A 57671-nucleotide genomic window follows, 5' to 3' on the forward strand; every position below is an offset into this window, starting at 1 on the left:
AAGTTTAGCTTATTTTACTTTCGCATGGAAACTATACGAAAAACTCTAATTTTTTGCAAAAATTCTATAAACTTAAGAAAAATTCCTTTTCAAGAAAACGAAACTACAGTAGTATGTGAACTGGAAAAAGCTCTATTTTTTTGAAAGGAGAATGATTATGAAGAAGCCGGACAAAAACAAGATGGGAAGAATCGGGAAGATGCTTGTCTTAGGAACAGCTTTACTAAGCATGGCAACACCCATGGCTGCTTTTGCCAAGACCGACAGGGTGGATACTCCGGGAACCTGGCGGAAGCAGGGCGAGAAATGGCAATTTGTCAGAGAGTACGGTGCGCCGGAAAAGGGATGGCTGGTGTATAAGAATGACTGGTATTATCAAAGTCCTGTAGAGGGACTGATGGAAACAGGCTGGCTGAACCTTCAGGGAAAGACTTATTTTCTCAGTACGGAAAATAATGCAAGCTTCGGGCATGTTGTTACGGGTTGGCAGTGGATTGATGGCTATTGCTATTATTTTGAAGAGGCGGATCAGGCAGACTACGGTGTTCTGTTCACCGGCGGAAGAACCAAGGATGGCTACTATGTAGATGCCAATGGTCGTTGGTTAAACGGTGCAGGAGGAGAGCCTGTTTATATCAGCGGGAAGGGATTATCTGCAGCGGTGTCCGATCAGCAGGTAGCCGGTGTCAGCCGTAGTATTCCTTCCGGAAATGCAGGGCAGGTGGCCGGTGTCAGCCGTTCCGGCGGTAGCTCTTCCGGCGGATTTGTAAGCAGAGGGGAATCAAGCAGCTCTTCCGGCGGTTCTGTAAGCGGAAGCAGTTCAAGCAGTAGTTCCGGCAGCTCCACAAGCGGAAGTACTTCCGGTGGAAATGCAGGAAATACGGGAGCTAATGCCGGCAATAATACCGGAAACACTACAGACAATACCGGAGATACGGGTACCAGTGGTAATTCCGGAAATACCGCTTCTTCTTCAAACCTTCCAAAGGAAGAGGATGGAAAGCCTGAGGAAAAGCCGGGAACCGGAAACAATGGTAATACTGAAGAGAAGCCGGGAACCGGAGACAATGGTAATACTGAAGAGAAGCCGGGAACCGGAGACAATGGTAATACTGAAGAGAAGCCCGGAACCGGAGACAATGGCAATACTGAGGAGAAGCCCGGCACCGGAGAGAGTGGAAAGCCGGAAGAGAATCCTACACCGGAACAACCTGAGGAAAAGAATGTTATTAAGCTGGTGGGAGAAGCCAAGGTTAATCAGGATGTGAAGCTGTATGTGTCTAAGGATATTATGGATAGCATCGCGTTTGTTTACATCGGTTTTCAGCCGATTTTACCCGAGTCTCATCGTGAGAACGAGCCTAGCTACTCCTTGGATCGGGAAAAGCAGATTCTGACTCTTCCCAAGAGCCTATTTAAGGAAAGTAAAAAGTATGATATCTCTATTCAGGCAGGGGGCATACAGCCCTTCCATGACATTACGATAGAGGTAAAAGACGATGCGGAAGTACCTTTTACAGCAGAAAAGGGTGAGCCGGAGGTGCTGAATAAGGGAATTCTTTTAGGACCTACTTATGCAGCCTTGAATGAAGAAGCGGACTTACATGCTTTTCGAGTTACCTATGTTCCCGGAAAAGGGATGCCGGAAAAGCCCTGGTGGACAACGCGTTTAAAGTCTGTGGTGGTAGAGAAAACCCTCTATGAAAGAGTAAACTCCGAGAAGGAATTTTTAGAGAAGAAGGATGTGTATTACATTGTGCCTGAGGATGCAGAGGAAGGCGCCAATACCATTCTTTTGTCCGATTCCGCATTTGAAGATAAGGAGAATTTTGATCTGATGCTGGAGTCTGAGAATCCACTGGAAAGTGTGATTTGGGATATGAAAGGATAAATCGAAGCGAAGGATTTTATTGTATTTTCATTCCGGTCGAAATATAGTAAGGAAGAAGTGACAAAATATGCTCGGAATTCTATGCTAAGCTAGAGGAAGCCTTTTGCCTTAGGGGAAAGGGCTCATTTAGCGGCAGAAGACCGGAAAGAGAGTACTAATGGAAGATAAAAATCTGGATCAAAAACTTTCGGAGAATCATTCGGAAGAAACGAAAGTATTGGATAGGAATTTAGAAGTAGACGTTATAGCGGAATCCGGCGCATCAGAAGTCGATACAGCACAGGAGAATCCAAAGGACATCGGTGAAAACGAGGAAAAGGCAGCGGACAAGCCAAAATCAAAGAGGAAAAAGAAGCAGAGCTTTATTCATTATCTGATTCCTACGGTGCTGTTTATTTCCATGATTGTCTTTGGCGGCTTGTTCCTCCGGGACTTTCTGGAATATCGGGCGGCGGAGGACGAATACGCATCCCTGCAGGATCATATTGTGATTTCCGAGGAGCCGAAGAAGGAGGCTCCGAAGAAAGAGAAGGCCGGTGAGGAAGAATTTGATGATGAGCCGGAAGAGGAGCCTGTAGATTTGCTCCATCCTCATTTTCAGATCGACTACGGAGCGCTCTCCGGGGTAAATGCTGATTTTACCGCGGTTTTGCATGTGCCTGCCCTTTCCATCACCTATCCGGTGGTGAAGAGTAAGGACAATGAAGAGTATCTGCATAGAACCTTTGAGGGAAAGGCGAACTTTGCCGGTTCTATTTTCCTGGATGCCAATGCCAAGGGAAGCTACGATCATAAGAACACCTTCATTTTCGGTCACAACATGAAGAATGGAACCATGTTCGGAAAGCTGAAATATTTCCTTCGGGATGATCAGCTGGCCAACAGCAATCCTTACGTCTTTCTTTGTAGACCGGAGGGGATTACCCGCTATCGTATCTTTAGCTATTATTTAACGACGGTGGAAAGCCCTATATACAACGACTTCGAAGGGGACAAGGGCTATGATCAGTATTTAAGTCTGATTCAGAGACTTTCCTCTTATAGAAATTATCCCAAGGACAGTATCGATTTTTCTCAGCGGCCGGATATCATTACCCTGTCCACCTGTTCAGGGCCTTCCGGAGGAAACCAGCGCTTTATTGTGCAGGCAGCCCTGGAAGAGGTGTATCAGAACGGTTAAGTATATTCCGTTTCTGCGTAGAATGGAGAAGGAAAGCTCCTTGCAGCAAAGAACATAGAAAAGTGAATATCTAAACAGAAGAAACAGTCTTGCCTGTGTTTTTCCATTTTAAGCTTTCGTATGCTGAAGAATGGGAAATGCCACAGAGCAGGGCTGTTTTTTTGTCTTTTAGGCTGAATGCTTATGGAAAGCATTGCTCTACACGCTATCGTATGGATGGTGCAAAAATATTTGATGGAAATCACTCTAAAGCCTTAAGAATCAAGGTCAGAAGCAGCTTTTGATTCCGGTAAAAAATTAAATAATAACAGCTTAAAATCACAGATACAATTATTTTTAAAAAATAGTTTGAAAAATGCTTATACAAATTAATAAACAAGGCGATACATTAAACAGAGATAGAAATTCCACTAGAAAACAAGTATCTCTTAAATAGAATAAAGATTTTGTTTACCACCCAGTATAAATTATGAATGCACTCTCAGAACTTATATAAATAAAAGTGATAACAAATTCAGAAAAACTTTTAAGAAAATTGTTGACATAGCAAAGGAATATGCTATAATCCAAATTGTAAGTCATTTGGAACTCTTGCGCAGGGGACGAGTAAGAGGATCTCGACTTACCAGCAGATTCTGACCGGATCTGTTTGAGCAAAATCGGGGAAACCCGGTGACGCAAAGCTATAGGGCCTGTAATATGGCAGCCAGTTGCGATCTTCCAGTATGAAGATGTTACTCAACAAGTAAACAAACTCATTTCATCGAAGATTACGGTTAGCTGGCAACTAGAAAGGGAATTCTAGATGTCGGTTTTTTTATTACTCGAAAAGAAAGTATGGATTTTTTCTTTTCATCATATGGTGTCACCGTAGGATACGGTAGGACATCGGCAAACCCGGGGAAATCCGGCGACGCAAAGCTATAGGGACTGTAAAATGTCAGCCAGCTGCAATCAAGAATCCCCTGACCAGGGTGAACTGATTCTGCTTCCTGACTCCCTCTTTATGAAGGAGTTATCACATGAAAAAGTTAGTTATCAAACTTGTTGTACTTACAGCATTATTTACCGCATTTTTCGCTATGACTGCATTCGCTGCAAAGGGCGATGCTAAAGCCGCTTTTACTAAAGTTAACGAAATCAGAGTTGCAAACGGCCTTCAGCCACTTACTTGGAACTTCCAGATCGAAAACGCAGCTAAGGTAAGAGCTACAGAAATCGTTAGAAGCTTTTCTCACACAAGACCTGATGGATCTGCATGGTACACAGCTGACCCAAGCGTTCTTTACGGAGAGAACTTAGCACAGTATTTCGATGGCGCTGATGAAGTTGTAGTAGCTTGGATGAATTCTCCGGCACACAGAGCAAACATCCTTAAGCCGGAGTTCAAGTCCGGAGCTATCTACACTGTAGAAGTAAATGGCGAAGTTTACTGGGCACAGGAATTCGGTATCTAAAGAGAAGTATAAAAGAACTGAAAACAAAATTGAAAAACTTGAACAAATTGAAAGAGTACGTAAGGGAAAGAGCTACCGAAAAATCATCGGCAGCTCTTTTTCGTTATAGAAATTTTCTTTTTATCAAAAAAATGAAAGGAATTGCAAAGCTTGCTTTTTTTATGATAGAATACAGTACACCGTAGCAGTACCGGCAATACTTCATAAAGGGGATAGCGCATGGATAGCAAGGAAATTCGAAACGGAACATTTATCGTACAGGTAAAATACACGGAGAATGAGACTTGGCAAGGAAAGGTTACCTGGGCAGAAAAGAATAAGAGCCAGTATTTTCGGAGCGCTCTGGAGATGCTGAAGCTGATGGACAAGGCTCTTACCGAGGAAGATTTCCCGGATGAGGAAGAAGAGGAATAAGAAAGCCGGGAAGTCAATCAGGTAAGTTGAAAAGCTTAGTTGTCAGAGACTGTTGCGCATCAGGCAATAGGACAGCGGTGAAGGAGACTATGGAAAATCAATTGGAAAGGCTTTATGCCATAGACTTATTAGGTATTCTGGTACATAAGTATCAGGATGGTCAGCTTGAGGGAGAAATAATTCATCAGTATAAAGAGGAAAGTACTCCCTTTTTTGGTGTACTGGATTTAATCAAGAAGATGGAGTTTCAGTACGATGAGTGGGACTATCCCCAAACCTCCACCAGAGACCGGAGCTTTCGGAAAAGAGAGAAATATAGCTATCCCAATCGTAAGGGGAAGAAACGTCTTCCGGATGAGGCGGGAACTTTGGAGAAGTTCCCCATTATTCAGAAAAGAGGGAAGGTGAGTACCTTCTTTATTCATACCAAATATCGGCAAAATGCTACCTGGCAGGGTGATATTTTTCGCGTGGAGGAGGAAGCCTGCTTCCCCTTTAAGAGTGTACTTCGGATGCTTCAAATCATGGACCGGGAAATGAGAAAGGATCAGGGGAAAGATGCATAAGAGGGCTGCTTTTTTCGGCAAGCTTACTGTTCTGCCTCTTTTTTTGTTTGTCCTATTTTTTGCCTTCGCCTTAAGTTCCTGTGGAAAGAAGAGCACCGGAAAGATTCAGGGCAGGGAAATCCGTTTGGGCATTGACCGGGACAATGCGCCCTTTTCTTACCTTGATGAGGAGAAAAATCCCGCCGGCTTTGATGTGGAGTTGATAGAAGCCATTGCCAGGCTGGAGGGCTTTACCGTGAAATTTGTTCCCATGAATCCTTCGGCTTTACAGTCTGCCGTGGTGACCGGCACTATTGTAGGGGCTATGGGAGGGATTGAAATTCGGGAAGAAAAGCAGCTGAGCTTTTCGGAAGCCTATGGAAGTTCTACCCTGGGACTTTTATATGGAAAGGATTCTTCGGCATCGGAGCAAATGCCTTCTTTACAGGGGAAGAGCATCCTGGTCAAGGAGGGAAGCGGTACGGCGGTTTTTCTGGAAAGCATCCGACAAAAGGAAGGTTTTTCTCTGCTGGTGGTGCAGGAAAACCAAGATCTTATCCGGGAATGGCTGGAAGGAAAGGGTGATTTTATTGCGGAGGATCTTCCGGTTTTGGAGGCCATGAAGGAAGAAATTCCCAAAATCGATGAGAAGGGAAGAACGGAAGACTATCTTCCTCCGGATCTTTTGGGCATCAGCGAATTTGACGTGCAGAAAGAGAAAAATAGCAGAGCAGGGCAGAATATAGAAATATTTTCCCTAAAAGAGGAGCAGCATTACGGCCTGATGGTGGGAATGGGGCAGAATAAAGAGCTGCTTCGTGCCTTTGTTCGGGGGCTGAAAAAGATGAAGGAAAATGGAGAGTGGGAGGCGCTTACGAAAAAATATTCTCTTTTTTCTTCCAATTTAAATCCCCAGTAAAATGCTATGAAATACTTGACAGGGAGAAAAAAAGCTGTTAGCATAGCAAACAATTCCGTTTGATGAAGGATTTTTTGGGAAAGGATCGTTGGCAAGATGAGAAGAAACAGAACAGAAATCAATATGATGAATTGCTGCTGTTGCTGTTGCCGTATGCATAGTCATAGGGCTTTTTGCCGTGCCAGCTGATTCTGAGGATATTTTTGTGGATATATTTCAGCGAGCTGTTTCGGCAGCTCGCTTTTTTGTTTCTAAAACAATGGATTTTTATGGCATTGACTTTCTTAAAATAGAAGGGGACTTTCATTTTTAAGAAAAGGAAAGAGTTCTAAGGGGGAGAGAGTTTTGGATATTGCATTTATCAAACAGTACATACCGATGTATGTGGAGGCGGGAAAGCTGACCCTGGGCATTGCCTTTCTGGGAATTCTGTTTTCCTTACTGATCGGTTTTGCTGCCAGCTTGATTTTGTACTATAAGCTTCCGATTTGGCGGAGAGTGGTGCAGATTTATGTGGAGCTTAGCAGAAATACGCCCCTTTTGGTGCAACTGTTTTTTCTTTATTTCGGCTTGCCAAAGCTGGGAATACGTTTCAGTTCGGAGCTTTGCGGGGTTATCGGCCTAAGCTTTCTGGGGGGGGCCTATATGACGGAGGCCTTCCGTTCAGGACTTTCCACCGTACAAAAGATTCAAAAAGAATCTGCCCAAAGCTTGGGGCTGTCTAAAGGACAGATTATGCGTTACATCATTTTCCCTCAAGCCTTATCGGTTTCCATTCCGGCTATCGTGGCAAATATGATTTTCCTGATTAAGGAAACCTCGGTATTCAGCGGAATCGCCCTTGCGGATCTGATGTTTGTCAGTAAGGACTTAATCGGCCTGTATTATAAGACGGAGGAAGCCCTGTTGATGTTGGTAATTTCTTATCTCATTATGCTTCTGCCCCTCAGTATTTTGGGAAATGTTTTGGAAAGGAGGATGCGCATTTCTTATGTTTAATATTTTACTCTCGGCAAATGCAGAGAAGCCTCCGGTATATACCATTCTTTTTGCGGGGAATAATTTTCAACGTCTTTTGTGGGGGCTCTTTGTTACCCTTCGAGTCAGCCTGATTGCGGTTTTGCTTTCTCTTCCCTTGGGGATTCTTTTCGGGCTTTTCATGAGAAGAAAGGATCCCATAAGTCGGGGAATCAGCCAGCTTTATCTGGCCTTTATCCGTATTATGCCGCCGCTGGTTTTACTGTTTTTGGTCTACTTCGGAACGGCAAGAATTGCGGGCTTTCATCTTTCCGGAGAAGCCTCCGGAATTCTGGTCTTTACCCTCTGGGGTACGGCGGAAATGGGAGACCTGGTTCGAGCAGCCATCGGCAGTATTCCCAGACACCAGAAGGAAAGCGGCAGGAGTCTTGGCTTAAGTTCTTGGCAGATTTACCGCTATATCATTATTCCCCAAACGGTAAGACGCTTGATTCCTTTAAGCATTAATCTGATTACCAGAATGATTAAAACCACTTCTTTGATTGTGTTGATTGGCGTGGTGGAGGTGCTGAAAACAGGGCAACAGATTATCGATGCCAACCGTTTCCAATATCCGAAGGCCTCCATCGTGATTTATACGGTGATTTTTTTCCTCTACTTTATCGTGTGCTTCCCCATTTCTCAGCTGGGAAAATATCTGGAAAAGAAGCTTAAGGTATAGGATTATAGAAAGGAAACTATGGAAGAAATCGTACAAGAACAGCTTTTAGAGATAAAAGATCTGGAAAAAAGCTATGAGGATGACAGCCCCGTGTTAAAGGATATTTCTTTATCGGTGAAAAAGGGAGAGGTGGTGGTGCTTCTGGGACCCTCCGGCTGCGGTAAGTCCACCCTGCTTCGCACCATTATGGGTCTGGAGCGTATTCAGGGGGGAGAAATCCTTCTGGAAGGAAAAAATATTGTGGGAAAAAGTGAGGAGGCTCGAAAAGAGCGGCAGAATCTGGGAATGGTTTTCCAAAGCTATGACCTCTTCCCTCACATGAGTATATTGGAGAACCTTCTTCTGGCGCCCATGAAGGTGCAGGGCAGAAAGAGGGAGGAGGCTGTGCAGGAAGCCAGGGAGCTTTTGGCCAGAGTGCATCTTTCCGATAAGGAAAATGCCTATCCCTCCATGCTTTCCGGAGGGCAGAAGCAGAGAGTGGCGATTATTCGTTCTCTGATGATGCATCCGAAGTTGATGCTTTTCGATGAGGTAACGGCGGCTCTGGACCCGGAAATGGTGCGAGAGGTTTTGGATGTGGTGATGGAGCTTTCGGAGCAGGGCTTAACCATGCTGATTGTGACCCATGAAATGGGCTTTGCCAAGGCAGTGGCGGATAGGGTGCTGTTCCTGGAGGGAGGAAAGATTTTAGAAGAAAATACCCCGGAGAACTTTTTCCAAAAGCCTGATACAGAGAGAGCACAGCAGTTTTTACAAAATTTTTCTTACGTGTCCCATAGACATGTTGGAAGATAAATGTTTATTCCGGAGACCCGGAGAGAGGAGAAAATATGAAGAAAAATGTGATTTTTAGCGGAGTGGCGATTTTAGCAGCCCTTTCCCTGGCAGCCTGCGGAGGCGGAAAGAAGGCGGAAGAAGCTCAGACTACGGCAGCAGGTACCGAGCAGGGCTCAGGAAAGGCTACAGAGCAGGCGGGAGAAAAGGCGGAATCTAAGACTGCTGAAACTGATGAAAAGTCCAGCTTTAGAACCGTAGATGAAATTAAAGAATCCGGTGTGATTCGTATCGGTGTGTTTACGGATAAGGCACCCTTTGGTTATGTGGATGAAAAGGGTGTAAATCAGGGCTATGATGTATACTATGCCCACAGAATTGCGGATGATTTAGGGGTAAAGGTGGAATTTACTTCTCTGGATCCCGCTTCCCGTGTAGAGTATGTTTCTACCGGAAAGGTGGATATTACCCTGGCGAACTTTACCGTTACCAAAGAAAGAGCGGAGAAGGTGGATTTTGCCCTTCCTTATATGAAGGTAGCTCTCGGCATAGTTTCTCCTGATAATGCGGTAATTAAATCTGTAGATGAGCTAAAGGGAAAGACCCTGATTATTGCTAAGGGAACCACTGCGGAGACTTATTTTGAAGCAAACCATCCGGAAGTGAAGCTGCAGAAGTATGATGCTTATGCGGATGCTTACAATGCACTCTTGGACGGAAGAGGAGATGCTTTCTCCACCGATAACACCGAGGTCATTGCTTGGGCCAAGTCCAATCCGGGCTTTACCGTTGGCGTGGAGACCTTGGGAGATTATGATACCATTGCCGCTGCAGTAGCCAAGGGTAATGAAAGCCTTCTGAACTTCCTGAACGAGGAAATTGAAACCCTTGGAAAGGAGCAGTTTTTCCATAAGGATTATCAGGAAACTCTGGAGCCTGTTTTCGGTTCCGATACCGATCCGGACAGCATTGTAGTAGAGGGCGGAAAGCTTAGCTAAATTGTTATGCATTTTAGTGCTATAAAAAATATTTTTGTAGAAAATAATTAACGTTTAAGGAAAATACAAAAAGAGAGAAAAGAGGGGATTATATCTCCTCTTTTTTTTGACGATAGAGGTAAAGCAAAGGTTTAAACTGCTTCCTTCAGGGAAACAGCTTGGAAGGACAGCAGGAAACAGTTTCGATGGATGAGCAAGGATGCTCTGTTGCGTGGGAAGGAGTCAAATTGAATACAGAACAAGAACTTCTTCCGGGATGGATGAAGGAAAAGGACAGCTTAGGCAGTATTTTCAAGGACCCTTTAAGTAAGACCGTAAAAAACCAGGCCTTTCGGGATTTGGCAGAGCGCTACATGGAAGAAGGGCAATGTGCGATTTACTTCAATATTATAGATTTTAAACTATACAATGAGCGCTTCGGCTTCGAGGCGGGAGATGCTTTGATTCTGGCTATGGCGAAGATTTTGAAAAAATATTTTCCTTATGCCTTGATTACCAGAATGTATGCGGACCAGTATGTTTTATTAACCCCAAATTCCGGACATTATGAGGCGATTTGTAAGGTGAGAGCCGCCATACAAAAGCTGGATCTTCCCATGGCTTTGGATTTTAAAGCGGGAATCTGCTTTGTCCGGGAACAAAAGAGCATCAGCACAATATGTGACAAGGCCAAAACAGCCTGTGACAGTATTAAAAAAGAGCGGGAAGTTTTCTCCCGTTATTATGATGAGGAGCTGGGACAGCTTCTGACTAAACAAAGATATATTGTGGATCATATTGAGGAGGCTATGGAAGAGGGCTATATCAAGGTCTATTATCAACCTTTGGTACGGGCTTTGACTAAGGAAATCTGCGGTTTCGAGGCCTTAGTACGCTGGGCGGATCCTCATTACGGCTTCCTCTCCCCTGTGGAGTTTATTCCGGTGTTGGAAGAGTATCATTTGATCCACCGCCTGGATCTGTATGTACTGGAGAAAATTTGTCAGGATTATCAGAAAACCAAGGAAGATGGGGGTAGTCTGGTGCCTGTTTCCTTGAACCTTTCTCGAATGGACTTCGAGCTTTGTGACGTTTTCCGGGAACTGGAAGAGCGGATGACGAAGTATCAGGTACCCAGAGAAATGTTGACTTTGGAAATTACCGAGTCGGTTTTAAACAAAAGCCAGCTTCTTATCAGCAGCCAGATTAAGCGCTTCCATGAGGCAGGATATAAGGTTTGGATGGATGATTTCGGTTCCGGCTACAGCTCTTTGAATATTTTGAAGGATTTTGATTTTGACCTGTTGAAAATCGACATGCTGCTTCTTCGGGAATTCAATGAGAAGTCCAAAAAAATTGTCAGTTCCATCGTGGACATGGCAAAGAAGATCGGCATTCGTACCCTGGCAGAGGGTGTGGAAACAGAGGAACAGCTGGAATTCTTAAGGGAAATCGGTTGTGAGAAGCTACAGGGCTACTATATCGGAAAGCCCGCCCCCTATCTGGAAAGCATTATGCAATGTAAGGAAAAGGGATTTCCCTTTGAGGCGGCTTGGAAGAGAAAATACAACGATGACCTTGGAAATGTAAATCTTATGGGTACGAATTCCTTCCGTAGCGGAAAGGAAACGGATGGCGAGGAGGAAGAAGGATTTCCTTTAGCCATTGTGGAGCGAATGGGAGATCGTGTGGAGTTTCTCTATGTGAATCCCCCCTTTGAAAGGGAATTGTCCATTATGGAAGGTTTAAATTCCGGCGTAGCCCAGGAGATTCTCAACAACAGGGAAGAAGAGATTTATCGGAGTATCCGGCATTATCTGGATGACCTGTCAAAGGGCTTGGAAACAGGATTGGACACCATGGGAGGCGATGCCTTTTTCGCTATTCGAGGTATGGAAATCAGCCATATTCCGGGGAGAAATGCCTACCTTGTGAATTTGCAGGTTTTTCAGGGGAATTTCTTAAAGCTGAAGCAGAAGAAAATGATGGAAAGGGTCAAGGACTTGTACCGAGGCTATGAGCTGGTGCTTTTGACCAATCCCGGCAGAGGCGGTGCGGAAATTCTCTATGAAAAAGAGGGAACTTATTCCTTCTCTATGGAGGGGAAGATTTTGGAAGAATTTGCTGGGCAGGTATTTTCCAAAGAAGAAAGCAAACGTTTTTTCCGCTTTTTGCAAAAGAACAAAAGGATTAAGGAAAGTGAATTTGCAAAGGAAGATTTTTTCCTGGCAAAGAATCCCGGAGGGGGTACCATGGTTTTGATGGTCAGCCTAAAACCCTCTGAGCTGGAGCAAAAGGGAAATATTTTGGTGAGCATCCGGAAGATTTATAAGGACAGCATTGCCGCATTGATTCACAAAACTCTTTTGGAAGAAAGAGAGAAAGACAAGGAAGAGAAGTAAGGGAGAAGAAGTATGTCTTATAAGGATATGAAGTTGCGTAGTAAGTTTATTTTTACACTGGTTCTCATGACGATTATGGTTACCCTCTTAATCGGCTTGGCACAATTTTCATTTTTGAAAATGAGTGACATGATGGTGAATGACTTTGTGCAGATTGAGTATGACAACATGAAGTCTCAGATGAGTATGCGAAAGGATATCCAGAGTATCAATAAGCGTTTACTCTTAGCCATGTATGATACTGCCAACAATCCGGTAAAGGAGCAGAGAGAGGATTTTGGCAGTCGTTTTAAGGATATGCGGGATAAGCTTTCCAAACTGGAAAATACTCTGGAGGATAAGACTTTATTAGAGAACCTTTCCACTGCAATGGATGCTTTGGAGAAGGACAGTTATGCTCTTCTGGATATGCTGGATAAAGGAGACACGGCAGGAGCGATTGCTTCCTATCAACAGGGCTTCAATACGGTTACCTCCGAGAACTTTGTATCCGCCCTTTCTGCAGTAGGAAAGCTTTCTGATGAGCATTCTGAAGCGAAGATCCAGGAGGCCAAGGATATGCGGGTGAAAGAAAGCTTGCTTTTGGGCGTGGTCTTTGTCATCGTGATTCTTCTTTGTGTCTTTGCCTTCCTGAAGCTGCAAAGAGATATTACCGGAAGAATCGGTACGGTTTCCAAGGCAATTAAAAGGATGCGCAGCGGTCACTTAAATATTGCTTTTAATAAGAAGTATATCGGAAGTGACGAGCTGGGAGAGATGGTGGACGACTTCTCTGCTCTGTCCGGGGAATTGAAGAAGATTATTACCGACATTTGTGCGGTATTATCCGAGATGAGCAAAGGAAACTTTGCGGTACAGTCCATGGATGAAAATATGTATGTGGCGGATTATGCCAGCATTTTGCAGTCCTATCGGGAAATCAACCAGAACTTGAAGAATGTTTTCGGCTCCATCAATCAGGTGGCGGCGGATGTAGAGTCCGGTTCCGAGCAGATTGCCAACGGTTCCGTGGCCCTTTCTCAGGGTGCTACAGAGCAGGCATCCACTTTGGAGGAGTTAAGCGCCAGCATCTATGCTCTTTCCACAAGAATCAGTGCCCAGGCACAGAAGGCGGGCAATGTAGAAAGTTATTTCGGAGAGGTTTCCGAGAAGATTTCCGATGAAAATCAGCAGATGGGCGAGATGCTCTTGGCTATGGAGGAAATCGAGGATAAGTCCAATCAGGTAGAGCGTATCATCAAGGCCATTGATGACATTGCTTTCCAGACCAATATTTTGGCATTAAATGCAGCAATCGAGGCAGCCAGAGCCGGTGTTTACGGTAAGGGCTTTGCCGTGGTAGCGGATGAGGTCAGAAACCTGGCAGGAAAGTCCGCAGATGCAGCGGCAGAGACCTCCGTTCTGATTGAGAGCACCATCAATGCGGTGAAGAAGGGTGTGAATATCGTGGACCACGCCGCAAAGACATTGGGAGACGTTATGGACGGCTCTGAGAAGAGTAAGGAAATGGTAAGCGAAATTGCCGGTTCCATGGTAACGGATGCGAAATCTATTTCTGAAGTAAGTAAGGGATTGGAAGAGGTTTCCAAGGTAGTACAGCAAAACAGTGCCACCTCCGAGGAAAGCTCCGCTTCCAGTCAGGATCTGAATGAGAATGCGGCTTCACTGAAGGAGATGATTTCTCGCATTCAGGTTTAAAAGAAATAGTTAATTATGTAGAAATAAAAAGATATCTTCTATATAATAGTGGTATTGTTATAAAAATATACAGGCAAACTCCTCTTGGAAAAGAAGGGGAGCTTCCTCTTGGAAAAGAAGAGGAGTGTTTTTAAGGCTTTGAAAAAATAAGGAAAAGAAAAGCCTTTGGAGTTATCGAACGGAAAGAACAGGGGAAAAGGAGGAATAGCCTTATTTTCCCTTGCTCTATTGGGAAAGGAGTGCATATGGAAAAAAGAATGGCAAAAAAAGAATAGACAAATTTTCCCTGCTTTTTTGGGGGAGAATTTGTCTATTTTCATGAGTAAAAATGTAAAGGGCAAGCAGCTTTTTTATAAATTAAGTTTTTCCTTCCTTTTCATAAGAAAATGCGAAGATTTTCAGGGAAAAAAGGGAAAAACAGAGGCTTGTCATTACGGAAACAGTTTGTTATAGTACCATGGATTTAATATTAAAAAAATCGTAAATTCAGTTCTTATGCTTATTCATAACGAGTATCGCTCGCAAAGCGTGCGATATCTCGTTTATCCTTCTTGAGGAAAAATAAGATTTTCCGAAAGCCTCGGGAAGAGCTAAGAAGTGAATCCGCGTTTACTGTATTTAGGAGGAAAAAGGATGAACGTTTCAGATTTCATCAGTCCCTTATCATCTTGGAAGATTGGAAGTGTAGGGAGCATTGACCAGGGAACTCAGGCAGGAGGAACAGAAGGCGCAAGACTTTTTAAGGATGTGTTTCGTTCCGCCATTGACAATGTAAAGACCAGCCAGCTGGATGTGGAAAACAAACAGTATCTCCTGGCTACAGGACAATTATCCGATGCCCACAGCTTACCCATTGCGGAGGCGAAGGCGCAAATCAGCTTAGATTTATTGGTATCACTCAGAAACAAGGCGTTGGAAGGCTATAATGAATTGATGAAAATCAATTTATAAGGATCAGGAATAGGAGAGTTTGCAGGTGCAAAAGCTCAAGGAAATGTGGCAGAATCTGTCTGCTAAATCAAAAAAATTATTAGGCATCATTGCGGGAATTACCGTAGTGGTTATTGCCGTTGCCGTCTTCCTCTTGGCAAGAGGGCAGAAAACCGAATATCAGACCCTGTTCTCTTCCTTAAGTCAGGGAGAGGCTCAGCAGATTGTTTCTCTTTTGCAGGAACAGAATGTCCCCTATCTCTATGACGGAAAGTCCGGAGCCTTAAAGGTGCCCTCCGAGTCTGTGGATACCTTAAGAGCACAGCTTTTGTCCAAGGGCTACCCGAAGTCGGGATTTGCTTACGACATGTATATCGGAAACTCCGGTCTTATGACCACCGAGTCCGATAAAAAACAATATACCCTGTATGATTTACAGGATCGTTTGGGGGCGACCATTCGTCTATTTGACGGGGTGCGGGACGCCAAGGTGACGATCGCCGAGGGTACGGACCAGACCTACGCTATTGAAGAGGACAATCCCGTACAGGCCAGTGCCAGTGTGGTGGTGACCATGGAGGAGGGACAGAGTCTTTCCGAAAAGAATGCGGAAGCCATTAAAAACCTTATTGCAAGGTCGGTAAAGGGAATGAACTTTACCAATGTTTCCGTATTTGATGCGGGTACCATGGAAGAGGTGGCAGCAGACGCAGGAGACAGTGCCAGCGGCTCCGGAACCAGTATGGCAAATCTGACCACCACGGTGGAAAACAATATTGCCAACAATATTAAACGGGTTTTGGGAAAGATTTACGGAGGAGAAAACCTGGCGGTTTCCGTAAAGGGAACCCTGAATATGGCGAAGCTGATTCAGGAGAACACCCAGTACACCGTACCGGAAAAAACGGAAGCAACAGATAAAAGAGGCTTACTGAGCAATGAGGAGGTGGCCGGGGAAAATGCCGGAAACAGCGGAGAAAACGCTGCCGGTGTTGCCGGGGCGGATGCCAATGCGGACACCCCAAGATACACCACCCAAAACGGAACGGCTACGACTACGGATAATTATTCCAACTCCAGTGCTACCAGAGAGTGGCTTTACAATGTGCTAAAGGAGCAAAAAGAAATTGCTCCCGGTGTTTTGGAGGATGCTTCCGTGGCGATTGTCATCAATACGGATGACAACAGTATTCCGGAAAGCGATTTGATTAACCTGGTGGCGGATGCTGCGGGAATCAAGCGGGATGAGGCGGCGGATAAGATTACTATTCTTCGTTCTCTGAATAAGACCGCGGTACAACAGACTACAGAGGAGAAGAAGCCGGCAGAAGAGCCTAAGACTCTCCTGAACCAGTTCCCGTTGTGGGCACTGATCGGAGCGGCGGTATCCGCATTCTTACTGATTTTGATTCTGTTGATTTTGATTCTTCGTGGAAGAAAGAAGAAGAAGCTGAAGAAGTTGGCACAGGAAGAAATGGAAAATGCAGCAGCACTCAGTATAGAGCAGCCTACGGATGAAATTACACCGGTAGAGGAAGTTGATGAAGATGAGCTGACTGCTGAGGGCAAGATGGCTCACGGCATGAAGCTGAAGAAGAGTATCGGCGAATTTACGGATCAGAACCCGCAGGTAGTGGCAAAGCTTATTCAAAGCTGGATGAGAGAAGAGGAGCAAAACCTTGGCAGAAAACAGCACAGATCAACAAGAAAAACAAGCTAACCCCATCGATGAAAATCAGGACTTTGTCCCAAAGCTTACAGGAAAACAAAAAGCTGCCCTTGTGGTGGTGTCCCTGGGCTCCGATCGTGCCTCCCAGATCTACAAGTATTTGGGGGAGCATGATATCGAGGAGTTAACCTTTGAGGTGGCAAAAATGGGAAAAACCACCAACTCTATGGTGGAGACAACCTTGGATCAGTTCTACCGTCTTTGTCTTACCCATAAGATGATGACAGACGGCGGAATGGACTATGCCAAGGCGGTTTTGGAAAAGGCCTTCGGAGAATCCGCGGCCAAATCCCTTTTGGACAGAGTTTCCCAGACCTTGGCTTCCAAGCCCTTTAACTTCTTTGCAAAGGGAGATCCCAAGGCATTGTTATCCCTGCTTCAAAACGAGCGTCCTCAGGTTATCGCCCTGATTCTTTCCTATATGGAGTCTGAGCAGGCAGCCCAGATTTTGGAGAACCTGCAGGAGGCAAAGCGCATTCCTACGGTTATGGCTATGGCAAAGATGGACAGAGTTTCCCCGGAAGCCATTTCCATCGTGGAAGAAGAGATGAAGCGGAAGTTCGATACCATTATCACCAGTGAAGACAACATGAATCTGGGTGGTATTGACTTCGTAGCGGATGTGATGAACCACATTGACAGAAGTAACGAAAAGAAGATTTTCGACGAGTTGGATGTTACCGACCCGGATCTTTCCGCAGATATTAAGGATAAGATGTTCGTCTTCGAGGATATCCTCACCATGGACGACCGTTCTGTACAGAGATTTATCCGAGATTGTGACTCCAAGGATGTGGTATTCGCCTTGAAGACCGCAAATGAAGAGATGAAGCAGATCTTCTTCAACAACATGTCCAAGCGTATGGCGGAAACTGTTAAGAGTGATATGGAGAACTCCAGAAATGTCCGCTTGAAGGATGTGGAAGAGGCACAGCAGCGTATTGTTAACCTGATTCGTCTTTTAGAGGATAAGGGAGAGGTAATCATTAATAAGGGAGGCGATGAAGACAATGTTCTCGTCTAAAAAAGTGATTCGCTCGGCTAGCAATAGCCAGCTTTCCTCCTTTTTAGAGACCTTGGAAGAGCCGGAAGAAATTCAAGAGGAGGAGATGGAAGAATTTGCTTCCTCCGAAGATAAAGAAGAGGAGGAAGAGCCGGTAGATGCTCTTCCTCTTCCGGAAACAAAGGCAGAGGACCCCTACCATGAGACCTTGCTGCATTTGGCTTTGGAAAAAGCCCAGAGAATTATGGATGCGGCGGAAAAGGAAGCTAAGCTTTTAAAGGAAAAGGCGGAGGAAGAGGGCTATCAGGCCGGTTTTCAAAAGGGCTTAGAGGCAGGAAAGGCGGAGGCCGAGGAGAAGGTAATGGAAGAGCATGCGGAGGAAATGGAAAATTTCCGTATGGACATGAACCGGTGCCTTCGTATGGTAGAGGATGCGAAAACGGAGCGCCTTTACCGTTATATGGATGAATTAAAGGATGTGGCTATTGCGGTGGCGGAAAAGGTTATTTTGGTAAGCCTCCGTTCCTCCGGAGAAGTTATTCGAAGAATGATTTTAAAAGAGGCGGAGCGTATCAAGAAGACTGCATGGCTAAAAATACATATTGACCGTCTGGATTATGAAATGCTGGTGGAGACTGACGGAGATGTGGCCAATGAATTAAGCCAGATTTCCGACAACATCAAGTTTGTGATTGTGGAGAAGGAGGAACCGGGAAAACTGATTCTGGAAACTCCGGATGAGATTGTGGATGCCAGCATCGACACCCAGATGGAAAATTTAAGGGAGAGATTGGGACGATTGGATGCCCAAGAGAGTGAGTAAGGGATGTATGAAAATATTCTTTCCACGATTAAGAAGATGGATACTGTGGAGAATATCGGAAAAATCGAGAATATCGTAGGAATGTCTATGGAAGCCTCCGGTACCGGAAAGTCCAGTATCGGAGATATTTGCATGATTTATAGTGATGAGACGGAAAGCCAGGTGGCCGCGGAAGTCGTGGGCTTCAAGGGAGACCGGGTACAGCTTATGACCTATAAGACCTCTGTGGGCATCACATCAGGCGCCTTTGTACGGAATACAAGAAGGCGCCTTCGTGTTCCTGTGGGGGATTTTTTGAAGGGCAGAATCATTGATGCCCAGGGAAATCCCATGGATGGGGGGGAACCCTTTCCGGAGAGCGATTTCTATACCGTGAACAATTCCTATATGAACCCTTTGGATAGACCGCCTATTCGAGAGAGACTGCACTTCGGAATTAAGGCCATTGACGGCTTAAACACCGTAGGTAAGGGACAGCGTATCGGCATCTTCGCCGGATCCGGAGTAGGTAAGTCCACTCTGATGGGCATGATTGCCAGAAATGTTAAGACAGATATAAACGTCATCGCCCTTGTGGGAGAGCGTGGACGAGAAATTTTGGAATTCGTGGAAAAGGACATGGGAGAAGAGGGAATGAAGCGTACCGTACTGGTGGTGGCAACCTCCGACCAGCCTGCCATGCTTCGTTTAAAAGCCCCACTTGTGGCCACAACCATTGCGGAATATTTCCGGGACAGGGGCATGGATGTGCTTTTAATGATGGACTCCTTAACCCGTTTTGCCATGGCCCAAAGAGAAATCGGTCTGGCCACCGGAGAACCTCCTATCGCAAGAGGCTATACTCCCTCGATTTATGCGGAGTTCCCCCGTTTACTGGAGCGGGCGGGCGCCTTTAAGAAGGGCTCCATCACCGGCGTTTATACCGTGCTGGTGGAAGGAGACGACACCAACGAGCCCATTGCGGATACGGTCCGCGGTATCCTGGACGGACATATTGTGCTGTCCCGTGCACTGGCTGCGGAAAACCATTATCCTGCTATCGACATCGGTATGAGCATCTCCCGATTGATGGCGGAGCTGGTATCCCAGGAGCACAAAAAATATGCCAGTAGAATGAGAAATACTCTGGGACTTTACCAAAAAAATGCGGATCTTATCGCTATCGGTGCTTATAAAAAGGGCACGGATCCCAAGCTGGATGAGGCTGTAGATAAGTACCCCGCCATCAATGATTTCTTGATGCAGGGAACAGGAGAAGCATTTTCTTACGAAGATACGGTTATGCAAATGAAGGAAATTACCGATATTGGATAAGGCAATTAAATTTTAAGATGCAGAAAGGCGGGAACCAAATTGAAAAAATTCAAGTACAGTTTGGAAACAGTCTATCAATTTAAGCTTCAAGTCTTAGACAAGGTGAAGGAAGAGTATGCCATTAAGCAGCAGGAAGTTTTGAATCAGCAAAGTCTGATCAATCGCCTTCAGGAAGAGTTGTTTCACTACGAAGAGGAATTTGAGCGGGTGAAGCAGGAAGGTGCTTCCATTGAAACCATTATGATGTATGTCAATGGCATCGAGCGAATGGAAAAACGTATAGGGAAAGAGAAAGATGAGCTTATCCGACGTACCGTTATTGCCGAAGAAAAGAAGAGAGAGGTGATTAAGGCCAACGTAGACACCAATGCCTTCGAGAAACTTAAGGAGAAAAAGCTTGAGGAGTATCGTGTTCAAGGACAGAAGGCAGAGGAACAGTTTATCGAGGAATTCGTCTCTCACGCAATGAAGGCATAGGTACAGGAGAGTATATGGCAGAGATGACAATTCAAAAAAGTCAAGCCTTTCCCGTTGGAAAAGACTTAAACAAGGGGAAGTCCTTGGAAGACAACAAAGCTTCCCTTGACTTTAATGCGTTTCTTCGCTCCTCCAAAGAGGATACAGTGAAGAATGAGGGAGACAGAAAGAACAAATCCCAAGAAAACAGTGAGAAAAAAACAGAACAGAACAGTATAGAAAAAGACCCGAAGGAAGCAAAGCTTCAAAAGGGAGAGAAGAAGACAGAAAAGAAAGAGACAAAGACCGAGGAGCAGGACAGCTTACAGGGAGAGAAGGCGGCAAGCCTGGTTTCCGAAAAGCAGCTTCTATTCCAAAAAGATCAGTTGATGGCAGACATCAAGATTGCGGTCGAGGAAGGTGCTGTTGATGCGGTTTCCGACCTTACGGCAGTAGCTGAACCGGTATCCATTCCGCTTACAGAAGAAAGCGCGCTTGTTACCGTTCTTCCTGAAGTAAAGGAAGAGACTACGGCCTTAGCGGATAATGCTACAAAAAAGGATTTTTCCGATTTCTTACAGGAAGATTCTAAGGACGCAAAAGACACTAAGACTGTAGAGCTCAAAGAAGGAGCTTCCCCGGTGGGGGACAAGTCCCTTGTGGAAGCGCCTAAGGAGGAAAATATCATTCCTTCTCAGCGTTTGGAAGAGAAGCTTTCTCAAAGAGTAGAAGAGAAGAAGTCCGGAAAAGAGGAAAAGCTCGACAAAGTGGATGGGCATGCCGGACAACAGATTTCCTTACCGGGAAGTCAGGAAAAGCTTTCAGAGTCGGTTAATGCACCGGTTCGGGAAGAAGCCGTGTTACATAGCTCTGAAGCGAAGCTTCCGGAGGATGTGGCGGAGTTCTTATCCAATAAGGCGGAACTTCAGCATGGCGAAATTAAGATTGAGTTAGAACCCAGAAATCTTGGACAAATTACCGTAAAAGTCAACTACAGCGGCGGCAAGGCAAACATTGTCATTACCGCGGAAAATCCCAAGACCTTGCATCTTTTACAGACCGGTGCTGAGGATATGGGAAGAATCCTGGAGCAAAAAACAGGAGAACTCACCAAGATTGTGGTACAGGAGGAGCAGCATGCTCCGAGTTTCCAGCAGCAGGGACAATCCAATTCCGAGAATAAAGAGGAAGCGGAGCGTCGGCAGAGGGAACAACAGGAACGGGCGCAGCAGGACAATGCAGAAGGCTTCCTGCAAAGAATGCGTTTAGGACTAGCCCAATAAGGAGAAGATATGGCAGAAATTCAAGGTGTTTCTTCCGCAACCAGTCCCTATGAAAAGGCGACTTACAGTGCGAAGTCAAACGATAAAAATACATTATCCATCGAGAGCTACTTTAAGCTCTTGTCCGCCCAGCTTGCAAACCAGGACATGACCAGTCCTATGGACAACAGCGAGATGATGGCGCAGATGACACAGATGGCCATGGTACAAAGCTTAGGAACCATGACTACCAATATGAAGCAGGAAATGGCTTTGACCAAAACCAGCTATTTGGCAGGTTTAATCGGTAAGGAGGTTTCCGCAAAGGTTCCGGAGGCGGAGCAAAAAGCAAAACCCGATGCGCCTAAGGAAAAATCCGGCGTAATTGCTTCCGTAAACCTTACGGGAGATGAACCCAGCTTCCGTTTACAGGGAGATGTTACAGACTATCCTTTGGAAAGTCTTTTGATGGTACGTCAGGCAGGAGCTGCTTCGGAAAGCTCTACTACCGGTTCTGCTGTAACAGTAACCGGCACAGGCACAACAGCACCCGGCGCAAGTACAACAGCACCCGGTGCAACAAGCTCCACAAGCGGCAGCACAGCCAGCCCTTCCGCAGCAACAGCAGGAAGTGCTACAGCGGCAGCTGCAGCTTCTACTGTCGGTGCAGGTGCAGCAGGAACAACAGGCAGTGCCTCTACAGCAAGCCCTGCAACAGGCAGCGCTTCTGTACCCGCAACAACAGGAACAACAGCTAGCGCCAATCCGGCAGGAAGCTCCGTTCCCCCTGCGGTAGCATCAAGCAGTGCAAGCTCCTCCGAGGTAGGCCCCCATGTGGCTATCCTTGAAAGAGAAGCGGCAGCTCACTCTGCAAGCAATTAGAATTAAAATTTAATTTTTATTTCTTTTATAGATTTGAGAAACTTAGCCGATAATAAGGAGTAAGTTTCAAATGCGCAAAAAGCGCCATTCATTTTTCAAACTCACCAGTTGAGGAAAGGACAAGAATATATGTTAAGAGCAATGGATTCTGCAGTAGCAGGTTTGAGAGCACATCAGAACAAGTTAGACGTTATCGGTAACAACATCGCCAATGTTAACACTTTCGGATTTAAGTCTCAGGGATATAGCTTTAAGGATACAATGTATCAGACATCCAGTACTTCTTCAGGAGGAAAGCAGGAAGCCAGCGGTAATGCTACCATCGGTGGTGCAAACCCCGCTCAGTACGGATACGGTTCCTTAACCGGGTCAATTGCCACTGACTTTACTTCCAGTACACCATCCTATGTGGGAGGCTTCAATGCTTCCATCAACGGATCCGGATTCTTTGTAACCAGCGCATCCAATAAGGAAGTTACCCTGGATCCTGCAAATACAAAGACCACAACCGCAGAGATGAAGAAGAACAACTTTGCATACACCCGTGTAGGTCAGTTCTCTGTAGATGCAAACGGATATATTGTAGATGCAAACCACAACTTCGTATACGGCTTCCAGCCTGACTCTTTGACAGAGCCTACCAAGTACGGAGACGGCGGAAAGAAGCTGGTTGCCCTTCGTGCACCTGCAGCTGACAATACCGGAGCGGTAGCTTTAACCGGTAGCCCTGTATTTACAGGTTTTGCAGCACAGCTTAAGTCCGTAGAAATCGGTGCAGACGGAATTGTTAAGGGAATTATCGATAATAAGACTCCGGGAACCGGTGGAGCACCTGCACAGGTTACATCCACATCCATCGTTTTAGGAAAGGTAGCAGTTGCTTCCTTCCAGAACCAGGAAGGTTTGACCAAGGCGGGAAACAACACCTTTAATGCAGGAGTAGGAGATAACACAGGATACATTTCCGCAACCATGCCCGGTGAGGGTTCCACCCCTACCTTGATGGCCGGATATTTGGAAGCATCCAACGTTGACTTGGCAAAGGAATTCTCTGACATGATTACCACACAGAGAGGTTTCCAGGCTAACTCCAAGATCATTACCGTATCTGATGAAGTTCTTCAGGAACTGGTAAATATGAAGAGATAAAACATAAGCTAAGGCTTTCCTGAGTTGGAAAACAGAATAGATTGCTTCTGAAAAGAAGAAAAATCCATTTCCAACAAAGGAAGGCTTCTGCTGTGTAAGTAGACGAAAGGAGGAAATCATGATACGCCTAACAAAATTAAACGGGGAAGAAGTGTTTTTGAATTATTTTCAAATCCTTTACATTCGCCGCATTCCGGAAACCAAGGTAAAGCTGGCAAACGGAGATTTCTATCTGGTAAGAGATAGTGTGGAGTCAATTATTGAACAGGTTCAGGGTTTCCTAAGAAAGTGTCTTACTTTTGAGGATAAATTTCATGAGGGAGAAGACGTACATGAAATTAAGGGGAAAGAAAGAGAAGCTTAGGAAGAGCGAGTAGGAAGCAAGGAGGCTAGTCAATAAGTATGGACATTTCAATGTTATTAGGCTGGATTATCGCTATTGCCTTAATCATTAGTGGTATTACCATGCCGAAGTTGGGGAACTTCTGGGATGCACCCAGTGCCCTGATCGTAGTTGGAGGAACAATAGCGGCGTTAATCGCCTGCTACCCATTCCGAATCATTAAGGAAATTCCGAAGCATATCGGAATCTGCTTTCGAGGAGGAAAAAAATATGATGTACCGAAAACTGTAGATGCACTTGTGGATTTGGCTTTGATTGCCAGACAGAGCGGTTTGCTGGCTTTGGAAGAAAAGGCGGAAGAAATCAAGGAGCCCTTCTTTAAACAAGCCGTAGTCATGATTGTAGATGCCAATGATCCGGATAAGGTACGCGCCTCTCTGGAGCATCAGGTAGAAGATATGATGACCAGACATGAAGAAGCGAAAGGTCTTTATGTTAAGGGATCCGCTCTGGCGCCGGCCTTCGGTATGATCGGAACCCTGGTAGGTCTGGTAAACATGTTAAAGGGTATGGACCTTTCCGGTTCCGGCGGCGGAGCCAGTACCCTGGGACAGGACATGGGTGTAGCGTTAATCACCACCTTCTACGGTTCTGCCATGAGTAACGTGCTTTTCCACCCCATTGCCCAGAAGCTAACCATCAAGGACAATGAAGAGGTTTTATACTGCTCCATTATTATCGAGGGTGTTATCGCCATTCAGTCCGGAGATAACCCCAAGGTTATCCGGGAAAGACTTTTGGCTTCCCTTGCCCAGAAGCAGCAGAAGAAGCTTTTGGCTAAGGCCGGAGCGGCAGGCGGAGATGCCGGAGGAGGAGATAAGTAATGAAGAAACGAGGTGGAGGAGACGAAGGTGGATCCTGGATGGACACCTACGGGGACCTGGTTACCCTCTTAATGACCTTCTTCGTGCTTCTTTACTCCATGTCCAGTATCGACTCGGCAAAGTGGGATGTGTTTGTACGTTCCATTTTCCCGAACGGACGCCCGGGAGATAAGTCGGCGGAGCAGATTATTATTAACGGTCAGGCCACCGATAAGGATGAGCCTGCCGGAGAAATAGGAGACAGCGGAGCCCCGGAAAATACGGTAGATCCGAATAATATCAATGAATTGTATCTGCAGATTGCCCAAGCTTTGAATGCGGCAGGTATTGACGGCGTTGAAGTTTCCCGTGGACAAGATTACACCTTTGTGGTATTTAAAGATAAGGCATTTTTCGCCGGAGACAGTTCTGTAATTACTCCACAAGGACAGGAGACTTTATCCATATTTTGTGATACTATAGCACCGGATGCAAATAAGTTGTCTCAGGTCAATATTATGGGGCATACCGCCCAGGCGGATCCGGAGAGGGCCAATAACCCGAGAAACGATAGAATCTTGTCGGTTATGCGTGCGGCGGAGGTTTGTCTCTTTATTCAGGGAAGAGGAATTATCTCCCCGGATAAGCTGGTCAGCATCGGTTACGGACAGTTCCATCCTATAGCGGACAACGCTACATCGGAGGGAAGAGCCAAGAATCGAAGAGTAGAAATTTTGCTTATTGACGAAGGCGCGGAAATCCGTAATATTAATGAGTACTTCGAGGAGTACTACAGCGGAGCCAATGCGGACAAAACCATCGTTACCGATGGTGTGCCGGAGAACATTCATGCCGAGGAAGCCGGTGCAGCAGCTCCTGCAGAAGGAGCAGCGGCGGCAGAAGCTGCAAATCCGGCAGAGGGTGCTACTCCCGCCGGAGAAGGAAGTCCCGCAGCCGGGGCGGACAGCGCAGGCGCTGCAGAGGGTGCGGCAAGCACAGGATCCGAGGCAGGCGGCCAGCAGGCCATGGCCAAAGAAAAGACACCGCAGGTTGCCGGTGTTTCCCGAGAAATTCCCGGGGAAAAGGAAGAGAACAGTATTGCAGGAAACATCAAAAAAATACTAGGAGACTTCTTGAAAGGACTTGGAGGAAAAGCTAAGTCTTAATCCTTTAGCAGGGCTAAGGGAGTATGAGAAAGGGGTTATGTAAGAAAAGCGCGATTTTCTTACAGTAGGAAGAAGAAGAGGTTATTGAATGGCAGACGTCTTATCCCAAAGCCAAATTGATGCGCTTCTGAAATCCATGCAGGACGGACCACCCAAAGAAGAAAAGGTGGAAGAAAAACCTGCAGAGGTTTTGGAAACAAAGAAAGAAGAAGTGCAGAAGGAAGAAGAAACGTATAGCAAATACGACTTCTACAGTCCGAGAAAGTTCACCAAAGATAAAATTCGATTATTGAGGAGTATCTTCGATAATTATGCAAGAATTTTAACATCTCAGGTGAATGGTATTTTCCGTACCATGACGGATATTACGGTTTTAGAGTTAAGAGAGACCAGATACTACGAATATGTCAATGCCTTCCATGAAAATGACTGTATGACGATAGTAGACACCTATGTGCAGGACAAGGGAAAGAGCAATGTGCCCATGATGAGTTATATCTCACCGGGACTTACCCTGACTCTGGTAAGCCACATGCTGGGAGGAAGTGATACTGTTATTAAGACGGAAGAGGATTATCGTTATACCGATGTGGAGATGGCTCTGTACAAGAGAATCATGGAATACATCGTCCATGCCTTGGGAGACGGTTTCAGCAATTATATTAACGCAGAGTTTAAGATTGCAAAGATAGAAACCAACCCCTCCATGGTACAGGAAGTAGGATTGGATGAAACCGTAGTGCTGGCAGTGATGAATGTGGATATTTCCGGTTTAGCCATGGAAAGAATCCGAATCTGTCTTCCCGGAACCCTTCTGGAACATATGTTTAAGATTATTGATAACCGGAAACATCTGGCCAGAGGCTTTGCTTACGAGAATAATCAAGATACCATTATGGAACATTTGAAGGCTTCCAGCTTCCCGATGACAGGACAGCTTGGCGTTGTCAAGTTGGACATTGAAGATCTCTATCATTTAAAGGTAGGGGATGTCATCGACTTAAACAAGGCGAAGAATTCCGCTGTCAAGCTTTATGTAGGAAGACAGCCCTGGTTTACCGGAAAGATGGGAGTATACAAGAAAAACATTGCCATTCGGATTGAAGACCGAATCATCCAAAAGGAAGATAAGGCGATGGAAGCACTTTCCGACGGGGTAGCGAAGGAAGGGGAAACGGAAGAAATTCCGGAAGAAGAAATTTCACCGATGAATGTGATGGCACAAGACATTCAGGATTTACTGGATCCGGAGCCTTCTCTGGATGATGAGGAATAAACTGGTCTTAAGGCAGGAAACTGCCATAGAGATATAAAAAAAGCTTAGTATAAGGATAGGAGAAACGAAGATGGCAAAGATTTTGTTAGTAGATGATGCAGCGTTCATGCGAATGATGGTAAAGAACTCCCTTACAAAGGGCGGCTTTGCTGATTGCACCTTCGTGGAAGCACAGGATGGCATGGAAGCAGTAAAGAAGTTTGAAGAAGAGAATCCTGATCTTGTGATCATGGACATTACCATGCCCAACATGGATGGATTGCAGGCTCTGAAGAAGATTAGAGAAGCACATCCGGATGCGAAGGTTGTAATGTGTACCGCGATGGGACAGGAAAGCATGGTAGTGGATGCAATTAAGTCCGGAGCAAAGGACTTCGTTGTAAAGCCCTTTAATGCAGAGAGAATTACTTCCACCGTTAAGAACATCTTGGGTGGCTAAAAGAGAGTAGAGGAAGAACATGTCATTTTTAAATTCATTCGATATTAGTGCATCAGGGATGAGCGCTCAGAGAGTCAGAATGGACATTGCGGCAGAGAATATTGCCAACGTGGATACCACCAGAACCGAAGCAGGCGGTGCTTACAAAAGAAAAGATGTAGTGCTGGAAAGCTTTGGAGAACGCTCCTTCCAACAGGCCCTTCGAAATGCGCAAAATGGCAAGGGCTTCCGGGGACAGCATGCGGGAGTTCGTGTTCAGGGGGTCATTACCGATGATCGGGAGATGAAGAGGGTCTATAACCCAAATCACCCTGATGCGGATGCCCAGGGCTATGTAAACTACCCCAATGTGGATATTTTGAAGGAGACGGTGGACTCCATGTCCGCCACTCGTTCTTATGAAGCCAATGTTACCGCTTTAAATGCCATGAAGACCATGGCACAAAGAGCGCTGGACATCGGCAAGTAAGAAGGGGCTATAGGAACAGGAAACTGAGAATTAAAGGAGTAAGTTAGATGGGTGCGACCAGCTTCAATGAAATGGAAATCGATGCCATAGGCGAGATTATGAATATCAGCCTTGGGGCGTCAGCAACGGCAATATCCACTCTTCTTGGCACTAAAGTTAATATTACTACTCCTGTTGTGCAGGTGAAAAACAAAGAAAACTTTGAGTTTCGGGAATTAGAGCCGGCAATAGGAGTTGAAATTGCATACGTTCAAGGAATTGATGGCAAAAACATCATGATGTTTTCCCGGAACGACGTTCGTATCATCGTTTCCATGATGATGGGGGCGGAGATTCCGGAAGATGAATTCGTCATGGACGAAATCAACGCCAGTGCGATTCGTGAGGCAATGAACCAGATGATGGGAGCTTCGGCTACCGCTCTTTCTGAGTTTTTGGGAACAACCGTAGATATTTCTACCCCCATTTCCTACGAAATCACAGACGGCGCTGCATTTAAAGACAAGTATTTCGAAGGGGCTGAGGAGAATGTTGTTATTCGCTTCACCCTGGAAATCGAAGATAACTTAAAGAGTGAGTTCTTAAATATCATGTCTGTGGATCTGGTAAAGAAGCTTTTGAAGCCCTTTACTGCCCAGTTTGGTATGGGAGAAGAGGAAGAGGATGAGGTGGTTGCCAGTAGTGAGGAAGCTGTATCGCCTCAAGTAGAAGAACCTGTAGCGGAAGCACCGGCTGCGGAAGCGCCTGCGGCAGAGGAAGCTCCAATGCCTGCAAAGTCCGGTCCTATCGACCAGGCTACGGCAGATGCTTTACTGGCCAGCTTACTGGCAGAACAAAACGGAGAGGGAGCCTCTGAAACGACACCCGCTCCTGCAGCAGAGCCGGCAGCTGCTCCGGAACCCGTAGCGGCAGCTCCTGCACCGACACCGGCAGAACCGGCAGCAGCCGCCCCTGCACCACAGCCTGTAGCGGCACCACAGCCTGCACCGGCTCAGATGGCTCCTCAGATGATGGCTATGCCTCAGGGTGTGGCTTATCAGGATCCTCTCACCTTGCAGCTTTTAAACCAGATGCAACAGTCTCAGACCCAGATGCTGGAGCTGATTCGGGATATTCAGGGAGGAAAGAATAAGGAAGCGAAATCTTCCGAGCCATCTCTGATTAAACCTTTAAATTCCAGAGAATTCGAGAATGAGGGTGGAGAAGCAGGAGAAAATCCTGACAACAGAGAAATGCTGATGAAGGTACCTTTAGAGATTTCCGTAGAAATCGGAAGGACCAGAAAGCTGGTAAAGGATATCTTAGACTTTACCCAGGGTTCTCTGGTGGTTCTGGACAAGATGGCAGGAGAGCAGGCAGACCTCTACGTAAACGGAGAGTGTATTGCCAAAGGAGACATCGTAGTTGTAGAAGAAAACTTCGGTATTCGTATCACCGAGATTTTGAAGAAAGACATTAATCAGGAGAGCCTATAATGTTTCAACAGGATATCATCTCCCTTGTGTCCGGTTTTTTACTCTTCTGTCTCTTCCTTTTAGGAGTTTGGGCTCTACATCGTTTTATCGGAAAGTACGGAAGAATGTTCCAAAAAAGTCGATACATGCAAGTGGTTGACCATATACAGGTATCTCAGGACAGACAGCGGTTTATCCTTCGTTTAGAGAAGGAGAACCGCTGTCTCCTTGTGGCGTCAGGACCTGAAGGAATGAGACTCATTACCGAATTGCAGGAAGACTATGAGGGAGAGAATCCCTTAGGGAACGGAGAAAGCTTTCTTTCCGTATTTCAAAAGGAAGGGGCAAAGCTTTTACAGAAGAAGCTGCAAGGAAAGAATGCCGGTGCATGGAATGGGGAAGAGGAGAAAGCTTCCGCTTCCGAATTGGATAGTGAGGTATAAGGATGAATGAATTATTGTCAGGATTAAATGGAGGTTCCGTTCCTACCCTGGAACTGATCTACTTATTAACCCTTGTGGCTTTACTGCCTTCTATTGTGATTATGATGACTTCTTTTACCAGAATCATCATCATTTTATCCTTTACCAGAAATGCTATGGGTGTTCAGCAAACGCCTCCCAACATGGTTTTGGCAGGGATTGCTTTCTTTTTGACCCTCTACATCATGAGCCCCACCTTGAACAAAATTAATACGGAGGCTTATGAACCTTATAAGAATGGGACGGTCACTCAGGAAGAAGCTTTAAATATTATGGGGAAGGATATGAAGGAGTTTATGCTCCGGAATACGGAAAAGGCCACATTGGATCGTTTTGTATCCATGAGTAAGGTGGAGCTGCAAAAGGATCCGAAGGACTATCCATTAACCGTGGTGACTCCCGCATTTATGACTTCGGAGCTGAAAAGAGGCTTTACTGCCGGCTTTTTGATTTATCTGCCCTTCCTCTTAATTGACGTGGTAGTATCCACCACCCTGATGGCTATGGGTATGGTAATGTTACCTCCGGCCATGGTGTCTATGCCCTTTAAGCTTTTGCTTTTTATTACCGTAGACGGATGGAACCTGCTTTTTTCCAGTGTGGTCAACAGTTTCCGATAGGGAAAGGGGAAGAAAATGCTGGATAGTGCGGAAATTTTAGATATTATGAACCAAACCTTTATGTTGTCCCTAAGGATTGCCATGCCCTTCCTTTTGGTGAGCATGATTTTGGGTATCGTGATTGCCATCTTTCAGGCGGCAACCTCCATCAATGAGCAGACCCTGACCTTTGTCCCGAAGCTTATTGCCATTATTATCATGATGACGGTTTTGGGAGGAACCCTCTTAAAGACCATGCAGGATTTCTTTACCATGATAATGAAAATGGTGGCAGGAGGATAATATGCTGGTCTTATTTTCCTTTATTGTCATGCGAATGACAGGAGCCATTGCCTTTAACCCTGTTTTTGGAAGAACGGATTATCCCCGTCGTGCCAGGGCGGCTTTGATTTTTATGCTTTCCGCCATTTGCTATGTGCATATCGGCGGAGAGCTTCAGCATATGCCGGGGAGTATTCTGGAGTATGGCTTTATGCTTTTGAAGGAGCTTTTCGTAGGCTTTTGTCTGGGCTTTGCCATGGAGCTGGCCTTTACCTGCCTGCGCTTTGCCACTTCCATTATGGACTTTTCCATGGGCTTAAACATGGCTCAGGTTTTCGACCCTCAAAGCGGTTCTCAGGCTACGGTGAGTACGGGCTTGTTCTATGGCTTTATGATGCTTCTGTTTTTTTCTATGGACGGGCATCTGCGTTTTTTAGAACTTTTATTTCAAACGATAGATACCCATCCTTTTGGAGGCATTTCCATAAAACTTTTGCTAATGCCGAAGCTGATGCTGTCCCTTTTTGTGGCTTCTATGAAGATGGGCTTAGAGCTGGCCTTTCCGATTATGGGCTTAGAGCTGATGTCTGAAATCGCGTTGGGAATCCTTATGCGTATTATTCCCCAAATTAATATTTTTGCGGTTAATTTCCAGCTGAAAATCATTCTGGGTTTTTCCATGCTCTACTTCCTTTTGATTCCCATTACGGATAAGATGAAGGACTTTATAGCATTTGCCTTTGAGAGTCTGAACAAGGTTATGGGACTGCTTTAGAAAAAAGTGAAAAAGAGTTCAAAAATTTAAGAATCCGTAAAATAGCAAGAGAAACCACCGAGTTTAAGATGAGGGAAAAATAGCCTAAAATCAGAAGAATTGAAATAATGAATATTTTTAATTTTTCTTTTGATTTTACAGGGGAAAAGCATAAGCTGAATTAAAAAAAACTTAAAAACTAGTGAAATTGCCTATAGACGAATTGAAAAGCATTAGCTAAACTCATCAAGATGTAAAAGAATAGGAATACCGGGGAAAGAGAGGTTTAACAGTGGCAGACGGCGACAAGACCGAAGCGCCTTCCGAAAAAAAGCGAAGTGACGCCAGAAAGGAAGGTAATGTTTTTCAAAGTAAAGACATTGTCACTGTAGCAGTTTTATTCGGCGTGTTTTATGCCGTCCGCTTTATGATGCCCTTCATCTATAAGGATCTGAGGAATTTTCTTTCCTATATTTTAGAGCTTTTAGATGAGCCCAGCCCCATTTCCAATAAGCTGTATCTGCGTTTCACCTGGCTTTTTGTGAAGTCCGCCATGCCTTTATTGCTGGTGACGATGTTTTTGGGTGTGATAGCCAGCTTGGTACAGACCAGATTCAACATCAGTTTTAAATTATTAACGCCTAAGTTTTCCAAGCTAAACCCCATGCAGGGCTTAGGAAGGATTTTTTCCAAAAAAAATGTAGTGGAATTATTGAAGAATATTTTGAAGATTATTATTCTCATTAATTTCCTCTATTCCATCATTAAGGCGGATATCATTCCCATTGCCAAGATGGTACACATGGACATTCAAAATTCCAGTCTGGCCTTGGTGTCCATGATGTTTGACTTGATTACCAGAGTTTGCGGAGTCTTTTTGATTATTGCCCTTTTCGACTTTATGTATCAGAAGTGGGAATATGAAAATAACTTAAAGATGACCAAGCAGGAAGTAAAAGATGAGTACAAGATGCTGGAAGGTAATCCGGAAATCAAGGGAAGAATGAAGCAGCAAATGCGTGCCAGAGCCAACCAGCGAATGATGCAGCAGGTTCCGGACGCGGATGTTATCATTCGAAACCCGGAGCACTTGGCCATTGCCATAAAGTATGATCCGGACAAAAACACCGCTCCGGTGGTTTTGGCGAAGGGACAGGATGAATTGGCCCTCCGAATTGTGGCCGTAGGAGAGGCCAATGGGGTAACGGCTATAGAAAACAAGCCTCTTGCCCGGGCAATGTATCCTCTTTGTCATGTTGGCAAAGAAATCCCCGGGGATTTTTACGGGGCTGTAGCGGAAATCTTAGTATATATCTACCAGAAAGAAAACAGACAGGATATTTTAGAAAGAGCGAAGGAAGATAACAGGGATGGTTAAAAACATTTTGCAAAATGGAGTAGTACTTTTCGTACTGGTTCTCATATTGCTCCTCATTATTCCCCTCCCCGCCATGATGGTTGACGTGGCGATTGTGGTGAATATGGCCATTTCTATGATGATTCTAGTGATTACCATGACGATTCGGGAACCGCTGGAATTGTCTATTTTCCCGTCCTTACTTTTAATTACCACCCTTTTCCGTTTGGGAATCAACGTTTCCACAACCAGAAATATCTTAACCAACGGCGGTTCTTCCGGAGCGATTATCAAGGCCTTCGGAGACTTCGTGGTACGAGGAAACGTGGTAGTCGGTTTGATTATTTACCTGATTATCGTATTGATGCAGTTTATCGTTATTACCAAGGGTGCGGAGCGTGTATCCGAAGTAGCAGCCCGATTCAAATTGGACGCGATGCCCGGTAAGCAGATGGCGATTGATGCGGATCTTTCTTCCGGTATGATTACGGAGCAGCAGGCCAGAGAGCGAAGAGAGAAGATTCAGAGAGAATCCGACTTCTACGGTTCCATGGACGGTGCTACCAAAATCGTAAAGGGAGACGGTGTCATGTCTCTTATCACTACAGCAATCAACCTGGTGGGAGGAAGTATTATCGGTATCGTCCAGTCCGGACAACCGGTGGCTACCGTGCTTTCTACCTATTCTATTGCTACCGTGGGAGACGGTCTGGTAGGACAGATTCCGTCTTTGCTGATTTCCGTTTCCACCGGTATGATTGTAACCCGTGCAGTATCGGAAGGCTCCTTAAACGAAGACGTTTCCAAGCAGTTTACTCAGCAGCCCCGTTCCATGATGATTACGGGAATTGCTATGGGCGTACTGATGCTGATTCCGGGAATGCCGATTTTACAGATTCTTCCCGTTGCCGGAGGATTTATTGCGGCAGGATATTTCCTGGAAAAGAGAATCAAGGAAGAGCCGGAGCGGGCAAGAACGGAAGGGGAAGGCTTGTTGCCCAGCATGGAAGCGGCGCCTCAGCCGCAGGAGGCCCAGGGGGAAGCGCCCCAAGCTCCTGCGGAATCCGAAGAGGATTACTTCAAGGATGTTAACAACGTCTATAACCTCCTGCAGGTGGAACCCATTGAAATGGATTTTGGCTACAGCCTGATTCCTCTGGCTGACGAGTCTGTAGGAGGAAGATTGATTCAGAGAATCGTCATTTTCCGAAGACAGTATGCCCAGGATATCGGCTTTGTAGTACCTTCCATCCGTCTTAGAGATTCCTCCAGTTTAGGAACCAATGAATACAGCATTAAGATTAAGGGGGAGGAAATCGCCAAGGGTGAAATCCTGACAGACTATGTACTGGCCCTGGAGCCGGACGACGTGGAGGATGCCATCGACGGAATTGAAACCATTGAGCCGGCCTACGGTATCCCCTCCAAGTGGATTCGACCGGAAAATCGGGAGAGGGCGGAGCTTTACGGCTACACCGTTATCGATCCTTTGTCAGTAATGCTTTCCCACTTATCGGAAACCATTAAACGGCATGCCTATGAGTTGATGACCAGACAGGAAGTGGTTCGTCTGGTGGAAAACCTAAAGAAAACTGCACCGGAGCTTTGTGAAGAAGCTTTTCCGGGAGTTATCAGCTACAACCTTTTGCAAAAGGTACTGACTACCCTTTTGAGAGAAGGCGTTTCCATCAAGGACTTGGAAACCATCGTGGAGACCATGTTTGAATGTATCAGCGAAACCGGCTTACCGGTGAAGGATACGGATTAGATTGTGGAAAAGGTTCGTGCTTCATTAAAGAGAACTATTACCAGAATGTATTGTGAAGATGGGAACATGAAGGTGATTACCTTGGATGCCGGCCTAGAGAGAACCATGGTAAATTCTCTGGCCAGAGGAGAAAATGGCCTTTATCTGGCGTTAAGCCCGGAACTCTTACAGAGTCTGATTCGTCAGGTGGCGGAGGAAAGCAGAAAGTTTAATAATTTATCCAGTCCTCCTTTGATCCTCACCTCTCAGGTGATGCGAATTCATTTCTATCATCTGATAGAACAGTTCTATCCCAATGTGCGAGTGCTTTCCTTTAATGAGGTGGCCAGCAACGTGCAGATTCAGGCCATCGGAAGTCTTCGTTTGGAGGATGACCTGGAGGAAAAGGGAACCGCTTAAAAGACAAAATGCAAAGTAAGTTTCTTAAAAAGGGTATTGCTAAAAAGGTGTTGTTAAAAAAGGAAATTACCGAAAAAGACAGCCATAAAAAGGAACTGACTATATTAAAAAAATTTTTTATAATCTTACTTGAGACTCTACCGGAAAAGAATTGCTTGCAAGAGTAAGACAAAGATTAGAGTACGAGGGGAAAGAGGGGGTTGAGATTGAACGTGTTGAATTATTCCCAACTGGAAGAAAAATCGAATGAGGAGTTGTTTGCCCTCTATAAGGAGACCGGCTCTCAAGAGGTCAAACAGGAGCTTACCATGCGCTACGTTTACATCGTGCGCTCTATCGCTTATCAAATGCGGGAAATGTACAATGACTTTATGCAGACCGATGATATCGTAAACGAAGGGGTAATCGAAATCATGCGGGCCATCGATCGCTATGATGAGAGTAAGGACAATAAGTTCGAGACCTTTATTTCCCGACGTATCCGGGGCATGGTTATTGATATGATGCGGAAAAATGACTGGCTACCCCGAAATTTCCATAAGGATAGCCGTTCCATTGAAACCGCCACGGTAGAGTTGAATAATCGTCTGGGAAGAGCCCCTACGGATGAGGAGCTGGCAGACTATTTGAATATGAACGTGAAGAAGCTGCAGAAGATTCAGAGAATGAGCAACATGGTTAATGTGCTTTCTTTGGATATGACCTACGATGAGGGAAATGAAACCCTCCTGCAGATTCCTTCCGAGGATCACAGCACCCAACCGGAATTCAGCTTTATGCAAAAGGAAAATGTCCGTGCGCTGACAGAGGCCATTGAATCCTTGCAGGAAAAGGAAAAGCTGGTGATTTCGTTATATTATGTGGAAGAATTGAATATGAACCAGATTGCGGAGGTTATGGAAGTATCTCAGCCCCGCGTATCCCAGCTGCATAGCATTGCTATCCGTAAGCTGCGGAAGTATATGGGAGAACATGGAGAGGACTAAGCGATGCTTAGTCCTTTTTTAATAAGCAGAGGAGAAAAGAGCGGTCCGAGTGAGTCGCCTGAAGGATAGGGGAGGAACGCGAAAGACACGCTTCCGCTAAACCTCGCCTCGTAGCGGTACTAAGGAGTAAGCTTCGTTTCACTTGCTTCCTCCAAGTACCGACGGGCTCACATTGTCTTTCGCTGTTCCCCCCTATCCTTCAGGCTGTTGGCTTTCCCGAATCTTAACTGTTCTACTCCCTCTTTCTGTTCCCTTGCTTAAGTACCGACGGACTCACATTGTCTTTCGCTGTTCCCCCTATCCTTCAGGCTGTTGGCTTTCCCGAATCTTAACTGTTCTACTCCCTCTTTCTGTTCCCTTGCTTAAGTGCCAACGGGCTCACATTGTCTTTCGCTGTTCTCCCTATCCTTTAGGCTGTTGGTATGCTCTAATGTCTTTACATTTTCTGAGTATAGTTAAGTTTGCATTATATAGTTTTTGATGACTATGATGATAATGGAGTTCTGTTGTTGAATCTATTGTTAATAGGCAATTAAATTCAAAAATTGATTAGGACTTAGAGCTCTTACTTCGGAGTGCAAGAAATCCTTACCATTACAGGTGATAATAAAGTCTGCGTCGGCTTCTTTGGCACATTTAGATTGTAAACAATCCTCAAAATCTGTAAATACAGTATGATTAATAGCATCAAGAACTTCCATTTGGGAGATGTTAACTATGGTAAAGATAGAACATAACTCTCTTAAAGCAGATCTTTTTATCTCATTGTCATATTTTCGAAGAACGAACCATATGGTTGGTAAACATTGTAAGGAAATATACCCCTCATATTGGCCGAAGGCACAAGATTTAATAATCTCTATAGAAGCTTCTAATTCATCGTCCTCTCGATTGGTGATGTAGTTTAAAAGGACATTGGTATCAAGAAAAATCTTTATATTTTTCTTCTGTAGCATTTGCTCGTTCTTTTTCATAATCCAAGACTCCTTCTGCAGATAATCTTAATCTTTCAAGACGTTGAAAGGCTTCCATTTTTTCTTTTTTTGGCAAAGCTTCGTCTTTTCGGGGGGCGCAGACTACAAAAGGTATACTTCTCTCTCGAAGCGCAGTTTTAGTATAGGTCTCATAGAAGCTTTGCTTACTTTGTCCCATTTCACCAAGCATTTCATCCAACTCATCATAGACATGATCTTCTAAGCGAATACTGATGGTTTTCATAAATATCCTCCTCCAAAAATTCATTAGTATCGATAATATAATAAAGAAAATAAGATTAATATGCAATAATATGAAACGAAAATAAGATAAATTGTTTCAAAATAATGCTTTTTTCGTTCAATATAATTTAAGTTGAGAAGCTGTTTAGGAGAGTGTGGTAGTCCAATAGCCCGAAGGGGAGGGGGACGGAGAAAGATAAAGTGAACCCGTCGGTACTTGGGGAAAGTAGAGAGAAAGGGAAAGTAGGCAATCCAATAGCCTGAAGGGGAGGGGGAACGGAGAAAGACAATGTTAGCCCGTCGGCACTTGGGGAAAGTAGAGAGAAAGGGAAAGTAGGCAATCCAATAGCCCGAAGGAGAGGGGGGCGGAGAAAGACAATGTGAGCCCGTCGGTACTTGGAGGAAGCGAGTGAAACGAAGCTTACTCCTTAGTACCGCTACGAGGCGAGGTTTAGCGGGAGCGTGTCTTTCACCGCCTCCCCTCTCCTTCAGGCGACCTGTGTTTCCCCCTCTTCCCCCTCCCCTTCAGGCGACCAGCCCTACTCGCCATTTTCTCCATTTCCCTCCAAATCCCCCTTAATATTTTCCCAAAGCCTGTCGATATAAGAGAGAAGATTAAAGATTCTTGTCTTCAGAAAGGAAAAGGAATGTATCAAGGATTCTATGACTTAGCCTCCGGGATGATTACCCAAAGGAGAAATCTAAACAATATCAGTAACAACATGGTGAATATCCAGACCTCCGGATATAAGAAAGACACCATGGTGAGCAGCACCTTTAAAGAAGAAATGATGATTCGGACCGGAAAATACAATAAGAAGGGACCTGAGGATTTGGCGGTGGCTTCCAGAATCAAGTCCGCCTCCAAGACCTATACGGATTATGAGCAGGGTTCCTATGAGCTTACGGACGGAATATATGATACCGCCATTTCCGGAAAGGGATTTTTCGCGGTCAGCACCCCCCAGGGAACCCGCTATACCAGAGGAGGAGCCTTCTCTGTGGATGAAAACGGTGTGTTAGAGCTGGCAGGGATTGGAAAAGTACAGAGTGAGGAAGGTCACGATATCGTGCTTCCCAATGATAACTTTGCCATCGATCCGGACGGTTCCATCTTTGATCCCAACAGTACGGGTAATACCAGAACCGTTTACGGTACTCTGAAGGTGGTAGATTTTGCGGATTATAACGCTTTACATAAGGAGGATAATAACCTCTTTTCCACAAACCAGACAGAGCTGAAAAAGCCGGCAGACAGCAGTATTAACTGGAAAATGCTGGAAAAATCCAATGTAAACATGGTGGATGAAATGACTACCATGATGAGTTCCCAAAGAGCACTGCAAAGTGCGGCACAGATGCTGAGAATGTATGACACGGTAATGGCGAAAGCCAGCTCCGATGTGGGACGAATTTAAATATAAGGAGAAACTAAGATGAATATGTCCTTCTATGTGGGGGCTCTGGGAGCAGATGCCAGCCAAAAGAAGATGGGAGTTATTTCCAATAACCTTGCCAATATCAACAATACCGCTTTTAAGCCGAAAAATGCTATTTTTTCCGATCTGATTAACTATAACTTAAACGATTCTCCGGAAGCAAAGACCGATTTGCAGGCAGAGGCGGGAACCGCGGTGGTTCGTACCAATACGGAGTATAGTCCTGCGGCTTTTCATACTACAGGACAGCCTAATGACTATGCTATCGGAAATGCCAATGCTTTCTTTAAATTACAGGATCCGTCCTCCGGGGAGATTACTTATACCAGAAACGGACACTTCCACGCAGGAGAAATGCCGGATGGAAAGTTCTATCTTTTTACAGAGTCCGGAAAGCATGTTTTGGATGAAAACGGAAAGAAGATGCTGGCGGATGATACTGCTTTAAAAGCGATTGAGGCGGCAGGGCAGACCGGTGGAAATACGGCGAATGCCAACAATGCCACCGAAGAAGTAAAGCAGAAAATTGGTGTTTATACAATCAACTATCCGAGCCGATTAGTAAATAAGGGCGATAATGAGTTGGCGATTCGTCCGGGAGACCAAAACAACAAAGATTCTGTAATACAGAATCCTATTTTGGAGTCCGGAACACTGGAAAGCTCCGGAACCGATATGGCAAAGGAAATGACCAGACTGATTGAAAGCCAGAGAGCCTTTACCTATGCCTTAAAGATGGTTCAGACCTCCGATGAAGTGGAAGGTACCATCAACCAGCTTAGAGGATAATAGCTAAAGACTTACTCATTCTTTCAAAGCAGAGGAACCAAGGAATGGAAGGAAAGAGAATCCAAAGGAGTGGAGTAAAGAATGAAGATTAATCGTTATGAAGACATGAACCTTCAGGAACTGGATGTGATGAAGGAGATTGGAAGTATAGGAACAGGACATGCAGCAACGGCCCTTTCCCAATTACTCCAAAAAGAAGTACGGATTACCATTCCCCAGGTGCAGATTTTGGGCTATAACGGGGCGGTAAAACGAATCGGCGATGAGGAAGAAATTGTAGGAGCCACTCTGGTGCAAATGTCCGGAGATTTAAACGGTTTGATGCTTTTCCTCTATGACCGAAACTTTGCCAATACGGTTTTGGAAAAACTGTTGGATAAGAACTACGACAAATTTGCCGAGATGGATTCCATGGCCTTTTCCGCACTGGCGGAGGTGGGAAATATCGTCATTTGCTCCTACATCAATGCCTTCTCGGATTTGGTGCATGTGGACTTAAATCTGTCGGTACCCAGCAGTACAGTGAATATGCTGGGAGGAATCCTTACCGTTCCTATGGTGGAGTTTGGCTATGAAACGGATAAGCTGATGTATTGTAATGCGGAATTTGTCATGGATGGCAAAAGTCTTCCCTCGTGGCTTTTGATGTTACCTGATATAAGCTCCTTGAATACGATTCTGGAAAAGCTGGGAGTGTAAACCATGCTTTTGGAGAAACAGCTCAAGGTAGGGATTGGCGACATGAAGTTAACCCGAGGAGAGGGAGTGATTATTACCTACGCTTTAGGCTCCTGTATAGGACTGGCCTTTTATGATTCTTATATCAAGCTGGGGGCATTACTTCATATCATGTTGCCGGAACAGGTCAATTTATCGGATCCCAACGTATTCAAATATGCGGATACGGGGATTAGGGAAACCCTCCGAAAAATGGCAGCCTTCGGTATGGTGAAAAGTCGTACCACGGTGAAAATTGCAGGGGGAGCCAAGATGTTCGAAATCAGCGGAAATGCGGGCTTCGGAAACATTGGACAGCGAAATATTGAAAGTGTTAAAAAAATTCTTCGGGAAGAGGGAATACAGCTGGTGGCGGAAGACACCGGCGCAAATTATGCAAGGACCATGAGTCTGGACACCGGAACGGGGGAAGTGTTAATACGGACCTACGGACGGGATGATGTTCGGATTTAAGGATAGATAACAAACTGTAATGCGGGCAAGAGGCTAGTCCCGGGTTCAGGGAAGAACGAAAAGGGAGAGGATTATAGAAATGAAGAAGAAAAACGAAAAGGAAGGCATTTTATTAGAATCCGGAACCAACGAAATTGAGATTATGAAGTTTCGTGTTCTGGGAGAGTTTTACGGAATCAATGTGGCTAAGGTAAAAGAAATCATGATGACTGAAAAGATTAAGCCTATGCCCCATTCTCATCCTTCCGTAGAGGGATTTTTCAAGCCGAGAGAGCAGCTGATTACCGTAATCAACCTGGCGAACTACCTGACCGGCGCTACACCGGAGCAGGGAGCAAGAGATCTGTTCATCATCACACATTTTAATAAAATGATGGTGGCTTTCCGTGTGGATTCTATCGAGGGAATCAGCCGTATTTCCTGGCAGAGCATCCAGAAGCCGGATCGTACCTTGGCAAATGGTGCAGAATCCGTAGCTACCGGTATTGCTCAGTGCGATAACCAGCTGGTAACCATTCTGGATTTCGAGAAGATTGTTGCGGAGATTTCTCCGGAAACCAGCATTCAGATTGAAGAAATTGAGCAGATGGGTGAAAGAGATATTACCACAGCGCCGGTAGTCATTGCGGAAGACTCTGTGCTTCTTCAGAAAATGATTGGCACTTCCTTGCAGAAGGCAGGCTTTAAGGATGTTAAAATCTTTAACAACGGACAGGAGTGCTGGGATTACCTTTCTTCTCTCCGGAATGACCCTGACCTTTACAAAAAGGCAAATATATTAATTACCGATATTGAGATGCCGATTATGGACGGACATCGCCTTACCAAGCTGGTAAAAGAAGATATGCGTCTAAAGAGAATTCCTGTTGTAATCTTCTCTTCCTTAATTAACGATCAGATGCGTATTAAAGGAAAAGAGTTGGGAGCGGATGAGCAGCTTACCAAGCCGGAAATCGGACATCTGGTAGAGGTTTTGGACGTTTTAATCAAGCGCTTCTTGGAGTCTGAGCATGCAGGCTTCAGAAATGAAGAGTAATCAGGAACAATTTCACTGAACAGTAGAGAATGTTAGAAAAATTTCACTGGACAGAAGTGAAAAGATATAATAAGAATTGAGATGGACCAAGGACGGAGGAGCACTTTCAGGAAGAAAGAAGTTCTTTCGTCCTTTTTGTTCAATATACTATACATTGGATTTTGAATTGGGTATAATGGAGGAGATAAGGGATGAAGATTAAAGGATTTATGCAGAAGGAGACAAAGACTCTTTCCCGAAAAGGAAAGGACGCTTTGTCCCGTTGTCGCTTTTCCAAGAAGGGTGCGGCTTTCCTGTTCGGTCTTTCCGCATTGTGCTTATCCGCAGTGCCTGCCTTTGCAGAGGTCAGTGCTTCGGACGGAGAATGGGTGCAGCAGGGAGAATCTTGGTATTTTATGTTGGGGCCGAATACTCCATTGGAAAATGAGTGGATTAACTATAACGGGCAGTCCTACCATATCGGAAGCGGCGGCCTGATGACCACAGGAAAGTATGTGGATCCGGAAGACAAGACAGAGTACTTCTTCGATCAGGACGGAAGACTTTTGGAAGAAGAGTTTTCCAAGGATGGTAAGACCTATATCGGGAAGGAAGGAAAAGAGCTTGTAAACTTCAACAAGTATCGTCAGATGCTTAGAGAAGAGCTGGAAAAGGACAAGACCAAGGACTTCGGAAAGAAGCAGGCGGTGGATGTGGCGGATCCGGAAAGCTCCGAAAAGACCCTCACCGGAGAGGAAGTTTTTCCAAAATCCTTTGCCTTAATCGATATGGATCAGGACGGCTATAAGGACCTTGTTCTTTATAAAGAAGCCGTTGAAGAGGAAAAAGAAGAACCGAAATCCGTATTATCCGTTATCCTCTATCAAGAGAAGTTACCAGAGCAGAAGGGAAGTTCTGTAGCACAGAACAAGGAGAGAAGCCTTGCGGCCCTTTTAGAAGAGGAAGCCAACGGCGCTTATCAGGTAGAACTGAGAAAGAACAATTTAACGGGAGAGCCGGTAGTTTATCGGCATAACGGGAACAGTGATTCCATTTTCCGTGTCACAAAGAATGCGGGCTTGGAGCAGATTTTCTCCCTGTCCACCGGGGCAAATGCCAACGGAGACCCGGAGTATCGTTCCTTTTCCGACAGTATCTCCCAATCCTTGTACCAAAGTGAGCTGCTGACCTTGAAGAATCAATACGGGGAAAGCTATCCGGGAAAGCGTTTTAATCTGGATGAGGCAGGTATCACGGAGGGCTTAAAGAACTTTACAAAGGAAGAACTTTCTTTCTATTCATCACAGGAAGATGCATAAGAAAAATCTTTTCCCTAAGCATGCTGTTTCGTTTGCTTAGTCAGGATTTTTTGATGCAGGGAGGTTCATTTTGTCAATCATTATCACAGTATCCAATCAAAAGGGAGGCGTAGGAAAAACCACCACTTCGGCAGCCATCTGCGCAGGACTGGCAGACCGTGGAGCTAAGGTTTTGGGCATTGATTTAGACCCACAGGGAAACTTAGGCTTTTGTATGGGCTTAGAGGGAAGCAACCCCACCACCATATTGGATGCCTTACAGGGCAAGGTTCGGGTGCAGCAGGCGATTCGCCGACTGAAAAAATGCGATATTTTACCCTCCGACATTTCCCTTTCCACCACAGGACTGGAAAAGCTGGCGCCAGGAAAGCGAGAAGTGGCTTTGAAGGAAATGCTGCAACCTTTGATGGATTATTATGACTATGTGGTGATTGATACTCCCCCGGCATTGAATTTATTAACCATCAATGCCTATGCGGTATCGAATTTCTTAATTATTCCCATGTCCTCGGATATCCTGTCTTTGGTAGGATTGTCACAGCTACGGGAAACCATTGATACGGTAAAACAGGGGCTTAATAAGGATTTAAAGGTCTTAGGGATTCTTTTGAACAAGTTTGACAAGAGAACCACTTTGGCAAGAGACGTGGAGGAAATGGCAGGAGGCCTAGCGGAACAGATTTCCACCAAGGTTTTCGAAACGAAGATTCGTCCCGGCGTGGCCATTGCGGAAGCACCGGCCCACGGAGAAGATATTTTTTCCTACAACAAACGTTCTCCTGCGGTAACCGATTACGCAAGATTCATTGAGGAAATCGCAGAGGATATCCATTTAAGAGAGGTGATCGGATAATGGCTACAAAGAAGACAACGAAATCCAACAAAACATCCCATGTATTGAATTTATTAACCTCCGCTCCTGTAGCGGAGGAAGCCCTTGAGCAGGCCGGAGGAAATGCACAGGCAAATGCCGGAGGGAATGCTTCCGGAACCCCAGGGGTTACGATAGATCCTGCTATGCTTTCCGACTTCCACGAGGCGGCAAAGAAAACCAAAGAGGCTGCAGAGCACTTTGACGGTGCGGTAAGCAATTTCCAATCTGCTGTGGATAACTTCGATGTGAAGGAAGAGCAGATGAAGGAAGAGCATAAGAAAGAAGCCGAGAAGGCAGAAAAGCAGAAAGAGGAAAAGCAGAAAGAAGAGCTCCAAAGAGCTTTAGAAGAGGAAAGTAGGGCGGAGAATCATGAAAAAGAGGAGCCGGCATCCCTTCCTTCCTACAAAAAGAGCAAGATTACCGTTATTGATGAGTCTTCCGAAAATGATAAAATCACCAACGAAATTCAGTTGAATCTGGAGAAGAAGCTTCTGGCGGAATATGATGAGCCGGAACCTGAGTTCCACATTGTAAATGTGATGCTGGATATCCTTAAAACCAAGGATGTACGAGGCTTGATTCAAAAGCACGGAGGCTGTACCTGTGATAAGTGTATTGCCGATGTTACCGCCCTGTCTCTCACCCAGCTTCCTGCAAAATATGTGGTGCTGGATAAGGACAAGACCTCTCCTATGATCGGTTTCTATCAGAGCAAGTACCAGTCCGATATTTTCGTGGCTATGTTGAAGGCTGTTCTGGAAGTTAAGATGCATCCTCACCACGATCCGAACAGAGGTAGAGACACTACTAAGTTTGATGCGGAGGAGAGAAAGAATCTGAAGAACAGTCAGGGGATAGCATAAGGATGTCCTTTCTCTGTAGCGGTTTAGATATATGCGGAATAAACGGAATTATCGCATTTTCCGGTATTTCTTGCTTACTACAAAATCCCGAAATTGATTCAAAAAATTATATAAACAATTTATATTTTTTTAAGGGCTTTCCGAAAGGAAAGCTCTTGTTTTGTTTGTATTTATAATGATACAATTAATCCTAGTAAATAGATGGGACATAAGGGCGGAAATGTCATTTTTCCCCTGATACAATTAGTAAAGAAAGGAATTTTTTATGGCATACGGATTACAGGAACAATATGGATTGTTTATTGACGGAGAGTTTTGCGAGAGTTCGGATAAGGCGACTTTTACCACTTATTCTCCTGCTACAGGAGAGGCTTTGGCTAAGGTGGCTGAGGCTACAAGAGAAGATGTGGATAGAGCAGTGAATGCGGCATGGAAGGCCTTTGAAGGCTGGAAGAAGCTGGATAAAATTCAGCGGTCCAAGATTCTTTTGGATATTGCGGATGTGATTGACAAAAACAAGGAGCATCTGGCAAAGGTGGAGAGCTTGGATAACGGAAAGCCCATCCGGGAAACCATGAATATTGATGTTCCCTTTGCGGCGGATCACTTCCGTTACTTTGCGGGAGCGATTCGAACAGAGGAGGATTCCGCCAGCTTCTTTGATGAGAATACCCTTTCCCTGATTATTCGGGAGCCCATCGGCGTAGTGGGACAGATCGTACCCTGGAACTTCCCCTTCCTGATGGCGGCTTGGAAGCTGGCACCGGTACTTGCTTCCGGATGCTGTACCGTTTTAAAAACCAGCTCCGCTACACCTCTTAGTGTATTGGAGTTGATGAAGCTGATTAAGGATATTGTACCGAAGGGCGTAATCAACATTATCTCCGGTGCAGGCTCCAAGTCCGGACAGTATATGCTGGAGCATAAGGGCTTTAGAAAGCTGGCCTTTACCGGTTCCACAGAGGTGGGCTACAGCGTGGCAAAGGCTGCGGCTGAGAAGCTGATTCCGGCAACTCTGGAGCTGGGCGGAAAGTCTGCCAATATTTTCTTCCCGGACTGTGATTTTGATATGGCTATCGACGGCTTACAGCTGGGAATTCTCTTTAACCAGGGACAGGTTTGCTGTGCAGGCTCCCGTGTCTTTGTCCATGAGGACATTTACGACCGCTTCGTAGAGGCAGCGGTAGAGCAGTTCAATAAAGTAAAGGTAGGAAATCCATTGGATCCGGATACCCAGATGGGATCCCAGGTGAACAACAAGCAGGTAGAAAAGATTCAGTCCTGCGTGGATATTGCGGTACAGGACGGCGCTAAGATTGCCTGTGGCGGAAGAGTTTTTGATGAGGGAGAGCTTTCCAAGGGCGCCTTCTACAGACCTACCCTTTTGGTAAATGTTGATAACAGCATGAAGGCGGCAAGAGAAGAAATCTTCGGACCGGTGGCGGTTATCATCAAGTTTAAGACAGAGGAAGAAGTGATTGCCATGGCAAACGACTCCGACTTCGGTTTGGGCGGTGCGGTATGGACCAGAGACATTAACCGGGCTATCCGCGTATCCAGAGCCATTGAAACCGGAAGAATGTGGGTAAATACCTACAACGCCATTCCGGCAGGAGCCCCCTTCGGCGGTTACAAGACCTCCGGTGTAGGAAGAGAAACCCATAAGGTTATCCTGGAACACTACACCCAGATGAAGAATATTTTGATTAACCTGAAGGAAGAGCCCTCCGGCTTCTATCCGAAGAAGTGAAATACGAAATATTTAAACAAATTTCCAAAGAACAAAATAGAGAAGAGGCTGTAAAAAATCAAAATAGTTTTCTAAGCAATATAGGTCTAAATTTGGGGCACGCTCTCGCTAGCTTCGCCACGTAGCGGATACTAAGCGAAAAACTGCGATTCTCTTGTTTTTCGCAAGTACCGACGGGCTCAGACTACCCCTCATTTAGACCTATATTGCCGAAATCTATTTATTATTTTGATTTTTACAGCCACTTTTATTCTTAACGATTACTATTTGCAAAGTCTGCGATATCTCGTGGGTAAGTAAAGAGGGTGAATGAGATGTGGAATCTTGCTTACTCCTTTCACATCCAAGAGGAAGGTAAGAGAAGTAGCGCTTAGCTAACTTATCCACTGTATAGGTCTGAAAGAAGGGCAATCTGAGCCCCGCCGGTACTTGCTGAAAGCGAGCAAAGCGAAGCTTGAAGCTTAGTATCCGCTGTGTGGGCGAAGTTAGCGGGAGCGTGCCCTGATTTCAGACCTATACAGTGGATAAGTATAGAAATTTCTCTTCTCTTTCCCTTGGCTTTTCTATCCTTATAAACTCTCGGAAAACCGCCGATATTGGTATTGATAAGTTAGCAGAAAGAACGGTGTGGAAGGGAGTCCGACGTTCCCATGGCTTTTCAGAGAGAGAAAGATTCTTAGGGAAAGTTTCATTTTCTCTAAAGGCGTGGACTTTCTCCAAAAAGACCTGCTAGCTCGATAAACTAAAGAGAGAGAGGATGAATCATGTCAGGTTTATCAACAAATTCAACGTCCGGTACATCCAGTTTGGGGAACACCTCCCTCCGTGGATTTGGTGGAATGTCCTCCGGAATTGACCGTGACGCATTAATTGAACAGGCAACAAAGGGTACTCAGTCTAAGCTTACCAAAGCAAGACAGGAGACCACAAGAATGGAATGGAAAAGAGATGCTTTTCGTGAGTTATCCGATAAGACTATAGCATTACAGGATGATTTTTTGTCTTTCGCCTCTGCAGATTCCATCAAGAATCAGGATTTGTATGAATCCAGTGTGGTAAATCCACAGGGTGATGCTGCGGCAACCAAGTTTATTACCGCTTCAGGACATTCGGATTTGACAAAGAACTTGAAGGTGAAGGCAGTTACCAAGCTGGCAACCTCCGAGTCCATTGTTTCCGATGTGAAGGGCAGCGCTTCCGCCATTAAGACAGGAATTACCGCAGATGCTTTGGCAAATGTCGGCAACGTAAAAACCAGCAACTTGGTAGGAAAGTCCTTACAGCTTGGTAACTACACCACTACAGGTGTATTCCAGGAGAAGGCCAGCTTTAAATTTCCGGAAAGCTATAAGGATGACGACGGAAAGACCGTAGAAATCAACTATACCGGAGATAAGCAGAAGCTTGTAGATGATTTGAACAAGGCGGCTAAGCAGGGAAATGTGAAGCTTGGGGAAAATGAGTTTTTAAGCTTCAGCTATCACCAGGGCTCCAATCCCGGCGAAGACTATATCCAGATTAACGGTGGAAGCTCCCAGTATGTTATTAAGACGGAATCTTCCGCATTAGAGTCTTTGGGTTATAAGGCTCCTGCAGCAGGAACTGCTCCTACAGGAACAGGTTCCGATGCCTACGGTGTAAAGATTGCAGCCTTTAACAGCAGTGCCCAGACAGAAGGAAAGTTTACTTCTTCTTCCGTTAAGCAGGGCGGTATGCTGGATTACTTAAAGGATCAAAAGCTCACTGTCAGCTACGGTGGCACAAGTCAGGAGATTTCTCTTTTAACAGATGCCCAGAAGCAAAGCATTGAGGCGGCTCACACCGGTACAAGTGCCAGTGATAACCAGAATCGTTTGGATGCGGTAAAGGATGCTATTCAGCAAAATCTTAACAATGCCTTCGGTGCAGGTAAGATTGTAGTGGATTCTTCTACAGGAAGCATCACCTTTAACAGTGCCAACGGAAAGGATACCGTTTCCGTAAGCTCCTCCGATGCGCAGGTAAGAGCGAACCTGCAGATTAGCAAGAATGCCTCCAATAAGGTTACCACCAGTAGTTCTATCATGGATAATCTGGACAAGTTGGGACTTTCCGACTATGTAGGAAACAAAGCAGGATTGGATGAGGCTCTTTCCAAGTTCAAGATTAACGGTAAAGAAATCAAGGGAATTACCTCAGACAGCACCGTACAGGATATGTTGAAGAAAATCAACGATTCCGATGCAGGTGTAAAAGCCAGCTATATGGAAGGTTCCGGACGTTTTGTGTTGATTCACAGCGAAACCGGTTCCGGAAGAAGCATTACTTTGGGAGATGCAAACAATGCCAACGACATTGAGGATAAGCTCTTTGGCGCAACGGCAAGCGGTGGCGGACAGGTTAACCACGGTACCGATGCGGAAATGGTTTTTGACTACGGCAACGGCATCAATGAAACCGTTACTTCTTCCAGCAACACCTTTAACATTGACGGTGTAAAGATTACTGCCAGCGGTAAGTTCGGTGTAGAGCTGGATGCTTCCGGAAATGCGGTAACCAAGCCGGATGGTTCCTATAAGTTTGACAGCTCCAAGGAAGTCAGCTTTACTGCCAAGGCAGACGTGGACAAGGCTACTAAAACCATGAAGAAGTTTGTAGAGAAGTTCAATGAATTGGTAAGCTCTGTAAATACTCACGTGAAAACCAGACGTACCAGCGGATATGATCCTTTGACGGAAGCACAGAAGAACCAAATGAGTGAAAAATCCGTTGAGAACTGGGAAAAGAAGGCGAAGGAAGGAATTCTTTATGGAGAAAGCTCCATCAGAAACTTCAGCGATTCTTTACAAAGTGTTATGACACAGATGATGTCCGACTTAAAGGTTGCAGGTTTGGATTATCAGGATATGGAAAAGATGGGCTTATCCCTTTCTACAGATGCTTTTGACGGCGGAAAGCTTAGCTTTGATGAGACAAAGTTCAAACAGGCTATGGAAACAGAACCGGAGAAGGTTGCCAAGGTTATGATGGGACACAACGGTTCCAAGGGAATGGCAAAGATTGTAGAGACTACGGTTTCCCGCTATGCTACCCGTTATGCATCCAGAAACGGCGGATCTTACGGAGAGTTGATTAAAGAAGCCGGCTCCAACAAGGTTACCCTTTCCAACACCTCTTCCGTAATTTACGGAAAGTTAAAGGAAAACTCCGAAGTGGTTGAAAAGCTGAAGACCATGCTCAGCAATCAGCAGGATCGTTATATCAAGCAGTTCTCCCAGCTGGAGAAGTTAATCAGTAAGATGAATACCCAGTCCTCTTACTTAAGTAGTTTGTAAATCGTAGAACGAAGACAAAAAACAGAGTTGTAAAAAATCATAAAAATAAAAAATTTTCGGCAATATAGGTCTGAATTCGGGGTAGTCTGAGCCCGTCGGTACTTGCGAAAAACAAGAGAAACGCAGTTTTTCGCTTAGTATCCGATACGTGGCGAAGCTAGCGAGAGCGTGCCCCGTCTAAGACCTATATTGCTTAGAAATTTTTTTTGATTTTTTACAGCTCTTTTTTTGTGCAAAGTTTCCATTTACAAAATACGGGGTAATCCAGTACAATCTTAGCTTTGTGAAAAATAGAGTTGTAGAAAGGAGAAAAAATGAAAGAAAAGAAAAAATTATCTTTAGCGATGCAGATTTTTATTGCTTTGGTTTTGGCAATCATCGTTGGCTTATTATTACAGGGACACAGCTCCATTGCTGAGAATTATATTAAGCCCTTTGGAACGATTTTCTTGAATTTGGTAAAGTTCATCGTAGTGCCGGTGGTACTGTTTTCCATTATGTGCGGTATTATTTCCATGAGTGATATTAAACAGGTGGGCTCCGTAGGCTTGAAAACGGTGGTGTTTTACTTATGTACCACTGCTTTTGCGGTAAGTATCGGATTATTCTTCGGAAGCATTTTCCATAATCTGTTTCCGGTGGTAGCCACTGCGGATTTAAGCTATGAGGTTAAGGGAAGTCTGTCTTTAATGGACACCATTGTAAACATCTTCCCCTCCAACTTCGTCCAGCCTATGGTGGAAGCCAATATGTTGCAGGTTATTGTGATGGCGTTGATTTTGGGCTTCGCTATCATTCTGGTAGGAGAGAAAACCCATAGAGTGGTCAGTGCCTTCAATGATTTTGATGCTATTTTCATGAAGTGTATGGAAATGGTATTAAGCCTCTCTCCGATTGGTGTGTTCTGTTTGCTCTGTCCGGTTATTGCGGTAAACGGACCGAAGATTCTCGGTTCTTTGGCCATGGTGCTTTTGGCAGCCTATATTGCCTATGTTGCCCATGCCGTAGTAGTGTACTCTCTTACAGTAAAGCTTATGGGAGGTCTTTCTCCGATAAAGTTCTTTAAAGGAATGCTTCCGGCTATTATGTTTGCCTTTTCTTCCGCTTCCTCTGTGGGAACTCTTCCTATTAATATGGAGTGTACGGAGAAACTGGGGGCTAAAAAGGAGATTGCAGCCTTTGTACTTCCCTTGGGAGCCACCATTAACATGGACGGAACTGCGATTTATCAGGGAATTTGTGCAATCTTTATTGCTTCCTGTTACGGTATTCATCTGACTCTTGGACAGATGCTTACCATTATTTTAACGGCAACCCTTGCTTCTATCGGAACCGCAGGTGTTCCCGGAGCCGGTATGATAATGTTGGCTATGGTGCTTACCTCTGTAGGTCTTCCGGTGGACGGTATCGCCTTAGTGGCCGGCGTAGACCGTATTTTTGATATGGGAAGAACCACTGTAAATATTACAGGAGACGCGGCTTGTACCATTGTAGTTTCTAATATGGAAGCAAAAAAGCAGGCAAAACTTGCGGCAAGGTCTTAAGCCTAAGCATCCTACGTAGGAAATTCATCCGATTCCTTTATTTTTTGTGAAAATCCTTTATACATTTCCACATACCGGACGACATATTATAAGACAATAAGAAGAAATCTTCGGAGTTGAAAATATGTGTTCCGTAGGACAAAAACCTTTGGAAATGGAGATTGTATGAACGATTATCAAAAGAAGTATTTAGAGCAGAGTATTATGCAGATGAGTCAGGGCGAGCTGTTGGTTTTGACCTTTGATGAAGCGATTAAGAGTCTTAAGAAGGCCAACCTTGCTTTGGAAGACAAAAACTATGAGAAGTTTGAAGAGGCATTAAAGAAGGCAAATAAAGTGATTCGCTATTTGCATCAGACCTTGGATATGGAGCAGCCTCTTAGCCGTGATCTGGCAAGATTATATGATTTTATTACATTCGATTTAGGCTTGGTACAGGCCGGAAGAGAGAGAAGACAAGAGGAGCTTCCCAAGCTGGTTGACATTTTATCCGATCTTAGAGATGGCTTCCTGGGGGCAAGTAAAATTGCCAGAGATACCCATATCCCGAAAGAAGCGAAGATTGTGGGATAAGAAAGGGGCTGCCTATGCAGCTCCTTTCTTCTGTGTCACGGAAAGGAAGAATCATGGAGAGAAAAGAGAATCCGCAACTGGAAAAGCTTGCGAGCCTATTTCAGAGAAGATATAATATCGTCAGCGAATTAAAAAAAGAGACTGACGAGCTTTCTGAAGCCATGCAAAGACAGGATAATGTAAGTGTGGACTTATTATTGGATTTGCGACAGGAGGCTTTAAATAAGTTGGAAAACAACTGGGTGGAAATGAATCTTTTGGTGGAAGAGGAAGAAGAGTTAAGAAGAATTTTTCAACGACTTCTACAGGAAAATCCAAAACATAGTGCGGGCTATCCTTTTTTGGAAAGAAGAATTCTGGAATTGAGAGGAAAAATTGACGAATCAGTAGGATTCATTAAAGAAAGAGATGCCAGAACTACAGCCCAGGCCTTACAAACCCAGAAGTTCTTGTGGGAGCAGATTCCTGCGGAGCTAAAGGAAGAAGTGGTGTAGCTTTATTTTCTAACGAAGGAAATAAAAGATAAGAAAAATTGATATATCAGCAGGTTGTTCAAGGATGAGAAAGGATTGCAAGGACGGCGATGAATCGTAGTGTATATGAGGGTAAGTTTTTAATTAATTTATTGGGGAGTACTTTACGACAGGATGATTCCTTCCCTGTGATGCGAAGAATGAACTGGGGCAGACTTTACCGTATTGCTGATTACCATGAGCTTGCTTCGGGAATTTACTTGGGGATGCTTTCCGCAGGTGCCAGAGTGCCCTCTTTGTTCGGTGAAAAATTTTTCCATCGGTATCAGGAGGCAGTTCGCTACGGTGAGATTTATGAGTCTTCCGAGTTGGAAATTCTGGCAGCTTTTCAGGCGGTAAAGGTTCCGGCTGTGGTTTTGGAAAGTGCAGCAGTACGGCGACTTTATCATTTGCCGGAGACAGCGGCCAATTCTCCTCTTCGCCTTTATATTCCGGAAGAACGGTATTATATGGCTAGAGGCTATCTTTTTGACTTGGGCTATGAGACAGATCAGTTCTATACCGGCTTTGGAGAGCACATGAAGAGGGCGGGAGGATTTCAGGTGGAAATCTATCATCATTTGCCCTTCCTGACTAAGAATTACAAAAAACACATGAAGTCTCTTCTGGACAGAGCTTATCCGGATAAGAAGTACCCGGTGCTGAAGGTTCTGTCTTTGGAAAGCAGTTATATGTTTCGTATGGCGGAGGCTTGCTATCACTTCTGCACGGATAACTTAAAGATTCGTGAGCTTTTGGATCTTTATCTGTTCTATAAGCTTTTCCATAAGGACATGAATAAGAAATTCCTGGATGCCAGAATCAAAGAGTTGGATATTTCTTTATTGTCCCAATCCTTGTTGCATATGGCGGATATGTGGTTCAGCAGTCGTAAGGACTCTTTGTTCCCCTATCCGAAGGACAGCATCAGTCTCTTTGATGACATGGAAAGTCGTATTCTTTCCAACGGTATGGTGGGAGCGGACAGTATTCCGGAGGCGGCCAAGCTTCGTAAAGCCATTAAGGATGCGGAAAATAAAGAAGAGCGGGCTGCTAAGTGGAGAAAGTGGAAGGAAAAATGGAAGAATCGCTTTGACGGCATAAAGAAGCAGCTTCGTTGGATTTTCCCGGAAAGCTCCTATATGAAGAGTCTCTATCCCGGTCTGGAGAATGCGCCATTCTTGCTGCCTCTTTACTGGCTCCGGAGAGATTTTAAGCTGATTCGTATTATGATGCTGCCGGATAAGATTGAGGAAAAGCAGGGAGAGAACGGCGGTGAGAAGTCTTCGGAGACCAAGGGGCAGAGCACCGGCGGAGTAGGCTCCATTGAGGCCATGAGCTATCAGGATGATCCCTTCCGTAAGAACGGCAGAAAGAAAGTCTTCTACAAAGGAAGAAGAAATAATGAGTCCGAGGCCTTGTCCACGAACAGTGTTGGGGAAAGCGAGGCTGAAGAGGAAGAACTTCCCTTATACAAAGACACTGCCTTTTTACAGGAAGAGGTGGAGGAAGAAGATCTTCCATTAGAGAAGGATGAGAATCAGGAGACAGAAGGAAGTCTATGGGATTTTAAAGTTCCTCCCCGTCTTGCAAAGGAAGAAAAGCGCCCTGAAGTCGGAACAGGGAATAGGGCAGAACCTATATTAAGTCCTGAAACGGAAGCTTTACTGCAGGAGGCCTTTGCAAAAATGGAGGCTATCCAAGAGGAAGAGAAGGCCAATTCAGAGGATGCAGAGAGCAATAAGAGTGCTGCCGGTTTATCGGAAGAGCAGGAAAGACTGGCACTGGCCATGCTTTCCGCCATGCTTCCGGAGGAAGAAGCCTCTCCTTTAGAGGATAATCTCTCTGAGACGGAAGAAAAGTCCTATGGGGAAGAAAAAATGCAAAATGCGGAAACAGCTTCTGAAAAGGGAGAGACTCTTCCGGATTTCGGCATGGTTTTAAATGCAGTTCATAAGACGGACAGTCCGGGCAAGGGAGAGCAAAACTTGGATGCCGAGCCGGTGAAAGCAGAGAAGCCACAAAGCGGAGAAAAAATAGAAACAGCCGAAGTGGATGGCAAGGAAGTCAGTGTGAAATCCTGGTCCTTCCCTAAGGATGAGAAATAAACGAGATAGCACAGGCTATGTGAGAGATATTCCTTAAGAATTGGAATGCGAAAAAAGATAGGCGATAAGAGCTTTCTTTTTTCGCATTTTTTCTTACGGAAAAGAACTTTGAAAAAACTGGAAAAAAATTTTTGGAAAATACTTATTATTTAATTTTTACCTCCGATATATATACTGTAGCAAGAATAAAACAAAAAAACTTGCTACAAAACATCTCTTCCTTAGGAAGAGGACATTGGTCTTCGGACCCTAACAGCCAAAAGGCAAAATCAGTCGAAAGACAAGAAAAGGCAAAGAAAATTCTTCTTTTCTGGCGCCGGAAAAGGAGATTTGCATAGGACAGGGAGGTTCTGGCATGCCGAAATCAGGAGGATATTACTATGGTTATTCAACACAACATTGCAGCAAACAACGCTTACAGAAACCTTTCTTCTAACGCTTCTAACGGACAGAAGAACTTGGAGAAGCTGTCTTCCGGTTATAGAATCAACCGTTCTGCAGATGATGCAGCAGGTCTTGCTATTTCCGAGCAGATGCGTTCCAAGATCAACGGTCTTGATCAGGCTACTGCAAACGCAAGTGATGCAATCGGCTTAATCCAGACTGCTGAAGGTGCTTTAACAGAGACTCACTCCATGTTACAGCGTATGGTAACTCTGGCTACCCAGTCTGCTAACGGAACCTACAACAGTACCGCTCGTGCAGCTATCGGAGAAGAGGTTACTGCTTTAAAGGCAGAAATCGACAGAATTTCTTCTACAACTGACTACAACGGTGTTAAGCCAATCGGTTCTACTTCCGCTATCACTGTTCAGATTGGACCAACTTCTGTAGAAACTTTGAGCATCGCTGCTGCAAAGATGGATGCAACCAGCTTAGGTGTTAGCGGAATTGATGTATCTTCTGTATCTGCAGCTAACTCTGCTATTACAAAGATCAACGAGGCTATCAACACTGTATCTACACACAGAGCAAAGCTTGGAGCATCTCAGAACCGTCTTGAGCACACCATCAACAACCTTAAGACCACTAACGAGAACATGACTGCAGCTGAGTCCAGAATCCGTGATACGGATATGGCTAAGGAGATGGCAGCTTTCACTAAGAATAACATTCTTAACCAGGCTGCACAGTCTATGCTTTCTCAGGCTAACCAGCAGCCACAGGGAGTTCTTTCTCTTCTGAGATAAGACTTTCTAAGAAAGCTACTGAAAACATCAAAAAAGAAAAGGTCGGAGCGAAAGCTCCGGTCTTTTTTTTATAAAAAAAATAAGCGCATTGTATAAAAATTTTTTGAAAAAAATTTTCGGGAAAATACTTATTATTTAATTTTTGTCTCCGATATATATACTGTAACAAGAATAAAACAAAAAAACTTGTTGCAAAACATCTCTTCTATAAAGAAGAGGAAATTGGTCTTCGGACCCTAAAAGCCAAAAGGCAAAAATCAGTCGAAAGACAAGAAAAGGCAAAGAAAATTCCTCTTTTCTGGCGCCGGAAAAGAAGATTTGCATAGGACAGGGAGGTTCTGGCATGCCGAAATCAGGAGGATATTACTATGGTTATTCAACACAATATTGCAGCAAACAACGCTTACAGAAACCTTTCTTCTAACGCTTCTAACGGACAGAAGAACTTGGAGAAGCTGTCTTCCGGTTATAGAATCAACCGTTCTGCAGATGATGCAGCAGGTCTTGCTATTTCCGAGCAGATGCGTTCCAAGATCAACGGTCTTGATCAGGCTTCTGCAAACGCAAGTGATGCAATCGGCTTAATCCAGACTGCTGAAGGTGCTTTAACAGAGACTCACTCCATGTTACAGCGTATGGTAACTCTGGCTACCCAGTCTGCTAACGGAACCTACAACAGTACCGCTCGTGCAGCTATCGGAGAAGAGGTTACTGCTTTGAAGGCAGAAATCGACAGAATTGCTTCCACCACTGACTACAACGGTGTTAAGCCAATCGCTTCTACTTCTAACATCACTGTTCAGATCGGACCAACTTCCGGAGAGACTTTAGAAATCACTGCTGCAAAGATGGATGCAGCCAGCTTAGGTGTTAGTGCAATCTCCGTGTCTACAGTATCTGATTCTAACGCTGCTATTACCGCTATTAACAAGGCTATCAACACTGTATCTACACACAGAGCAAAGCTTGGAGCATCTCAGAACCGTCTTGAGCACACCATCAACAACCTTAAGACCACTAACGAGAACATGACTGCAGCTGAGTCCAGAATCCGTGATACGGATATGGCTAAGGAGATGGCAGCTTTCACTAAGAATAACATTCTTAACCAGGCTGCACAGTCTATGCTTTCTCAGGCTAACCAGCAGCCACAGGGAGTTCTTTCTCTTCTGAGATAAGACTTTCTAAGAAAGCTACTGAAAAATCAAAAAGTAAAAGATCGGAGCGAAAGCTCCGGTCTTTTTTTGCTTATAGAACAAAATGGATTTTTACTGTTCGGGAAGGTATGAAGCTTGCCGGTTTGGGGAGAGAAAAGAAAAAATGTAATTCAAACACAAGTTTTTCAAATACATACTTATATTTTAATATTTTCCTCCGATATATATACTGTAGCAAAAATAAAACAAAAAAACTTGCTACATAAGTCTCTTCCTTAGGAAGAGGATACCGGTCTTCGGACCGTAACAGCCAAAAGGCAAAAAATCAGTCGAAAGACAAGAACAGGCGAAAAAAAGATTTTTTCTCTGGCGCCGGAGAAGAAGTCCCAGCATAGGACAGGGAGGTTCTGGCATGCCGAAATCAGGAGGATATTACTATGGTTATTCAACACAATATTGCAGCAAACAACGCTTACAGAAACCTTTCTTCTAACGCTTCTAACGGACAGAAGAACTTGGAGAAGCTGTCTTCCGGTTATAGAATCAACCGTTCTGCAGATGATGCAGCAGGTCTTGCTATTTCCGAGCAGATGCGTTCCAAGATTAACGGTCTTGATCAGGCTACTGCAAACGCAAGTGATGCAATCGGCTTAATCCAGACTGCTGAAGGTGCTT

Annotated in this window: 53 protein-coding genes, 1 pseudogene and 2 riboswitches (1 of these 56 running past the window's edge); of the genes and pseudogenes, 52 read left to right on the top strand and 2 right to left on the bottom strand. The window is 44.9% G+C overall.

Annotated elements, in window-relative coordinates; all coding sequences use genetic code 11:
• Positions 1 to 157 precede the first annotated feature (157 nt).
• The 35 genes and pseudogenes from HNQ46_RS03010 (at position 158) to HNQ46_RS03180 (ending at position 36141) form a co-directional block, all read left to right on the top strand.
• Positions 158 to 1891 (top strand): N-acetylmuramoyl-L-alanine amidase family protein, encoded by a 1734-nt coding sequence (locus HNQ46_RS03010; protein WP_243155825.1) that lies wholly within the window; start codon positions 158 to 160, stop codon positions 1889 to 1891.
• A 157-nt stretch (positions 1892 to 2048) separates the two neighbouring features.
• Positions 2049 to 3071 (top strand): class B sortase, encoded by a 1023-nt coding sequence (locus tag HNQ46_RS03015; protein ID WP_183682825.1) that lies wholly within the window; start codon positions 2049 to 2051, stop codon positions 3069 to 3071.
• A gap of 642 nt (positions 3072 to 3713) precedes the next feature.
• Positions 3714 to 3789: riboswitch (cyclic di-GMP riboswitch) on the top strand.
• 162 nt (positions 3790 to 3951) lie between these two features.
• Positions 3952 to 4027: riboswitch (cyclic di-GMP riboswitch) on the top strand.
• Between the two features lie 66 nt (positions 4028 to 4093).
• Entirely contained in the window at positions 4094 to 4528 is a 435-nt protein-coding gene (locus HNQ46_RS03020; RefSeq protein ID WP_007156896.1) for a CAP domain-containing protein, read from the top strand.
• 219 nt (positions 4529 to 4747) lie between these two features.
• On the top strand, positions 4748 to 4942 hold the full coding sequence (locus tag HNQ46_RS03025; protein WP_007156894.1) for a hypothetical protein: 195 nt from the start codon (positions 4748 to 4750) through the stop codon (positions 4940 to 4942).
• A gap of 89 nt (positions 4943 to 5031) precedes the next feature.
• On the top strand, positions 5032 to 5508 hold the full coding sequence (locus HNQ46_RS03030) for a hypothetical protein (protein WP_007156893.1): 477 nt from the start codon (positions 5032 to 5034) through the stop codon (positions 5506 to 5508).
• Positions 5501 to 6406, top strand: coding sequence for a transporter substrate-binding domain-containing protein (locus tag HNQ46_RS03035; RefSeq protein ID WP_183682828.1), 906 nt, complete (start codon positions 5501 to 5503; stop codon positions 6404 to 6406). Before HNQ46_RS03030 ends, HNQ46_RS03035 begins: the two co-directional genes overlap by 8 nt.
• Positions 6407 to 6751: 345 nt before the next feature.
• A complete protein-coding gene (locus tag HNQ46_RS03040; protein ID WP_183682830.1) occupies positions 6752 to 7405 on the top strand; it encodes an amino acid ABC transporter permease in 654 nt (217 codons plus the stop codon).
• Complete coding sequence (locus HNQ46_RS03045; protein ID WP_183682833.1) at positions 7398 to 8105, top strand: amino acid ABC transporter permease; 708 nt, start codon at positions 7398 to 7400, stop codon at positions 8103 to 8105. The genes HNQ46_RS03040 and HNQ46_RS03045 overlap by 8 nt, the downstream gene beginning before the upstream one ends.
• An 18-nt stretch (positions 8106 to 8123) precedes the next feature.
• Positions 8124 to 8900 carry an amino acid ABC transporter ATP-binding protein gene (locus tag HNQ46_RS03050; RefSeq protein ID WP_183682836.1) on the top strand — a complete coding sequence of 259 codons (777 nt, stop codon included), beginning with the start codon at positions 8124 to 8126 and terminating at the stop codon, positions 8898 to 8900.
• A 35-nt stretch (positions 8901 to 8935) separates the two neighbouring features.
• Positions 8936 to 9877 (top strand): cysteine ABC transporter substrate-binding protein, encoded by a 942-nt coding sequence (locus HNQ46_RS03055; RefSeq protein WP_183682839.1) that lies wholly within the window; start codon positions 8936 to 8938, stop codon positions 9875 to 9877.
• A 227-nt stretch (positions 9878 to 10104) separates the two neighbouring features.
• On the top strand, positions 10105 to 12258 hold the full coding sequence (locus HNQ46_RS03060; protein WP_243155826.1) for a GGDEF domain-containing phosphodiesterase: 2154 nt from the start codon (positions 10105 to 10107) through the stop codon (positions 12256 to 12258).
• A 12-nt stretch (positions 12259 to 12270) separates the two neighbouring features.
• Positions 12271 to 13956 (top strand): methyl-accepting chemotaxis protein, encoded by a 1686-nt coding sequence (locus tag HNQ46_RS03065; protein ID WP_183682845.1) that lies wholly within the window; start codon positions 12271 to 12273, stop codon positions 13954 to 13956.
• A 633-nt stretch (positions 13957 to 14589) separates the two neighbouring features.
• On the top strand, positions 14590 to 14907 hold the full coding sequence (gene fliE / locus HNQ46_RS03070) for a flagellar hook-basal body complex protein FliE (protein ID WP_183682848.1): 318 nt from the start codon (positions 14590 to 14592) through the stop codon (positions 14905 to 14907).
• Between the two features lie 25 nt (positions 14908 to 14932).
• Positions 14933 to 16606, top strand: coding sequence for a flagellar basal-body MS-ring/collar protein FliF (fliF, locus tag HNQ46_RS03075; protein WP_183682851.1), 1674 nt, complete (start codon positions 14933 to 14935; stop codon positions 16604 to 16606).
• Positions 16566 to 17639: a flagellar motor switch protein FliG gene (gene fliG / locus HNQ46_RS03080; protein WP_183682854.1), complete on the top strand. Its 1074-nt coding sequence runs from the start codon at positions 16566 to 16568 to the stop codon at positions 17637 to 17639. The genes fliF and fliG overlap by 41 nt, the downstream gene beginning before the upstream one ends.
• The gene (locus HNQ46_RS03085) at positions 17626 to 18441 is read left to right on the top strand and encodes a FliH/SctL family protein (protein ID WP_183682857.1); all 816 of its coding nucleotides are present in this window, start codon (positions 17626 to 17628) and stop codon (positions 18439 to 18441) included. The genes fliG and HNQ46_RS03085 overlap by 14 nt, the downstream gene beginning before the upstream one ends.
• A gap of 3 nt (positions 18442 to 18444) precedes the next feature.
• A complete protein-coding gene (locus tag HNQ46_RS03090) occupies positions 18445 to 19755 on the top strand; it encodes a FliI/YscN family ATPase (protein ID WP_007156878.1) in 1311 nt (436 codons plus the stop codon).
• A 39-nt stretch (positions 19756 to 19794) separates the two neighbouring features.
• Positions 19795 to 20232: a flagellar export protein FliJ gene (fliJ, locus tag HNQ46_RS03095; RefSeq protein ID WP_183682860.1), complete on the top strand. Its 438-nt coding sequence runs from the start codon at positions 19795 to 19797 to the stop codon at positions 20230 to 20232.
• Between the two features lie 14 nt (positions 20233 to 20246).
• Positions 20247 to 21494, top strand: a complete 1248-nt coding sequence (locus tag HNQ46_RS03100) for a flagellar hook-length control protein FliK (RefSeq protein WP_183682863.1) — start codon at positions 20247 to 20249, stop codon at positions 21492 to 21494.
• Between the two features lie 9 nt (positions 21495 to 21503).
• Positions 21504 to 22355 (top strand): flagellar hook capping FlgD N-terminal domain-containing protein, encoded by an 852-nt coding sequence (locus HNQ46_RS03105; protein ID WP_183682866.1) that lies wholly within the window; start codon positions 21504 to 21506, stop codon positions 22353 to 22355.
• Between the two features lie 129 nt (positions 22356 to 22484).
• Positions 22485 to 23504: a flagellar hook-basal body complex protein gene (locus HNQ46_RS03110; protein WP_183682869.1), complete on the top strand. Its 1020-nt coding sequence runs from the start codon at positions 22485 to 22487 to the stop codon at positions 23502 to 23504.
• A 118-nt stretch (positions 23505 to 23622) separates the two neighbouring features.
• A complete protein-coding gene (locus HNQ46_RS03115; protein ID WP_007156873.1) occupies positions 23623 to 23868 on the top strand; it encodes a flagellar FlbD family protein in 246 nt (81 codons plus the stop codon).
• Between the two features lie 38 nt (positions 23869 to 23906).
• Positions 23907 to 24731: a motility protein A gene (locus tag HNQ46_RS03120; protein ID WP_183682872.1), complete on the top strand. Its 825-nt coding sequence runs from the start codon at positions 23907 to 23909 to the stop codon at positions 24729 to 24731.
• Entirely contained in the window at positions 24731 to 25876 is a 1146-nt protein-coding gene (locus tag HNQ46_RS03125) for an OmpA/MotB family protein (protein ID WP_183682874.1), read from the top strand. The genes HNQ46_RS03120 and HNQ46_RS03125 overlap by 1 nt, the downstream gene beginning before the upstream one ends.
• Before the next feature lie 88 nt (positions 25877 to 25964).
• A complete protein-coding gene (locus tag HNQ46_RS03130) occupies positions 25965 to 27152 on the top strand; it encodes a flagellar motor switch protein FliM (RefSeq protein ID WP_183682877.1) in 1188 nt (395 codons plus the stop codon).
• A gap of 70 nt (positions 27153 to 27222) precedes the next feature.
• Positions 27223 to 27591: a response regulator gene (locus tag HNQ46_RS03135; RefSeq protein ID WP_183682881.1), complete on the top strand. Its 369-nt coding sequence runs from the start codon at positions 27223 to 27225 to the stop codon at positions 27589 to 27591.
• Between the two features lie 19 nt (positions 27592 to 27610).
• Positions 27611 to 28060, top strand: coding sequence for a flagellar basal body rod protein FlgC (gene flgC / locus HNQ46_RS03140; RefSeq protein WP_183682884.1), 450 nt, complete (start codon positions 27611 to 27613; stop codon positions 28058 to 28060).
• 47 nt (positions 28061 to 28107) lie between these two features.
• Positions 28108 to 29535: a flagellar motor switch protein FliN gene (gene fliN, locus HNQ46_RS03145; RefSeq protein WP_183682887.1), complete on the top strand. Its 1428-nt coding sequence runs from the start codon at positions 28108 to 28110 to the stop codon at positions 29533 to 29535.
• Positions 29535 to 29957 carry a flagellar biosynthetic protein FliO gene (locus HNQ46_RS03150; protein ID WP_183682890.1) on the top strand — a complete coding sequence of 141 codons (423 nt, stop codon included), beginning with the start codon at positions 29535 to 29537 and terminating at the stop codon, positions 29955 to 29957. The genes fliN and HNQ46_RS03150 overlap by 1 nt, the downstream gene beginning before the upstream one ends.
• A 2-nt stretch (positions 29958 to 29959) precedes the next feature.
• Positions 29960 to 30616: a flagellar type III secretion system pore protein FliP gene (gene fliP / locus HNQ46_RS03155; RefSeq protein WP_183682893.1), complete on the top strand. Its 657-nt coding sequence runs from the start codon at positions 29960 to 29962 to the stop codon at positions 30614 to 30616.
• Between the two features lie 15 nt (positions 30617 to 30631).
• Positions 30632 to 30898 carry a flagellar biosynthetic protein FliQ gene (locus tag HNQ46_RS03160; RefSeq protein WP_183682896.1) on the top strand — a complete coding sequence of 89 codons (267 nt, stop codon included), beginning with the start codon at positions 30632 to 30634 and terminating at the stop codon, positions 30896 to 30898.
• A gap of 1 nt (position 30899) precedes the next feature.
• Complete coding sequence (locus HNQ46_RS03165) at positions 30900 to 31652, top strand: flagellar biosynthetic protein FliR (protein ID WP_183682899.1); 753 nt, start codon at positions 30900 to 30902, stop codon at positions 31650 to 31652.
• Between the two features lie 271 nt (positions 31653 to 31923).
• A complete protein-coding gene (gene flhB, locus HNQ46_RS03170; RefSeq protein WP_183682902.1) occupies positions 31924 to 33009 on the top strand; it encodes a flagellar biosynthesis protein FlhB in 1086 nt (361 codons plus the stop codon).
• Positions 33002 to 35155 (top strand): annotated as a pseudogene (flhA, locus tag HNQ46_RS03175) (flagellar biosynthesis protein FlhA). Before flhB ends, flhA begins: the two are co-directional and overlap by 8 nt.
• 206 nt (positions 35156 to 35361) lie before the next feature.
• Entirely contained in the window at positions 35362 to 36141 is a 780-nt protein-coding gene (locus tag HNQ46_RS03180; protein WP_183682905.1) for a FliA/WhiG family RNA polymerase sigma factor, read from the top strand.
• Between the two features lie 521 nt (positions 36142 to 36662).
• Here the strand turns inward: HNQ46_RS03180 and HNQ46_RS03185 are convergent.
• A complete protein-coding gene (locus HNQ46_RS03185) occupies positions 36663 to 37115 on the bottom strand; it encodes a type II toxin-antitoxin system VapC family toxin (protein WP_243155827.1) in 453 nt (150 codons plus the stop codon).
• On the bottom strand, positions 37063 to 37359 hold the full coding sequence (locus HNQ46_RS03190) for an antitoxin (protein WP_183682907.1): 297 nt from the start codon (positions 37357 to 37359) through the stop codon (positions 37063 to 37065). Before HNQ46_RS03190 ends, HNQ46_RS03185 begins: the two co-directional genes overlap by 53 nt.
• Positions 37360 to 38005: 646 nt before the next feature.
• Here HNQ46_RS03190 and HNQ46_RS03195 point away from each other — a divergent pair.
• The 17 genes from HNQ46_RS03195 to HNQ46_RS03275 all read left to right on the top strand — a co-directional run.
• On the top strand, positions 38006 to 38776 hold the full coding sequence (locus HNQ46_RS03195; RefSeq protein ID WP_183682910.1) for a flagellar hook-basal body protein: 771 nt from the start codon (positions 38006 to 38008) through the stop codon (positions 38774 to 38776).
• A gap of 18 nt (positions 38777 to 38794) precedes the next feature.
• Positions 38795 to 39586: a flagellar hook-basal body protein gene (locus HNQ46_RS03200; RefSeq protein WP_007156853.1), complete on the top strand. Its 792-nt coding sequence runs from the start codon at positions 38795 to 38797 to the stop codon at positions 39584 to 39586.
• 81 nt (positions 39587 to 39667) lie between these two features.
• Entirely contained in the window at positions 39668 to 40285 is a 618-nt protein-coding gene (locus tag HNQ46_RS03205; protein ID WP_007156852.1) for a chemotaxis protein CheC, read from the top strand.
• A 3-nt stretch (positions 40286 to 40288) separates the two neighbouring features.
• Positions 40289 to 40777 carry a chemotaxis protein CheD gene (locus HNQ46_RS03210; protein ID WP_007156851.1) on the top strand — a complete coding sequence of 163 codons (489 nt, stop codon included), beginning with the start codon at positions 40289 to 40291 and terminating at the stop codon, positions 40775 to 40777.
• A 79-nt stretch (positions 40778 to 40856) separates the two neighbouring features.
• Complete coding sequence (locus tag HNQ46_RS03215; protein WP_183682913.1) at positions 40857 to 41813, top strand: chemotaxis protein; 957 nt, start codon at positions 40857 to 40859, stop codon at positions 41811 to 41813.
• Positions 41814 to 42004: 191 nt separating this feature from the next.
• A complete protein-coding gene (locus HNQ46_RS03220) occupies positions 42005 to 43111 on the top strand; it encodes a hypothetical protein (RefSeq protein WP_183682917.1) in 1107 nt (368 codons plus the stop codon).
• Positions 43112 to 43181: 70 nt separating this feature from the next.
• The gene (locus HNQ46_RS03225; protein WP_007156848.1) at positions 43182 to 43964 is read left to right on the top strand and encodes a ParA family protein; all 783 of its coding nucleotides are present in this window, start codon (positions 43182 to 43184) and stop codon (positions 43962 to 43964) included.
• On the top strand, positions 43964 to 44848 hold the full coding sequence (locus HNQ46_RS03230; RefSeq protein WP_183682920.1) for a late competence development ComFB family protein: 885 nt from the start codon (positions 43964 to 43966) through the stop codon (positions 44846 to 44848). The genes HNQ46_RS03225 and HNQ46_RS03230 overlap by 1 nt, the downstream gene beginning before the upstream one ends.
• Before the next feature lie 265 nt (positions 44849 to 45113).
• Positions 45114 to 46598 (top strand): aldehyde dehydrogenase family protein, encoded by a 1485-nt coding sequence (locus HNQ46_RS03235; RefSeq protein WP_183682923.1) that lies wholly within the window; start codon positions 45114 to 45116, stop codon positions 46596 to 46598.
• Between the two features lie 764 nt (positions 46599 to 47362).
• A complete protein-coding gene (fliD, locus tag HNQ46_RS03240) occupies positions 47363 to 49912 on the top strand; it encodes a flagellar filament capping protein FliD (protein ID WP_183682926.1) in 2550 nt (849 codons plus the stop codon).
• A 314-nt stretch (positions 49913 to 50226) separates the two neighbouring features.
• Positions 50227 to 51456: a dicarboxylate/amino acid:cation symporter gene (locus HNQ46_RS03245; protein ID WP_183682929.1), complete on the top strand. Its 1230-nt coding sequence runs from the start codon at positions 50227 to 50229 to the stop codon at positions 51454 to 51456.
• 165 nt (positions 51457 to 51621) lie between these two features.
• Entirely contained in the window at positions 51622 to 52029 is a 408-nt protein-coding gene (locus HNQ46_RS03250; protein WP_183682932.1) for a flagellar export chaperone FliS, read from the top strand.
• A 53-nt stretch (positions 52030 to 52082) separates the two neighbouring features.
• Positions 52083 to 52523, top strand: coding sequence for a hypothetical protein (locus HNQ46_RS03255; RefSeq protein WP_183682935.1), 441 nt, complete (start codon positions 52083 to 52085; stop codon positions 52521 to 52523).
• Between the two features lie 89 nt (positions 52524 to 52612).
• Positions 52613 to 54649, top strand: coding sequence for a nucleotidyltransferase family protein (locus tag HNQ46_RS03260; protein ID WP_183682938.1), 2037 nt, complete (start codon positions 52613 to 52615; stop codon positions 54647 to 54649).
• A gap of 380 nt (positions 54650 to 55029) precedes the next feature.
• A complete protein-coding gene (locus HNQ46_RS03265) occupies positions 55030 to 55839 on the top strand; it encodes a flagellin N-terminal helical domain-containing protein (protein ID WP_183682941.1) in 810 nt (269 codons plus the stop codon).
• A 368-nt stretch (positions 55840 to 56207) separates the two neighbouring features.
• Positions 56208 to 57017 (top strand): flagellin N-terminal helical domain-containing protein, encoded by an 810-nt coding sequence (locus tag HNQ46_RS03270; protein ID WP_183682944.1) that lies wholly within the window; start codon positions 56208 to 56210, stop codon positions 57015 to 57017.
• 416 nt (positions 57018 to 57433) lie between these two features.
• Positions 57434 to 57671 carry the start of a flagellin N-terminal helical domain-containing protein gene (locus tag HNQ46_RS03275; RefSeq protein WP_183682947.1) on the top strand. It continues 572 nt past the right edge of the window, so the window shows 238 of its 810 coding nt (coding positions 1-238); its start codon is at positions 57434 to 57436; its stop codon lies beyond the right edge, outside the window.

Origin of the sequence: Oribacterium sinus, assembly GCF_014202695.1 — a bacterium.
Lineage (GTDB): Bacteria > Bacillota > Clostridia > Lachnospirales > Lachnospiraceae > Oribacterium > Oribacterium sinus.

Coding starts and splice junctions, on each gene's coding strand:
- HNQ46_RS03010 (WP_243155825.1), top strand. CDS start 158: ATGAAGAAGCCGGACAAAAACAAGATGGGAAGAATCGGGAAGATGCTT.
- HNQ46_RS03015 (WP_183682825.1), top strand. CDS start 2,049: ATGGAAGATAAAAATCTGGATCAAAAACTTTCGGAGAATCATTCGGAA.
- HNQ46_RS03020 (WP_007156896.1), top strand. CDS start 4,094: ATGAAAAAGTTAGTTATCAAACTTGTTGTACTTACAGCATTATTTACC.
- HNQ46_RS03025 (WP_007156894.1), top strand. CDS start 4,748: ATGGATAGCAAGGAAATTCGAAACGGAACATTTATCGTACAGGTAAAA.
- HNQ46_RS03030 (WP_007156893.1), top strand. CDS start 5,032: ATGGAAAATCAATTGGAAAGGCTTTATGCCATAGACTTATTAGGTATT.
- HNQ46_RS03035 (WP_183682828.1), top strand. CDS start 5,501: ATGCATAAGAGGGCTGCTTTTTTCGGCAAGCTTACTGTTCTGCCTCTT.
- HNQ46_RS03045 (WP_183682833.1), top strand. CDS start 7,398: ATGTTTAATATTTTACTCTCGGCAAATGCAGAGAAGCCTCCGGTATAT.
- HNQ46_RS03050 (WP_183682836.1), top strand. CDS start 8,124: ATGGAAGAAATCGTACAAGAACAGCTTTTAGAGATAAAAGATCTGGAA.
- HNQ46_RS03055 (WP_183682839.1), top strand. CDS start 8,936: ATGAAGAAAAATGTGATTTTTAGCGGAGTGGCGATTTTAGCAGCCCTT.
- HNQ46_RS03065 (WP_183682845.1), top strand. CDS start 12,271: ATGTCTTATAAGGATATGAAGTTGCGTAGTAAGTTTATTTTTACACTG.
- fliE (WP_183682848.1), top strand. CDS start 14,590: ATGAACGTTTCAGATTTCATCAGTCCCTTATCATCTTGGAAGATTGGA.
- HNQ46_RS03085 (WP_183682857.1), top strand. CDS start 17,626: ATGTTCTCGTCTAAAAAAGTGATTCGCTCGGCTAGCAATAGCCAGCTT.
- HNQ46_RS03090 (WP_007156878.1), top strand. CDS start 18,445: ATGTATGAAAATATTCTTTCCACGATTAAGAAGATGGATACTGTGGAG.
- HNQ46_RS03100 (WP_183682863.1), top strand. CDS start 20,247: ATGGCAGAGATGACAATTCAAAAAAGTCAAGCCTTTCCCGTTGGAAAA.
- HNQ46_RS03105 (WP_183682866.1), top strand. CDS start 21,504: ATGGCAGAAATTCAAGGTGTTTCTTCCGCAACCAGTCCCTATGAAAAG.
- HNQ46_RS03110 (WP_183682869.1), top strand. CDS start 22,485: ATGTTAAGAGCAATGGATTCTGCAGTAGCAGGTTTGAGAGCACATCAG.
- HNQ46_RS03115 (WP_007156873.1), top strand. CDS start 23,623: ATGATACGCCTAACAAAATTAAACGGGGAAGAAGTGTTTTTGAATTAT.
- HNQ46_RS03120 (WP_183682872.1), top strand. CDS start 23,907: ATGGACATTTCAATGTTATTAGGCTGGATTATCGCTATTGCCTTAATC.
- HNQ46_RS03125 (WP_183682874.1), top strand. CDS start 24,731: ATGAAGAAACGAGGTGGAGGAGACGAAGGTGGATCCTGGATGGACACC.
- HNQ46_RS03130 (WP_183682877.1), top strand. CDS start 25,965: ATGGCAGACGTCTTATCCCAAAGCCAAATTGATGCGCTTCTGAAATCC.
- HNQ46_RS03135 (WP_183682881.1), top strand. CDS start 27,223: ATGGCAAAGATTTTGTTAGTAGATGATGCAGCGTTCATGCGAATGATG.
- flgC (WP_183682884.1), top strand. CDS start 27,611: ATGTCATTTTTAAATTCATTCGATATTAGTGCATCAGGGATGAGCGCT.
- fliN (WP_183682887.1), top strand. CDS start 28,108: ATGGGTGCGACCAGCTTCAATGAAATGGAAATCGATGCCATAGGCGAG.
- HNQ46_RS03150 (WP_183682890.1), top strand. CDS start 29,535: ATGTTTCAACAGGATATCATCTCCCTTGTGTCCGGTTTTTTACTCTTC.
- fliP (WP_183682893.1), top strand. CDS start 29,960: ATGAATGAATTATTGTCAGGATTAAATGGAGGTTCCGTTCCTACCCTG.
- HNQ46_RS03160 (WP_183682896.1), top strand. CDS start 30,632: ATGCTGGATAGTGCGGAAATTTTAGATATTATGAACCAAACCTTTATG.
- HNQ46_RS03165 (WP_183682899.1), top strand. CDS start 30,900: ATGCTGGTCTTATTTTCCTTTATTGTCATGCGAATGACAGGAGCCATT.
- HNQ46_RS03185 (WP_243155827.1), bottom strand. CDS start 37,115: ATGAAAAAGAACGAGCAAATGCTACAGAAGAAAAATATAAAGATTTTT.
- HNQ46_RS03190 (WP_183682907.1), bottom strand. CDS start 37,359: ATGAAAACCATCAGTATTCGCTTAGAAGATCATGTCTATGATGAGTTG.
- HNQ46_RS03195 (WP_183682910.1), top strand. CDS start 38,006: ATGTATCAAGGATTCTATGACTTAGCCTCCGGGATGATTACCCAAAGG.
- HNQ46_RS03200 (WP_007156853.1), top strand. CDS start 38,795: ATGAATATGTCCTTCTATGTGGGGGCTCTGGGAGCAGATGCCAGCCAA.
- HNQ46_RS03205 (WP_007156852.1), top strand. CDS start 39,668: ATGAAGATTAATCGTTATGAAGACATGAACCTTCAGGAACTGGATGTG.
- HNQ46_RS03210 (WP_007156851.1), top strand. CDS start 40,289: ATGCTTTTGGAGAAACAGCTCAAGGTAGGGATTGGCGACATGAAGTTA.
- HNQ46_RS03215 (WP_183682913.1), top strand. CDS start 40,857: ATGAAGAAGAAAAACGAAAAGGAAGGCATTTTATTAGAATCCGGAACC.
- HNQ46_RS03220 (WP_183682917.1), top strand. CDS start 42,005: ATGAAGATTAAAGGATTTATGCAGAAGGAGACAAAGACTCTTTCCCGA.
- HNQ46_RS03230 (WP_183682920.1), top strand. CDS start 43,964: ATGGCTACAAAGAAGACAACGAAATCCAACAAAACATCCCATGTATTG.
- HNQ46_RS03235 (WP_183682923.1), top strand. CDS start 45,114: ATGGCATACGGATTACAGGAACAATATGGATTGTTTATTGACGGAGAG.
- fliD (WP_183682926.1), top strand. CDS start 47,363: ATGTCAGGTTTATCAACAAATTCAACGTCCGGTACATCCAGTTTGGGG.
- HNQ46_RS03245 (WP_183682929.1), top strand. CDS start 50,227: ATGAAAGAAAAGAAAAAATTATCTTTAGCGATGCAGATTTTTATTGCT.
- HNQ46_RS03250 (WP_183682932.1), top strand. CDS start 51,622: ATGAACGATTATCAAAAGAAGTATTTAGAGCAGAGTATTATGCAGATG.
- HNQ46_RS03255 (WP_183682935.1), top strand. CDS start 52,083: ATGGAGAGAAAAGAGAATCCGCAACTGGAAAAGCTTGCGAGCCTATTT.
- HNQ46_RS03260 (WP_183682938.1), top strand. CDS start 52,613: ATGAATCGTAGTGTATATGAGGGTAAGTTTTTAATTAATTTATTGGGG.
- HNQ46_RS03265 (WP_183682941.1), top strand. CDS start 55,030: ATGGTTATTCAACACAACATTGCAGCAAACAACGCTTACAGAAACCTT.
- HNQ46_RS03270 (WP_183682944.1), top strand. CDS start 56,208: ATGGTTATTCAACACAATATTGCAGCAAACAACGCTTACAGAAACCTT.